The sequence below is a fragment of the Roseibacillus ishigakijimensis genome, from assembly GCF_016595415.1.
Taxonomy (GTDB): domain Bacteria; phylum Verrucomicrobiota; class Verrucomicrobiia; order Verrucomicrobiales; family Akkermansiaceae; genus Roseibacillus; species Roseibacillus ishigakijimensis.
The window spans coordinates 1-52,192 of the sequence record NZ_JAENIO010000029.1; the positions used below are offsets into that span (position 1 = coordinate 1).

55 protein-coding genes are annotated in these 52,192 nt (G+C 58.9%); 50 read left to right on the forward strand and 5 right to left on the reverse strand.

The features are described 5' to 3' along the window. Positions 1-169 precede the first annotated feature (169 nt). The gene (locus tag JIN78_RS11395; protein WP_200392101.1) at positions 170-1,624 is read right to left on the reverse strand and encodes a Y-family DNA polymerase; all 1,455 of its coding nucleotides are present in this window, start codon (positions 1,622-1,624) and stop codon (positions 170-172) included. A gap of 120 nt (positions 1,625-1,744) precedes the next feature. Then, entirely contained in the window at positions 1,745-4,210 is a 2,466-nt protein-coding gene (locus JIN78_RS11400; protein WP_200392102.1) for a U32 family peptidase, read from the reverse strand. 380 nt (positions 4,211-4,590) lie between these two features. Here JIN78_RS11400 and JIN78_RS11405 point away from each other — a divergent pair, with 380 nt between their 5' ends. The 29 genes from JIN78_RS11405 (at position 4,591) to JIN78_RS11545 (ending at position 24,808) form a co-directional block, all read left to right on the forward strand. Then, positions 4,591-5,361 (forward strand): hypothetical protein, encoded by a 771-nt coding sequence (locus tag JIN78_RS11405; protein WP_200392103.1) that lies wholly within the window; start codon positions 4,591-4,593, stop codon positions 5,359-5,361. A 112-nt stretch (positions 5,362-5,473) separates the two neighbouring features. Continuing rightward, positions 5,474-6,532, forward strand: coding sequence for a hypothetical protein (locus JIN78_RS11410; protein ID WP_200392104.1), 1,059 nt, complete (start codon positions 5,474-5,476; stop codon positions 6,530-6,532). 301 nt (positions 6,533-6,833) lie between these two features. Continuing rightward, on the forward strand, positions 6,834-7,208 hold the full coding sequence (gene rpsL, locus JIN78_RS11415; RefSeq protein ID WP_200392105.1) for a 30S ribosomal protein S12: 375 nt from the start codon (positions 6,834-6,836) through the stop codon (positions 7,206-7,208). A 20-nt stretch (positions 7,209-7,228) separates the two neighbouring features. Beyond that, a complete protein-coding gene (gene rpsG, locus JIN78_RS11420; protein ID WP_200392106.1) occupies positions 7,229-7,702 on the forward strand; it encodes a 30S ribosomal protein S7 in 474 nt (157 codons plus the stop codon). A gap of 45 nt (positions 7,703-7,747) precedes the next feature. After that, positions 7,748-9,898 (forward strand): elongation factor G, encoded by a 2,151-nt coding sequence (gene fusA / locus JIN78_RS11425; RefSeq protein WP_200392107.1) that lies wholly within the window; start codon positions 7,748-7,750, stop codon positions 9,896-9,898. Positions 9,899-9,928: 30 nt separating this feature from the next. Next, the gene (gene rpsJ / locus JIN78_RS11430) at positions 9,929-10,237 is read left to right on the forward strand and encodes a 30S ribosomal protein S10 (protein WP_189567568.1); all 309 of its coding nucleotides are present in this window, start codon (positions 9,929-9,931) and stop codon (positions 10,235-10,237) included. Between the two features lie 14 nt (positions 10,238-10,251). Continuing rightward, a complete protein-coding gene (gene rplC, locus JIN78_RS11435; RefSeq protein WP_200392108.1) occupies positions 10,252-10,890 on the forward strand; it encodes a 50S ribosomal protein L3 in 639 nt (212 codons plus the stop codon). A gap of 33 nt (positions 10,891-10,923) precedes the next feature. Further along, positions 10,924-11,529 (forward strand): 50S ribosomal protein L4, encoded by a 606-nt coding sequence (gene rplD / locus JIN78_RS11440; RefSeq protein ID WP_200392109.1) that lies wholly within the window; start codon positions 10,924-10,926, stop codon positions 11,527-11,529. A 24-nt stretch (positions 11,530-11,553) separates the two neighbouring features. Continuing rightward, positions 11,554-11,838, forward strand: coding sequence for a 50S ribosomal protein L23 (gene rplW / locus JIN78_RS11445; protein WP_200392110.1), 285 nt, complete (start codon positions 11,554-11,556; stop codon positions 11,836-11,838). A 50-nt stretch (positions 11,839-11,888) separates the two neighbouring features. Then, the gene (gene rplB / locus JIN78_RS11450; RefSeq protein ID WP_200392111.1) at positions 11,889-12,728 is read left to right on the forward strand and encodes a 50S ribosomal protein L2; all 840 of its coding nucleotides are present in this window, start codon (positions 11,889-11,891) and stop codon (positions 12,726-12,728) included. Between the two features lie 30 nt (positions 12,729-12,758). Next, positions 12,759-13,028, forward strand: a complete 270-nt coding sequence (gene rpsS, locus JIN78_RS11455; protein WP_200392112.1) for a 30S ribosomal protein S19 — start codon at positions 12,759-12,761, stop codon at positions 13,026-13,028. 41 nt (positions 13,029-13,069) lie between these two features. Beyond that, positions 13,070-13,771, forward strand: a complete 702-nt coding sequence (locus tag JIN78_RS11460) for a hypothetical protein (RefSeq protein WP_200392113.1) — start codon at positions 13,070-13,072, stop codon at positions 13,769-13,771. Positions 13,772-13,783: 12 nt separating this feature from the next. Then, on the forward strand, positions 13,784-14,470 hold the full coding sequence (gene rplV / locus JIN78_RS17755) for a 50S ribosomal protein L22 (RefSeq protein ID WP_200392114.1): 687 nt from the start codon (positions 13,784-13,786) through the stop codon (positions 14,468-14,470). 42 nt (positions 14,471-14,512) lie between these two features. After that, the gene (gene rpsC / locus JIN78_RS11470) at positions 14,513-15,289 is read left to right on the forward strand and encodes a 30S ribosomal protein S3 (protein ID WP_200392115.1); all 777 of its coding nucleotides are present in this window, start codon (positions 14,513-14,515) and stop codon (positions 15,287-15,289) included. A gap of 72 nt (positions 15,290-15,361) precedes the next feature. Next, positions 15,362-15,778 (forward strand): 50S ribosomal protein L16, encoded by a 417-nt coding sequence (rplP, locus tag JIN78_RS11475; protein WP_200392116.1) that lies wholly within the window; start codon positions 15,362-15,364, stop codon positions 15,776-15,778. Positions 15,779-15,816: 38 nt separating this feature from the next. After that, a complete protein-coding gene (rpmC, locus tag JIN78_RS11480; protein WP_200392117.1) occupies positions 15,817-16,020 on the forward strand; it encodes a 50S ribosomal protein L29 in 204 nt (67 codons plus the stop codon). 27 nt (positions 16,021-16,047) lie between these two features. Further along, positions 16,048-16,326: a 30S ribosomal protein S17 gene (gene rpsQ / locus JIN78_RS11485; protein WP_200392118.1), complete on the forward strand. Its 279-nt coding sequence runs from the start codon at positions 16,048-16,050 to the stop codon at positions 16,324-16,326. Positions 16,327-16,379: 53 nt separating this feature from the next. Beyond that, entirely contained in the window at positions 16,380-16,745 is a 366-nt protein-coding gene (gene rplN / locus JIN78_RS11490) for a 50S ribosomal protein L14 (protein ID WP_200392119.1), read from the forward strand. Between the two features lie 44 nt (positions 16,746-16,789). Then, on the forward strand, positions 16,790-17,002 hold the full coding sequence (gene rplX, locus JIN78_RS11495; RefSeq protein ID WP_425606136.1) for a 50S ribosomal protein L24: 213 nt from the start codon (positions 16,790-16,792) through the stop codon (positions 17,000-17,002). 63 nt (positions 17,003-17,065) lie between these two features. Further along, positions 17,066-17,638 carry a 50S ribosomal protein L5 gene (rplE, locus tag JIN78_RS11500; RefSeq protein WP_200392121.1) on the forward strand — a complete coding sequence of 191 codons (573 nt, stop codon included), beginning with the start codon at positions 17,066-17,068 and terminating at the stop codon, positions 17,636-17,638. Between the two features lie 27 nt (positions 17,639-17,665). Further along, positions 17,666-18,064, forward strand: a complete 399-nt coding sequence (gene rpsH, locus JIN78_RS11505) for a 30S ribosomal protein S8 (protein WP_200392122.1) — start codon at positions 17,666-17,668, stop codon at positions 18,062-18,064. 24 nt (positions 18,065-18,088) lie between these two features. Continuing rightward, positions 18,089-18,628 carry a 50S ribosomal protein L6 gene (rplF, locus tag JIN78_RS11510; RefSeq protein ID WP_200392123.1) on the forward strand — a complete coding sequence of 180 codons (540 nt, stop codon included), beginning with the start codon at positions 18,089-18,091 and terminating at the stop codon, positions 18,626-18,628. Between the two features lie 14 nt (positions 18,629-18,642). Then, positions 18,643-18,999, forward strand: coding sequence for a 50S ribosomal protein L18 (gene rplR, locus JIN78_RS11515; RefSeq protein ID WP_200392124.1), 357 nt, complete (start codon positions 18,643-18,645; stop codon positions 18,997-18,999). Positions 19,000-19,009: 10 nt separating this feature from the next. After that, positions 19,010-19,696 (forward strand): 30S ribosomal protein S5, encoded by a 687-nt coding sequence (gene rpsE, locus JIN78_RS11520; RefSeq protein ID WP_200392125.1) that lies wholly within the window; start codon positions 19,010-19,012, stop codon positions 19,694-19,696. A 26-nt stretch (positions 19,697-19,722) separates the two neighbouring features. Then, entirely contained in the window at positions 19,723-20,169 is a 447-nt protein-coding gene (gene rplO / locus JIN78_RS11525; protein WP_200392126.1) for a 50S ribosomal protein L15, read from the forward strand. Between the two features lie 77 nt (positions 20,170-20,246). Continuing rightward, positions 20,247-21,746: a preprotein translocase subunit SecY gene (secY, locus tag JIN78_RS11530; protein ID WP_200392127.1), complete on the forward strand. Its 1,500-nt coding sequence runs from the start codon at positions 20,247-20,249 to the stop codon at positions 21,744-21,746. A 4-nt stretch (positions 21,747-21,750) separates the two neighbouring features. Continuing rightward, the gene (locus JIN78_RS11535; RefSeq protein WP_200392128.1) at positions 21,751-22,368 is read left to right on the forward strand and encodes an adenylate kinase family protein; all 618 of its coding nucleotides are present in this window, start codon (positions 21,751-21,753) and stop codon (positions 22,366-22,368) included. Next, complete coding sequence (gene map, locus JIN78_RS11540; RefSeq protein WP_200392129.1) at positions 22,368-23,186, forward strand: type I methionyl aminopeptidase; 819 nt, start codon at positions 22,368-22,370, stop codon at positions 23,184-23,186. Before JIN78_RS11535 ends, map begins: the two co-directional genes overlap by 1 nt. Before the next feature lie 83 nt (positions 23,187-23,269). Beyond that, the gene (locus JIN78_RS11545; RefSeq protein ID WP_200392130.1) at positions 23,270-24,808 is read left to right on the forward strand and encodes an arylsulfatase; all 1,539 of its coding nucleotides are present in this window, start codon (positions 23,270-23,272) and stop codon (positions 24,806-24,808) included. Here JIN78_RS11545 and JIN78_RS11550 read toward each other — a convergent pair. Beyond that, positions 24,805-25,455, reverse strand: a complete 651-nt coding sequence (locus JIN78_RS11550; RefSeq protein ID WP_200392131.1) for a hypothetical protein — start codon at positions 25,453-25,455, stop codon at positions 24,805-24,807. The two genes, JIN78_RS11545 and JIN78_RS11550, sit on opposite strands and share 4 nt — an antisense overlap. Before the next feature lie 88 nt (positions 25,456-25,543). Continuing rightward, entirely contained in the window at positions 25,544-27,199 is a 1,656-nt protein-coding gene (locus JIN78_RS11555; RefSeq protein WP_200392132.1) for an FAD-dependent oxidoreductase, read from the reverse strand. Positions 27,200-27,707: 508 nt separating this feature from the next. Between JIN78_RS11555 and JIN78_RS11560 the strand changes: the two genes are divergently transcribed. From JIN78_RS11560 to JIN78_RS11590, 7 genes are all read left to right on the forward strand, one after another. Next, positions 27,708-29,918, forward strand: a complete 2,211-nt coding sequence (locus JIN78_RS11560; protein WP_200392133.1) for a hypothetical protein — start codon at positions 27,708-27,710, stop codon at positions 29,916-29,918. 128 nt (positions 29,919-30,046) lie between these two features. Then, positions 30,047-30,724, forward strand: coding sequence for a redox-sensing transcriptional repressor Rex (locus JIN78_RS11565; protein ID WP_200392134.1), 678 nt, complete (start codon positions 30,047-30,049; stop codon positions 30,722-30,724). A gap of 118 nt (positions 30,725-30,842) precedes the next feature. Next, positions 30,843-33,098, forward strand: a complete 2,256-nt coding sequence (locus JIN78_RS11570; protein ID WP_234037953.1) for a carboxy terminal-processing peptidase — start codon at positions 30,843-30,845, stop codon at positions 33,096-33,098. A 22-nt stretch (positions 33,099-33,120) separates the two neighbouring features. Further along, a complete protein-coding gene (locus tag JIN78_RS11575) occupies positions 33,121-33,810 on the forward strand; it encodes a YggS family pyridoxal phosphate-dependent enzyme (RefSeq protein ID WP_200392135.1) in 690 nt (229 codons plus the stop codon). Between the two features lie 50 nt (positions 33,811-33,860). Beyond that, complete coding sequence (locus JIN78_RS11580; RefSeq protein ID WP_200392136.1) at positions 33,861-34,745, forward strand: LamG domain-containing protein; 885 nt, start codon at positions 33,861-33,863, stop codon at positions 34,743-34,745. Between the two features lie 60 nt (positions 34,746-34,805). Then, positions 34,806-34,997, forward strand: a complete 192-nt coding sequence (locus tag JIN78_RS11585; protein WP_200392137.1) for a hypothetical protein — start codon at positions 34,806-34,808, stop codon at positions 34,995-34,997. Further along, positions 34,997-36,100 carry an aminopeptidase gene (locus tag JIN78_RS11590; RefSeq protein ID WP_200392138.1) on the forward strand — a complete coding sequence of 368 codons (1,104 nt, stop codon included), beginning with the start codon at positions 34,997-34,999 and terminating at the stop codon, positions 36,098-36,100. The genes JIN78_RS11585 and JIN78_RS11590 overlap by 1 nt, the downstream gene beginning before the upstream one ends. A gap of 97 nt (positions 36,101-36,197) precedes the next feature. On the opposite strand, the gene JIN78_RS11595 is transcribed toward JIN78_RS11590, so the two are convergent. Then, positions 36,198-36,686: a CHRD domain-containing protein gene (locus tag JIN78_RS11595; RefSeq protein ID WP_200392139.1), complete on the reverse strand. Its 489-nt coding sequence runs from the start codon at positions 36,684-36,686 to the stop codon at positions 36,198-36,200. 111 nt (positions 36,687-36,797) lie between these two features. Between JIN78_RS11595 and nadC the strand changes: the two genes are divergently transcribed. From nadC to JIN78_RS11665, 14 genes are all read left to right on the forward strand, one after another. After that, positions 36,798-37,646: a carboxylating nicotinate-nucleotide diphosphorylase gene (gene nadC, locus JIN78_RS11600; RefSeq protein ID WP_200392140.1), complete on the forward strand. Its 849-nt coding sequence runs from the start codon at positions 36,798-36,800 to the stop codon at positions 37,644-37,646. 4 nt (positions 37,647-37,650) lie between these two features. After that, entirely contained in the window at positions 37,651-38,397 is a 747-nt protein-coding gene (locus tag JIN78_RS11605; protein WP_200392141.1) for a biotin--[acetyl-CoA-carboxylase] ligase, read from the forward strand. 80 nt (positions 38,398-38,477) lie between these two features. After that, complete coding sequence (locus tag JIN78_RS11610) at positions 38,478-38,852, forward strand: GntR family transcriptional regulator (RefSeq protein WP_200392142.1); 375 nt, start codon at positions 38,478-38,480, stop codon at positions 38,850-38,852. Then, positions 38,845-39,756 carry an ABC transporter ATP-binding protein gene (locus tag JIN78_RS11615; RefSeq protein WP_200392143.1) on the forward strand — a complete coding sequence of 304 codons (912 nt, stop codon included), beginning with the start codon at positions 38,845-38,847 and terminating at the stop codon, positions 39,754-39,756. The genes JIN78_RS11610 and JIN78_RS11615 overlap by 8 nt, the downstream gene beginning before the upstream one ends. Next, positions 39,753-42,191, forward strand: coding sequence for a hypothetical protein (locus JIN78_RS11620; RefSeq protein ID WP_200392144.1), 2,439 nt, complete (start codon positions 39,753-39,755; stop codon positions 42,189-42,191). The genes JIN78_RS11615 and JIN78_RS11620 overlap by 4 nt, the downstream gene beginning before the upstream one ends. Beyond that, positions 42,188-44,026 (forward strand): hypothetical protein, encoded by a 1,839-nt coding sequence (locus tag JIN78_RS11625; RefSeq protein ID WP_200392145.1) that lies wholly within the window; start codon positions 42,188-42,190, stop codon positions 44,024-44,026. The genes JIN78_RS11620 and JIN78_RS11625 overlap by 4 nt, the downstream gene beginning before the upstream one ends. An 87-nt stretch (positions 44,027-44,113) precedes the next feature. Next, entirely contained in the window at positions 44,114-44,626 is a 513-nt protein-coding gene (locus JIN78_RS11630) for a hypothetical protein (protein WP_200392146.1), read from the forward strand. Between the two features lie 77 nt (positions 44,627-44,703). Next, the gene (locus JIN78_RS11635; RefSeq protein ID WP_200392147.1) at positions 44,704-45,699 is read left to right on the forward strand and encodes a S1C family serine protease; all 996 of its coding nucleotides are present in this window, start codon (positions 44,704-44,706) and stop codon (positions 45,697-45,699) included. After that, on the forward strand, positions 45,692-46,786 hold the full coding sequence (locus JIN78_RS17760) for a PDZ domain-containing protein (protein WP_200392148.1): 1,095 nt from the start codon (positions 45,692-45,694) through the stop codon (positions 46,784-46,786). Before JIN78_RS11635 ends, JIN78_RS17760 begins: the two co-directional genes overlap by 8 nt. Before the next feature lie 40 nt (positions 46,787-46,826). Next, positions 46,827-47,084 (forward strand): hypothetical protein, encoded by a 258-nt coding sequence (locus tag JIN78_RS11645; protein WP_200392149.1) that lies wholly within the window; start codon positions 46,827-46,829, stop codon positions 47,082-47,084. Then, the gene (locus JIN78_RS11650; RefSeq protein WP_200392150.1) at positions 47,081-48,322 is read left to right on the forward strand and encodes an aminotransferase class III-fold pyridoxal phosphate-dependent enzyme; all 1,242 of its coding nucleotides are present in this window, start codon (positions 47,081-47,083) and stop codon (positions 48,320-48,322) included. The genes JIN78_RS11645 and JIN78_RS11650 overlap by 4 nt, the downstream gene beginning before the upstream one ends. 94 nt (positions 48,323-48,416) lie before the next feature. After that, positions 48,417-50,297 (forward strand): threonine--tRNA ligase, encoded by a 1,881-nt coding sequence (gene thrS, locus JIN78_RS11655; protein WP_200392151.1) that lies wholly within the window; start codon positions 48,417-48,419, stop codon positions 50,295-50,297. 191 nt (positions 50,298-50,488) lie between these two features. Continuing rightward, positions 50,489-51,112 (forward strand): translation initiation factor IF-3, encoded by a 624-nt coding sequence (infC, locus tag JIN78_RS11660; protein WP_307832999.1) that lies wholly within the window; start codon positions 50,489-50,491, stop codon positions 51,110-51,112. Between the two features lie 11 nt (positions 51,113-51,123). Next, the gene (locus tag JIN78_RS11665; protein ID WP_200392152.1) at positions 51,124-51,813 is read left to right on the forward strand and encodes an HAD family hydrolase; all 690 of its coding nucleotides are present in this window, start codon (positions 51,124-51,126) and stop codon (positions 51,811-51,813) included. Positions 51,814-52,192: the final 379 nt, after the last annotated feature.

Below are 52,192 nucleotides of genomic sequence, written 5' to 3' on the forward strand. Positions count from 1 at the left end.
TTATTGGTTATTGGTTATTGGTTATTGGTTATTGGTTATTGGTTATTGGTTATTGGTTATTGGTTATTGGTTATTGGTTATTGGTTATTGGTTATGAGGGTTTTTCTTAGTTTTTAAGTTTTTAGAAATTAGTTTTTCCCAAAAAGAGGATTTTGCGGAGAGTGAGAAACTAGTAGTAACCTTCGAGCTTCCATTCCCGGGGAGGATGGTGGGTGAGGCGGCCCAGCGGACCCTGGTGGAGCTGCACATCCCATTCGTGAACGAAGACGAGCAGGTCCTTCTGCCACCAGTGGCTTTGGTTGGGGTAGGGGCCGGCGACTTCGCGGAGGGGACCGGGGTAGGGCCCGTCGAGGAGGGCCCGGGGGGCTTTCTGCGGGGTGGAGAGCACTTGCACGGGGCGGGGGGGGCGGAGGCGGCGCAAGGGCAGGGCGCTTTCCCAGCAAGTGTGGCCGTGGGCCGGATTCGGTGGGGCCGGGCGGCGCGCGAAGAGGGTCTCGGGGGGATGGAGGATGAAGCGGTCGGCACGGTAATCGTCCAGGGCCTGGGGCACGCCGAGGGCTTCGCGGCCGAGAAGGGCGGAGAGCTGGTTGAGGGTGTGGGCGAATTTGTTGGGGTCGCGCAGGGACTTTTGAAAAAGGTCGTGCTGGGCGCGGGAGGGGCGGGTGACGGTGGCATCCAGAGTCAAGGCCACCACCGGGGCCGGGGCGGTGACTCCCTGCAGATGGGTCTCCAGCAAGCGGAGGAGAAAGTCGCTGTCGGTGGTGGGCTCGGGAATGCGCAGGGGGGCGTAATGTTGCTGGCCGTCCTCGAAGTGCAGGGTGAGGAGCAGCTGATCGGGCACGCGTTGGTGGGCTTGCCAGCGGCTGGCGAGGGTGTGGAGAAAGCGCCGCAGGAGCAGGAGAAGGGAGTCGAGAGTCTCCAGCGGGTGATCGAGATCGAGGTGCTGGCGATAGTCCTGGGGTGGGCGGTAGAGGGTGAGGAGACGCCGGTGGCGACCAGTGGCGAGGTCGTGCAAGCGGGCTCCCTCGGGACCAATGCGCTCCGGCAAATCCGCGTGGGGCAGGGCCATGAAATCGGCGATGCTGCGCAGTCCCCAGGACGCGAGGGTATCGGTGAGATCCCGCCGGGTGGGTCCGGGGGGAAGAAAATTTTCTAGCAAGAGGGCGAGGGGCGCGCGAGAGAAGTCCGTCCCAGCCAGCACGCGCAGATGGGCTAGATCGGGGGTGGGGCCGAGGGCTTGTCGCAGGGGCAAGGCGGTGAGTGGGCCCAGATCGGCGGGTTCGTCCTTTTGCCAAGCGAGAAGCACGGTGTCCGGCCGGGTTTGTTCGAGGTCGGGGGCAAGGGATTGTCCCACGGCGAGCAGTTCGGCACTCAGGCGGGCCTCGTTCTCGGGATGGCGGGCGAGAATGACGAGGTCCCGGCAGCGGGCGAGGGCCCGGGCGGTGGTCATGCCCGCGCAGACCCCTTGCCGCCGCGCGGTGGGATTGACGGCCTGGAGGCAGGCATTCTTCGCTCTCCGGGGAGAGCGTTCTTCTTCTCCCAAAGCCAGCGGGCTGAGCCACAAATCCGGCTGGTCCCGGGTGGCGGCCCGGAGAGCAAGATAGGGAAGGTGAAGCGCGAGCATGAGGTGTTCTTGAGAATAGGTGTTCTCAAGAACTATTTTAGGAAGGTGGGTCAGGCAAGAAAGAAGTTCGCTTTCCCGCCAAGACTGGCCTTCCTTGCTGGTGGGAAAAGCCGTCTTTCTTCAGACCAAGGTGCCTTCGGTGACGCCGAGGCGGGAGAGTGCGGGGAGGGTGGCGAGGAGCTGGGCGGAGGATTGTTCGCCGCGCAAGAAGGCTTGGTATTCGTCGATGAGTTCGCGGGCTTCCTCTTCCGATTGGTCGAGCAGTTCGATGCGGTAATGGCTGAGGCCAGTGCGGCGCAGTTGCCCATAGAAGCCGGCTCCGGTTTGGGCCCGGCCATTAAAAAGCGTGTTGCGGCAGCCGACATCGGCGGCGAGGCGGTGCAACTGGCCCACCCGGTCACGCAGATGCACGGTGTGCTTCTCGCAGGGACGGCCGCAGTCCTTGTAGCTGGTGCCCTCGCTCATGAAGGTGCAAAAGACGCAGTGCTCCATATGAAAGAGCGGCATGTGCTGGTGCAGGGTCAGCTCCAGCCAGGCGGGAGGAGTTTTTTCCAAAAGGGCGAGCACCTGATTGATATTCAGATCGTAGGAAATGGTGAGGCGTTCCAAGTGAGCGGCTTCCTTCAGGAGGCGGGCCGTGATGGGGTTGGCGACATTGAGGGAAAAATCCCCGACTTTGTGCAAGGGACTGTCGCGGAAAAAATCGAGGGCGGCGAGGTTGCGAAGCAAGACGCCGTCGGGCCTCATGCCGGCGATGTGCTTGAGGTAGCCGACCTCGCCAGACTTGATGATGCGGGGAGTCGCGAGAAAAATCTGAGAGGACGTGGCGGCGGTCAAGGCGACGGCCTGCCGATAGCGGCGGGGGTCCTCGAAGTCGCAGTAGATGGTTTCCACACCGGCGGCGAGGGCCGCTTGCACTTGGGCTTCGCTGCGGCAAAGCACGGTCAGGGTGGGCGGGGCCGTCGGGGCTGGCTCGGTTGCCGGTGGTAAAAGGGGCTGGTGATCGCTCTTGGGAGCCGGGCGGGGGGCTTGCTCCTGCTCGCGGGCGGCATCGAGCTGGGCCACCAGTTCACGTCGCACCTGATTGAGCTGCGAGACCGGGAGGTGGCAGGCCCCTTGCAAGCGGTTCTCCAGTGCGGCCAGTTCATAGCCGGTATTGCCGAGGCGGCCGAGCTTGGCTTGCAGGGTCTCTTCGTCGAGCCCGCCCTTCTGGGCCAGTTGGAGAAGGGTCTCGGTGCGGGCTTGCACGGTGAGTTTGCCGAGGGTGCCCGTTACGGTAAGAGCTTCCCCGGGTTGGCCGCTCACGAGCAGATGCAGGCCGGATTTGGCAGCGGGCAATTTGCTCTTTTGCCAGAACTTGCGCAAATCCCGCTCCAAGGCAGGGTCGGCGGTCTTGTAAAGAGTGACCCCGGGGCGGATGCGGTCCCAGTTGATGCCACTGAGCTCGCGGTGGAAAATGATGCGGTCGTCCTGGATGCGGAAGATGGTGGCCCCTTGCTCAAGGTCGCGATTCTCGCCCGCATCGAAGACCACACCATCCCCTGCCTTGAGCACGGGGACTTGGTCGGCAGGAGGGGTATCAAGCCGGATCCAGCTATTCTGGGCTTCGATGACGGTGCCGAGGAGAGGGCCGCGCTTTTTGCCAAAACGACCATGGGTGAGGTAGGGATGGTTGGTCCCGGCCAGCCACCCGGTGGTGAGGCCGCGCGAAAAGGTCATCTCGAGGGCATAGCGGTCCTGCGCTGTGACGGGTTCCCGCTGGGGTCGATTCATCGCTTCGTCGAGTGCCTTGCGATAAACGCGGGTGACGGCAGTGACGTATTCGGGCGATTTCAGGCGACCTTCGATTTTGAAGGACTTGACGCCTGCCTGCACCAGTTGCGGCACCAGATCGACGGCGGCGAGGTCCTGGGGAGAGAGCAGGTAGCGGTGTTCGCCCATTTCGCGCACCTCGCCATCAATGACCAGCTCATAGGGCATGCGGCAGGCTTGCGCGCATTCGCCGCGATTCGCCGAGCGTTGGCCGAGGGATTCCGAGGTCAGGCATTGTCCGGAGTAGGCCACGCAGAGGGCTCCGTGGACAAAGACCTCCAGAGGAGTGTGCTTTTCTTCGCGACTGAACTTTTCGATCTCCGGGAGGGAAAGCTCGCGGGCGAGGACCGCGCGCTCCAGGGGGAGAATTCGCTCCACGAAGCGCAGTCCCTCCGGCGCGGTGATGGTCATTTGGGTGGAAGCGTGGATCTCGACATCGGGGGCCAGTTCCTGAGCCATCTTGGCGAGGCCGAGGTCCTGGATGATGAAGGCATCGACTCCGGCTTCTTGGGCGAGCTTCAGTTGTCGCGCGGCCGCCGGGAGCTCATTGGTGAAGATGAGGGTGTTCATCGTCAGGAAGCCCTGCACCCCGTGCTTATGGAGAAAGGCCATCAGCTCGGGGAGGTCCTCCTCGGTAAAGTTGTCGGCGCGGAGGCGGGCATTGAAGGCGGGGAGCCCGAAAAAAATGGCATCGGCTCCCGCTGCGATGGCCGCGCGGGCGCAGTCCCAGTTGCCGGCAGGGGAGAGGAGTTCAGGTGTGAGGTCGGCTTGCAAAGTCGGGACACTTTACGCGCGAAAGGGGGCGGGGGGAAGAGTGAGTTCTCTGGGGCTGGGTTTCTTCCCCTGGTTTCGCTGGGGCGGGCACTCGGCAGTGGGTGCGAACGGGGCGGGCTGTGTTACTGTGTTGATACAAGAAAGATGTTGTCTTTTTGGGGGTGCCCGCATCCTATGGGATCATGTCCTTTTGGAGTCAGGTCTTTACATTCGTGGGGGTTGCGCTCTTTTCCTTTCTAGCTGGAACGTGGAGCAGGTCTTCAAAAGGAGAGCAGCGGGGGCCTGATACGCCAGCTCCCGTCGTTCGCTCTCTTCCTGCCGACAATCGGGGAGCGACAAGGAGGCGGGAATCGCCTTCGAAAGATGATCCCTTGCGAGCGGTGTTGCACTCCTTGTCCTCGACGGTTGGCCGGGAAGAGCGTTTGGCCCTTTTTCAGCGGTCGGCTTTGCTGGGGGATATCGGTCGACAGGCAACGGTGCTGTGCGAGTTGATCGAGACCGCAGATTCTGCCGAGTTGGAGGAGATGACCCGGTTGTTGAAGCAGGCTCAAGACCGGGGCAATGCCTGGGATCAAGAAGTCTGGAACGAACTCTGGAAGCAATGGGGGCGAATGGACCCGGTCCGGTGTCTCGAGCTGGCGGGGGACGGTCAGGGGATGTCGCACGGTGGCGACTATGAGCAAATGATGGCAGGCTGGATTGAGGTGGACCGCTTGGCGGCGAAAGAGTGGGTGGACAGTCTTCCGAGAGGCTATGCCGAGACCGGAGTGGCCGCGTATTTCGTGGCCGAAGGCGACTTCAAGAATCCGGAGGAAATGGGGGCGGCGATTCTGGAGGCGACCGGGGATTTGCGAATCCGGGCGGCCAGTATCCACCGCTATCTGGATTTCTGCGTCTCGCAACCCGAATTGTCTTTGGTGGAGGCCTACGAGCGCACCCCGGAGGAGCTGAGGCCCCTCGTGGCGGGGAAGTTGGCCGAGCGGATTTCTTATCAAGACCCCGAGGCTGCGGCCCAATGGTTGCTGGCTCATTCTGACGAAGGAGGTCTGGGCTCCCAAACTTTCATCATCGTCGCCGGGAAGTTGCCGGCTTCCTCTGGTTTGCGCTCCAAATTGCTCTCAATCCATCAACAAAAAGCCTTCCATGAATAATCGTCTCTTTCCTATTGGAGTTCTCGCCGCGATCCCGCTTTTCTTTCTTTTGGGTCGTATGAGCAATGGTGGCGAGAGCCAGGATACCTCTGCCAGGCCGGAAAAGACAAAAATGAGGGCGACAAAGACCAACCGGCCTCTTCAGGGGGCTGCGGCAACCCGGCGCGAAAGTGATCCGGCCCACGTCACCCAGGCCGAGCGCGAGGCGGCGGTGGTTGGCGTGTTGGGAGTGGCGGAAGCCCGTCACATGACGAGCGCCGAACGAATGGCACGCTTCGAGAAAGCCATGCTCCTTTATGAACCGAGTGAGCAGGCAGCCGTGGTGTGCGGTTTGATCGGCGGCCTGGAGAAGGGGGAAATTCGCGAGGCGGTTGATTTTCTCACGAGGACGGAGAGCCGGGGCAACTACTTTCCGCCCACCGTTTGGAAGGCTCTCTGGAATCGTTGGGGCCGCTTGGATGGGGAGGAGTGTTTTGCCTACTTGCAGGGTGGGGAGGCCCTCAGAACTCGCAATATGCGGATGAAAAATGGGGTTCGAGAGGTGGGGCGCACCGTGATGCAGGGTTGGTTGGCCGCCGATCCGGAGGGTGCCATGAGTTGGGCGGCGACTACCAAGCACTCGACCTTGGAGGCTGCGGCGGCCGCGATGGCCCTCACCGAGTCTGCCGGAGGTGACCTGGCAGAAATCGGTCGCATCTTGGTCGATCATCGCGCCGATAGTGCGCTGCTGACCGAAGGATTGGTCGACTATTTTGACTATGCCCTGCTGGAATCTCCTGAACAATCGGCGGCGGATATCTATCAGGCCCTGCCCCCGGAGCTCCAGGCTCACGCGGTGAGAGAAACCTACCATCGCTTGCTCTTCGCCAATGCCGGGGAGGCGATGACCTGGTTGGCGGAGAACGGACCCGGAGGACAAGAAACCTATCAACTGGCGACCGGCTACGTGCATTCTGCTCTTCATAAGCACCAGTATGCCGAGGGCACAAAAGCCCTGGCGCGGCTACCCTACCAACAGCAGGCCGTGAGCAATCATCCGGTGATGGAGCCTCTCAAGCGCTGGCTGCAAACTGAACCCGAGGTCGCAAAAGCATGGTTGGAACAACAGCCCGAAGACTCTCCGTGGTTCCAGTATTACCAGGCGACGCCTCTTGGCGAAGAGCCGAGCTGAGCGAAATCGACTCGAAAAAGGTTAACCTTTTTGAAGGAAGTCAATTTATTTCACATTTTCTCAACTTTGGTCTTGCCAGGTTGGTCGCGATTCGTATAGTCCGCGCCCCGCCAGTCGCAGCTGGAGGACGAAAAGACTTCAGTTGCTGCGTTTTTTGAAACCTATCGGGTGGCTCCGGACAAGAAGGCTGATGCGAGTGAGATTCTCGCACGTTTTCTGGTCGCATAAGCCCAAGGTTTTTGAAGAGGCGGGGAGAGTGATATCCTCAAAAACTTTAACCAAAAGCTGAGAAGCAGAGATTATGCCGACCATTAACCAACTCGTGCGAAAGGGCCGTAAGAAGATTACTGTCGCTTCCAAGTCACGCGCCTTGACGAATTGCCCGCAACGTCGTGGCGTGTGTTTGCAGGTATACACCCGCACACCCAAGAAGCCGAACTCCGCCCTTCGTAAAGTTGCGAAAGTCCGCCTCACCAATGGCTACGAAGTCATCGCCTACATCGGTGGTGAGGGTCACAACCTTCAGGAGCACTCCATCGTGCTCGTCCGCGGTGGCCGGGTGAAAGACCTTCCTGGTGTCCGTTACCACATCGTCCGCGGTGCTCTCGATACCCTCGGCGTGGACAAGCGCATGCAGTCCCGCTCCAAGTATGGCGCCAAGAAGCCCAAGAACTAATTTTAACCATTTTTTGAACCATGGCTCGCAGAACACGCAAGTATAAGAAGGACCCCGTCCACGACTCCAAGTTCGACAGTCCTCTCGTCGGCAAATTCATCAGTATGGTGATGAAGGAAGGCAAGCGTTCCCTCGCGGAGCGGATTGTCTACGCTGCCATTGATAAGGCCAATGACGGCACCGACACTGTTGATCCTCTTGAGGTCGTCAACCGCGCTATCGAGAACGCCAAACCTCGCGTTGAGGTGAAGAGCCGTCGCGTGGGTGGAGCAACTTACCAGGTCCCTCTTGAGGTGGATGCCGACCGCTCCGAGGCTCTCGCCATGCGCTGGATTGTGGGCTATGCCCGCGGCCGCAAAGGCACGCCCATGCACCTTGCCTTGGCCAACGAAATCAAGGACGCCGCCAACAACACCGGTAGCTCCGTCCGCAAGCGTGACGACGTGCACAAGATGGCCCAGGCCAACCGTGCGTTCGCTCACTTCCGCTTCTAATCCCGCTCCCTGACGCCCACTCGCGAAGAAGAAAGACCGACTCCCATGTCAGCCAACCCGAACAGTCAAAACCGAGCTTACCCGTTGCAGCGCACGCGCAACATCGGGATCGCGGCTCATATTGACGCGGGGAAGACCACGTTGACGGAGCGGATTCTTTTCTACACGGGGATGATCCACCGGGTGGGCGAGGTCCATGATGGCTCGGCAACCACCGACTACATGGAGCAGGAGCGCGAGCGTGGAATCACCATTCAATCGGCGGCTGTCACCTGCGCCTGGGTGCAGAAGCCGGAAGAAGGGGTCAACAAGCTTTTCCAAGGCGAAGAACAGCGGGTCAACATCATCGATACCCCCGGTCACGTGGACTTCACCGCCGAGGTGGAGCGCTCTCTCCGGGTGCTCGATGGTGCCATCGTTGTTTTCTGCGGGGTGGCCGGAGTGCAACCCCAAACCGAGACTGTCTGGCGTCAAGCCAACAAGTACCGGGTCCCGCGGATCATCTTCGTGAACAAGATGGACCGGGTGGGTGCCGACTTCGATGCCGTTGTCACCGAGGTGCGCGAAAAGCTCGGCGCCAATGCTTTGCCCATTCTCATTCCGCTCGGCTGCGAGGATTCCCTACGTGGCCAGCTGGATGTCATCAATCAAAAGGCGGTCATCTATACCGAAGACGACCTTCACGGTTCCACCTTCACGGTGCGCGATCTGGAAGGGGATGAGGTTGAGATGGGGCAGGCCGCCTACGACTACCTCGTCGAGACTGTGGCCGGCGCCAATGATGCCTTGGGTGAAAAGTTTCTCCTCGAGGAGGAAATCACCGCTACCGAGCTCAAGCAGGCCCTGCGGGAAGCCACCATCGGCAACGAAATCGTGCCGGTCGCAGGAGGCTCCGCTTTCAAGAACAAGGGAGTGCAATTTCTCCTCGATGCCGTGGTCGACTACTTGCCCAGCCCGCTGGATATCCCGGCTGCCAAGGGCATGCATCCCGACGATGAGAGCAAGGAAGTCCTCGTGGAAACCGATGACGCGGCCAAATTCTGTGCCCTCGCTTTCAAAATCACCAACGACAAGCACTTCGGAAAATTCGTTTTCTTCCGCGTCTATTCCGGCTCTGTTTCCAAGGGAGATCAAATTTTCAATCCCCGCACGGGTAAGAAAGAGCGTGTGGGTCGTCTTATTCAAATTCAGGCCGATCGCTACGAAGACATCGAGACCTGTTATTCCGGAGATATTGCGGGAGTGGTCGGCCTCAAGAATGCGGCCACCGGCGACACCCTTTCCGATCCTTCTTTCAAGGTGGCTCTCGAGCCTCCCGTTTTCCCCGAGCCCGTCATCGGGATGGCGGTCGAGCCCCGCTCCACTGCCGATTCCGACAAGATGAGCATTGCTCTCGCCCGTCTCGCTGATGAGGACCCGACTTTCGTGGTGTCTACCAACGAAGAGACCGGCCAAACCATCATTTCCGGAATGGGAGAACTCCACTTGGAGGTCATCATCGACCGGCTCCTGCGCGAGTCCAAAGTGGATGCCCGCGTTGGCAAGCCCCAGATTTCCTACCGCGAAACCATCTCCAAGAATGCGCAGGGAGAAGGCAAGCTCGAAAAGCAAACCGGGGGCACGGGCCAATATGGTCACGTCATCCTCGAAGTGAGCCGCAACGAAAAAGGAGCGGGCAACACCATCGAGAATACCGTCCGGGGTGGGGCCATCCCCAAAGAGTTCTTTGGAGCCATCGAGCGCGGACTGCGGGAAGCGATGACGACTGGCATCGTCGCCGGTTATCCTGTCGTCGATGTCCACGTGAATGTCAAAGACGGCACCTTCCACGAGGTTGACTCCAACGACAACGCCTTCCGCATGGCCGCCATCTTCGCCATTCGTGATGCCTTCCAAAAGGCGGACTCCATTTTGTTGGAGCCAGTGATGGATGTCGAAGTGAGCACCCCGCCCGACTACCAGGGCGATGTCATGGGCGACCTCAATCGCCGCCGCGCCCAACTGGGCAGCATGGAGACCAAGGGAGCCATCTGCACTCTGCAGGCCCAGGTCCCGCTCTCCGAGATGTTTGGTTACATGACCGATCTCCGCACCCTTTCCTCCGGCCGGGCTTCCTTCACCATGGAGCCCAGCAGCTTTGAACCCGTCCCCGACAAACTGGTGGACATCCTGACGGGCCGACGTCCCGCCGCCTGAACCTGAACGAACCGATCATTTTTCAATAAACTGATGAACCAGAAAATCCGCATCCGACTCCGGGCCTTCGACCACCGTGCGATCGACCGCTCGTCCGACGAAATCGTGGAGACTGCGAAGCGCACAGGCGCTCGCATCGCCGGCCCGATTCCTCTTCCAACCCGGATTGAGAAGTTTTCCGTGAACTCTTCTGTCCACGTAAACAAGAAGTCGGCTGACCAGTTCGAGATTCGGACTCATCGTCGCCTCCTCGATATCGTAGACCCGACCGCTCGCACGGTTGATGAACTCAAGAAGTTGAACCTTCCCGCTGGTGTGGACATCACCATTCAAATCTGACCCACCTTAGAACAATGGCTTTAGGACTTATTGGTAAAAAATTGGGCATGACCCGCGTCTTTGACAAAGAGGCCGGATCCATGATCGCGGTCACCGTGGTCGATGTCGCAGGAAACGAGTTTGTGCAGACCCGCACTCCTGAGAAGGACGGCTACTCCGCCATCCAGGTGGGCTACGACGACCAGAAGGAGCACCGCCTCACCGCGGCCGCGAAGGGTCACTTGGAAAAGAACGGCGTTTCTCCCAAGAAGAAGTTGGTGGAATTCCGCTTTGAAGAAGGGGAAGAGCTTCCCAACACCGAAGACGGGCACCCTGGTGCAGCGCTCTTCGAAGCTGGTGCCTGGGTCGACATCATCGGCACCACCAAGGGCAAAGGTTTCCAAGGTGTCATGCGTCGTTACAACTTTGGTGGTCAGCCCGCCGCGCACGGTCACATGATGCACCGTCGGACGGGTGCGGTTGGTGCCGGTTCTTGGCCCGCTCGTATTTGGAAAGGCCAGAAGATGCCCGGTCGCCACGGTAACTACCGTCGCACAACCCAGAACTTGAAAGTGGTGCAGAGCCGCCCCGAAGACAACGTGGTCCTCATCTCCGGCGCCGTGCCCGGACCCAAGGGCAGCTACGTCGTGATCCGCCCCGCGCTGAAGAAGTAAGCGCAAGTAGAAAGAATTTAGAAAGGAACGAAGATGGCTAAGACATTGAGTATTGAAGAGGCGAAAGCCGCAAACCTGACCTTGGAAGAAGAGGGTCGGGGCAGCCAGGCCGTGCACGACCTCGTGGTCGCCTACCAGGCCAACCGCCGCAGCGGAACCGCATGTGCCAAGACCCGGGGCGAAGTGTCCGGGAACAACAAGAAGATGTTCCGTCAGAAAGGAACTGGTAACGCCCGTCACGGCACGAGCAAAGCTCCCATCTTCGTGGGTGGGGGAGTGGTCTTCGGGCCCCGTCCCCGCAGCTATGCGAAGACCGTGCCCCGCAAGGTGCGCAAGCTCGCCCTCCGCCGCGTGCTCAATGACGCCATTGCCGAGGGCAAGGTCGTCACCGTCGACAGCTTTTCCATCGCCAGTGGCAAGACCAAGGACTTCATCCAGGCGGTGAGCGAAGCAAGCAGCGCGAACACCGTTCTCATCGTCGCCAAGTCCTTCGAAGAAAAGACTTACCTCGCCGGCCGCAACGTCGCTTGGGCCCAGCTCGAGACGGCTGCCAATGTGAACATTGAGCAACTTCTCAAGTATCAGGGCGTCGTCATCGTGGAAGACGCTTTCGAGACCCTCGCCGCCCGCACCGCCTAACCCCGCAGTAGAACTACCCGGAAAATGAAAGACATTTACCAAGTCATCGACACCATCCAGATGTCGGAAAAGTCCGCTCTCCTGCAGGAGACCAACAACGAATACGTCTTCAAAGTGGCTCGCGCCGCCAACAAGATCGAGATCAAGAAAGCGGTCGAAAAGATGTTCGCTGTCAAAGTGGAAGACGTCCGCACCTGCAACTACGAAGGCAAAATCAAGCGCAAGCGCCGCGCCGACCAAGGCCGCACCGCGCGTTGGAAGAAAGCCTTCGTCCGCCTGAAGGAAGGGGATTCCCTCGACCTGGTGTGAGGAACCTCGCACCCGCCTAACTACCTAATCAATTTTCAACCCGTATCGAGATGTCTCTGAAAACATTCAAGCCCATCACTCCGACCAACCGGTATAAGGAACACCCCGATTTTGCGGAGGTGACCAAGTCCACTCCGGAAAAAAGCCTGACCCGTCCTCTCAAGAAGTCGGGCGGCCGCAACAATCAGGGTCGCATCACCTGCCGTCACATCGGTGGAGGTCATAAGCGCAAGTATCGCGTGATCGACTTCAAGCGCTCCAAGCGCGACATCGCTGCGACCGTGGTGGGCATCGAGTATGATCCCAACCGCACCTGCCGCATCGCTCTCCTGGAATATAGCGACGGTGAAAAAGCCTACATTCTGGCCCCCGTGGGTTTGACCGACGGTGCCAAGGTGGAAGCTGGTGAAAACGCCGCGCCCAAGCCCGGCAACGCTATGCCCCTGAGCAAAGTGCCCCTTGGAACCGCTGTTCACAACATCGAGCTTCAGCCCGGTGGCGGTGGCAAAGTGGCCCGCTCCGCTGGCCAGCAAGCGATTCTTTCCAACCGGGAAGGGGATTCCGCCCTTGTGCGCATGCCTTCCGGCGAGATCCGCCGCTTCAATGCCAACTGCTACTGCACCATTGGCCAAGTCGGCAACCGCGACCACATGAACGAAGTGTCCGGGAAAGCGGGCCGCAGCCGCTGGCAGGGCGTTCGCCCCACCGTCCGCGGGATGTGCATGAACCCCGTCGACCACCCCAACGGTGGTGGTGAGGGTAAGTCCAAGTCCGGTGGTGGTCGTCAGCACTTGAAGTCTCCCTGGGGTCACACCAAGGGTCAAAAGACTCGCAAGAAGAAGAAGCCTTCCAACACCTTCATCGTGGAAAGCCGCAAGAAGAAGCGCTAATCCCCGCAACCACCCGAATACCTGTTTACTATGCCACGTTCACTGAAAAAAGGACCCTTCGTTGACCAAAAGCTGCTCGCCAAAATCGATGCTGCGGTTGAGAAAAACGACAAGAAGCCGATCAAGACCTGGAGCCGTCGCTCCATGATCACACCCGACTTCGTCGGCCTCACCTTCTCGGTCCACAATGGAAAAACCTTCCTGCCCGTTCTCGTCACCGAAAACATGGTGGGTCACAAGTTGGGGGAATTCGCCCCCTCCAAGAACTTCAAGGCCCACGGTGGGGTCGGGAAGAAGTAAGAACTGACTCCGCACTGACTCGTCTCCAACCGCTTTCAGCAATGATTACTCTCGCTCGTTCATCCTTTCTCGCCGCCGCCCTCTTCGGGTCGGCGCTGGGTGCGGGTGCGCAGAGCGGAGATTTGCGAAGCGAGCTCCTCCGCCTTCGCCGCGAGAACGCCAACCTGAACGAAAGTCTGGTGGCCGCCAATCGCCGGGCGGATGAGAGCGAGGCCAAACTCAAGGATATCAAGCTCCGCCTTGAAGCCATGGGATCCGGCCTCCTCGACGGGGGAGAAGAGCGCCTGGTGAAGGCAGTCGCCGATCTGGAAGTGATGTCCCGCAAGTTGAGGGAGATGGAGGCCACCGCGCTCTCTCTTTCCTCCAGTGTGCAGAACTACCTCGCCACCGCCATCGCCGCCGATCCGGAAGCCCGCCTCGAAGTGGAAACCCGTTTGCGCGACCTCGATACCGCCATTGGCTTGCGGGAAGCTCCCCGGCAAGATCGTCAGCTGGGCAATCTCCAGCAAGCGGCCGTGGTCAGCGTCGATAGCGAATCGGGAATCGTCGTAGTCAATGTGGGAAATAAGGAAGACGCAGTGACCGGAATGGCCTTCGAGGTCTTTCGCAACGAGGTGAAAGTGGCCGATGCCCTCATCGCCGATACCCGCGAAGATGTCAGTGCCCTGGTAATTACAAATTTAGAAAACGAAGAGAATCCCGTGCGCAGAGGCGACCGGGTCTCATTTAAACGCAGCAATTAAGGAAGAAGAATCATGGAAGTCCGCGCGATACATAAATATGCGAGAATCTCGGCCAAGAAGGCCCGGGACGTGGCTCGGGAAATTCAGGGTCTCCCTGTCTCCGACGCTCTCGACACCTTGGCCTACACGCCCAAGAAGGCTGCTTTCCTCATTGGAAAGACCCTCAAAAGCGCCGTCGCCAATGCCGAAAACAATCACGAAATGGTCGCTGAGACCATGGTGGTGAAGGAAGCCCACGTCACAGACGGGCCCACCTCCCGCCGCTTCAAGCCCCGCGCCCGTGGTTCTGCTGCCGCGATTCGCAAGCGCACCAGCCACATCTACATCACCCTCGCCGAGAGCGAGGAAGAAGAAGTCGCGCCTAAGCCCCGCCGCGCCGCCAAGAAGGCCGCTCCCCAGCAGCCCGCTGCGGAAGAAGCAGCCCCCGCTGCTGCCGAGGTGGACAAGGAAAAGCTGGGTCTCGTCTATGACGAAGCGCCCGCCGAAAGCGACGACCTCAAGAAAATCTCCGGTGTGGGCCCCGCTTTGGAAGCTAAATTGCACGGCTTTGGGGTTTACACTTACCAGCAAATCATCGATTGGACGCCCGAGAACATCGCGGCCTTCGATGAATTGCTTTCCTTCAAGGGTCGCATCGAGCGCGACAACTGGCAGGACCAAGCCAAGACATTGCAATCCGAAAAAGGAGGCGAAGCCTAATCCGCTTTTCCCCAGAACACTCAACTTTATTTAACGAACGATATGGGACAGAAAGTCAATCCAGTGGGTTTCCGACTCGCTTTCAACCGCGACTGGCGGTCGAAGTGGTATGCCGAAGGTGACGATTACACCAAGAAGCTTCACGAAGACATCCGCGTGCGCAAATACATCAAAGATCGCCTTCAGTTTGCCGCCATTTCCAAGGTGGTCATTGAGCGCGCCTGGAACAGCGTGCGGGTCACCATCCACACCTCTCGCCCTGGCCTCGTCATTGGCAAGCGTGGTTCCGAGATCGAAACCATGACCAAGGACATCACCAAGATTTGCAAAGGTGCCCAGGTCAAGATTGACATCGTCGAGATCCGCCAGCCGGAGCTTGATGCCCAGCTCGTCTGCGAAAATATCGCCGTGCAATTGGAGCGCCGGATCAGCTTCCGCCGGGCCATGAAGCGCGCGGTGCAAACAGCGATGGACTTCGGTGCCGACGGCATTCGCGTCCGTTGTGGTGGTCGTCTCGGCGGAGCGGATATTGCCCGCGCCGAGCAGTACCGCCAGGGCAAGGTGCCCCTTCAGACCCTGCGGGTGCCTATCGACTACGGCTTTGCAGAAGCCAGCACCGTTTACGGCATCATCGGTGTCAAGTGCTGGCTCAACGTGAAAGAAGAGAAGCTGAAAGGCGGCGGAGGCGGCCAACAGCGTCGTGGAGGTGGTCGTCGCGACAACCGGGGCGGGGGAGACCGTCGCGGTGGCGGTGACCGTCGTGGAGGCGGTGACAACCGGGGTGGTGGCGACAATCGCGGCGGCGGTAATCGCGGCTAAGCCCGATGGGGCGAGCCCCCATTCCCAATTTACTTGAACAGATAAACCATTTTACTCAGGAGGACCTAAGATATGCCACTCATGCCCAAGCGGACCAAGTTCCGCAAATCACATCGCGGAAACCGCGGCGGTAACGCCCAGCGCGGCACCGACGTCAGCTTCGGAGACTTCGGTCTCCAGTCCCTCGGACGCGGCTGGATGACCAACCGCCAAATCGAGGCCTGCCGGATTTCCATCAACCGTTACCTCAAGCGTAAAGGGAAGGTTTGGATTCGGATTTTCCCTCACAAATCGACCACCGCCCGCCCGCCGGAGACCCGGATGGGTAAAGGTAAGGGTCCCGTCGATGCTTGGGTGGCCGTCATCCGCCCCGGTGCCATGCTCTTTGAGGTTTCTGGCGTCCCCGAGTCCCAGGCCCGCGAGGCCATGCGCCTGGCTTCCAACAAGCTCGGCATCCGCACCCGCTTCGTGGTGCGTGACAACCACTAAGCGAACGCACGAACACATTTACAAGAAAGACAGTTATTATGGCAGCGACAAAAGCAAAAGACCTCCGCGAGCTCGGCAGTGAAGAACTGACCAAGCGTTTGCAGGATCTCAAGACCGAAGGGGTCACCCTCCGGATTCAACAAGCAACCGGACAGTTGGAGAACACTGCCCGCATCCGCTCGGTGCGCCGCGAGGTGGCCCAAGTGATGACGATTTTGAACGAGCGTCGCGGCCAAGCGTAACCGACCTACCAGAAGATTAAGAAGGAAATGAGCGAAGAAACCAACACCTCAGCAGAGCGCAAGCCCGGCCTGCGCAAACAGCGCGTCGGCATCGTCCGTTCGGCCTCCATGGACAAGACCATTGTGGTGGAATACACCAACCGAGTGCCCCACCCCCAGTTCAAGAAAATCGTCAAGCGTTCGAAGAAGTTCTACGCCCACGACGAGAACCAGGAAGCTGTTGTCGGGGACAAGGTCCGAATCGAAGAGTGTCGCCCACTCTCCAAGAAGAAGTGCTGGAAGCTGGTTAAGGTCCTCTCGCACTAATCTTCCCAACCCTATTTTTAGCAAACCTATTTTATACCGAAAGGAACGAAGCGATGATTCAGATGGAGTCCAAAATCGAGGTGGCCGACAATACCGGCGCCCGGCAGGCAAAAATGATTGGCGTAATGGGCAAGCGTTCGCGCTCTGCGGACGTGGGTGACATCATCACCGCGCACATCCGCGAGTCGATTCCGACTGCGGCCGTCAAGAAGGGGACCGTGGTCAAGGCCGTGGTCGTTCGCACCGCTGCTCCCATCCGTCGGCCCGATGGTTCCATCCTGCGCTTCGACAGCAACGCGGTGGTTATCATCGACAAGGACGGCAATCCCAAAGGCACCCGTATCTTTGGCCCGGTGGCCCGCGAGTTGCGCGAGAAAAACTTCATGAAGATTGTTTCTCTTGCTCCCGAGGTCCTCTAACCCCAGTCAGAACCCTGCAGAAGATGTCCCGTATCAAAACACACGTGAAAGCTGGTGACCAAGTTGAGGTCATTGCCGGCAACCATCGCGGCAAAAAGGGCAAGGTCCTTTCCGTCGATGCCAAGAAGAATCAAGTGGTCGTCGAAGGCGTCCGCGTGATGAAAAAGACCGTCCGTCGTTCCGAGGAAAACCCCGAAGGCGGAATTTTGGACAAAGATGGTCCGATTCATCTTTCCAATGTCAAAAAAGTGGGCTAAGCCCCGCGTCCCGCAGTGGAAACTGCTCCGAGCGCTTAAGCGAAATTAAGCTGACCCGCGAATATGAAAAACGAACTCAAAGAAAGCTACCGTAGCCAGGTCGTTCCTCAGTTGAAGGAACGCTTCGGCCTCAAGAACCCCAATGAGGTGCCCATGCTCGAGAAAATCGTGCTGAACACACACATTGGTAAATTCGTCAACGACCGCAAAGTCGCCGTGGAAGACGCGGTGGAGGATCTCTCCAAGATCACCGGTCAGAAGCCCAGCGTGGTCTATGCCCGCAAGAGTGTGGCCAACTTCAAGGTCCGCGAAGGCGAGGCCGTCGGGGCCCGCGTCACCCTGCGAGGGGAGCGCATGTGGGAATTCCTCGACCGCTTCATCAACATCACCGCACCCAACGTGCGTGACTTCCGGGGCTTTCCCTTCAAGAGCTTTGATGGCCGGGGCAACTACGCCATGGGCATCACCGACCAATCCATTTTCCCTGAGATTGAACTCGACCAGGTGAAACGTCAGCTCGGTTTCGACCTCATCGTGGTCACCACCACCGACAGCGACGAGCAAGCAAAGGCTCTCCTTGAGCTCCTCGGCTTCCCGTTCCGCAAGCCTGCCGATAAATCCGAAGCCGCCGCCTAACCCAGAACAATTAACGAGGACAATATTATGGGAGTCATTAGTGATCCAATTTCCGATTTTTTGATTCGTCTGAAAAACGCCTCCCGGGCGCAGAACGAACATTTCACCGCCCCTTCCTCCAAGATGAAGGTCGAAATCGCCCGCATCTTGAAAGAAGAAGGCTACATCTGGAACTACGAGGTGGATACCACCGGCCAGTTTCCAGTCATCAAGGTGACCGCCAAATACGTGGACGGCACCCCAGCTTTGACTGACGTCAAGCGCGTTTCGCGCCCCGGTCGTCGTCACTACGTCGGTGCGGGCGATATGCCCCGCGTGTTGAATGGTCTCGGTATTTCCATCATCTCCACCTCCCGGGGCGTGATGACGGGAATGCAGGCGAAGCGTGAGAACGTGGGCGGCGAATTGTTGGCCAAAGTTTGGTAACCCTCAGACAGAAAGAAGAAACAGATGTCACGAGTAGGAAACAAGTCCATCGCGCTTCCCGACAAGGTGAAAGTCGCCAACGATGGTCCCCACGTCACCGTTGAAGGCCCCAAGGGCAAACTGGAGTGGACCCTTCCCAAGGGAATCACTCTGCAAGTCGAGGAAGGCCAATTGGTGGTCAGCCGCGAGAATGACAAGCGGGAAAACCGCGCGCTCCACGGAACTTCCCGGAGCCTTATCCAAAACATGGTCATTGGCGTCTCCGAAGGCTTCGTCAAGGATCTCGAAATCCAGGGCGTTGGTCTCCGGGCTGCCCTGAAGGGTTCGGATTTGGACCTCAGCCTGGGGAAATCCCACCCCATCTTGCACCCCATCCCGGAAGGTCTGACCGTTACCGTCACCGATAACACCAAGATCAAGGTCGAGGGGATCGACAAGCAGCTGGTTGGTCAGTTCGCCGCCGAAGTGCGCCGCTACTACCCGCCGGAGCCCTTCAAAGGAAAAGGTGTCCGCTATGTGGGCGAATATGTCCGTCGCAAGGCTGGTAAGAGCGTGAGCAAGTAAGGAGGAATAACGAAATGAGTATTTTGAATCGAAAGAAAGTCCGCCAGCGTGTCCATCAGCGGATCCGCAAGAAAGTGGTTGGAACTCCCGAGCGTCCCCGCATGGCCGTTCATTGCTCCAACAAGAATCTCTACGTGCAAATCATTGACGACGCCGCCGGCAAGACCTTGTGTGCCGCTTCCAGCCTCGACAAAGAAGTCGAAAACGGAAGCGCCAACAAGGCTAGCGCCGAGAAGGTGGGCAAGCTCATCGCCGAGCGGGCCCAGGCAGCGAATGTCTCCGCCGTGGTCTTCGACCGGGGCGGCCATCTCTATCACGGAAAAATCAAATCATTGGCTGATGCCGCCCGCGAAGGTGGGTTGAAATTCTAATTGAAAAACGATGTCAGAAGATAACGACAAAAAAACAGAAGCCGCATCGAAGGAGGTCACCTCGTCGCAAGGCGGGACCCCAGCCGCACCCCGCGGTGATCGACGCGCCCCTGAACGTCGCGATGACAATCGTGGAGGCGGAAACCGAGGCGGTGGAGATCGCCGGGGAGGTGGACGCCGTGACGACCGCGGAGGCCGTGGTCGCCGCCAGGAAGAAGAGGATGATGGCTTGACCGAAAAAGTGGTCTTCATCAACCGTTGTGCCAAGGTGGTCAAGGGTGGTCGCCGCTTCAGCTTCTCTGCCCTCGTGGTCTGTGGTGATACCGCCGGTCAAGTCGGTTACGGCTTCGGTAAGGCCAATGAGGTCGCCGAGTGCATCAAGAAGGCCAGCGAAAGCGCCAAGAAGAATTTGCAGAAGGTGAAGCTCGATGGGGATTCCATTCCTCACGAAAGCTACGCGGAATTCAGCGGAGGCAAAGTGTTGTTGCGTCCTGCTTCTCCCGGAACCGGCGTCATCGCGGGTGGGGGAGTGCGTGCCGTCTGCGAAGCGGTCGGCATCAAGGATGTCCTTGGCAAGTCCCTTGGCTCCAATAACCACGCCAACGTGGTGAAAGCCACTCTGAAGGCTCTTTCCCAGCTCCGGAATCGCGACGAGGTCTATGCTTTGCGCGGCAAGAAGAAGGCAAAGGCCATTTAACCCCAGTTTAGAAAGCCCCAGGCGAAATGAATTTGCACAATTTAAAACCAAATCCCGGCGCCAAGCACCGCACCAAGCGGCTTGGTAAAGGGGAGAGCTCCGGTCTTGGTAAAACTTCCGGTAAAGGTCACAAAGGCCAGAAAGCCCGTTCCGGTGGCACTATCCGCCCCGGTTTCGAGGGTGGTCAGATGCCCCTTCACCGTCGTTTGCCCAAGCGTGGTTTCAACAACTACAACTTCCGCGACAAGATCGCTCCCGTAAACTTGGCACGGATCGAAGAGAAATTTGAGGACGGGGAAACCGTCAACGAGGAGTCCCTTCGCGCCCGCCGCCTTGTCAAAGGCGTTTACGACGGCGTTAAAGTTCTCGGCACCGGCGAAATCACCAAGAAGCTGACTTTCCAGGTCGATGCTGTGAGCGCCAGCGCTCGCGAAAAGATCGAAAAAGCAGGCGGAACGGTTGACCTCGGTTAAATCTCGTATTCACTCACTCCCAAGCTGCACCCGGATTCGTCCGGGGGCCTTGGGATTTTTACATAAACACACTATTCATGATTTCGGCTTTTGCTAACACGTGGCGGGTTCCCGAATTGCGGGATCGCATTATCTTTACCCTCGTGATGATTGTCATCGTCCGCCTGGGGGTGAATATCTCTCTTCCCGGTGTCGATTCCACGGTCATCAAGGAATGGCTGGATATCCGTGCCAATGAGGAAGGAACCGGAGCAGGGGCCCACCTTGGGGCCCTCTTGAACGTGTTTTCGGGGGGAGCGCTCCAGAATGCCGCTCTCTTTGCTCTCGGCATCATGCCCTACATCTCGGCGTCGATTATGATGCAGCTGATGTCGGCCGTTGTGCCCAAGCTCGCGAAACTTCGTCGCGAAGAAGGGGGACAGCAAAAGATCAATCAATACACTCGCATTCTGACCATTCTCATCGCGGGGGTGCAGGGCTTCCTGTTGGCCAAGTCTCTGGAAAATCCGGCCTCCATCATCTACATGGATGGCATCGAGAAAGTGGGCCGTCCTCTCGTGCCCGATTATGGCTGGCATTTCGTTTTCATGGCCATTCTCACCATCATCGCGGGCACGATGTTCCTGATGTGGATTGGTGACCAAATCACCGAGCGAGGCATCGGCAACGGGATCTCCCTCATTATTTCGGTCAACATCATCGCGGCCTTGCCCGGGGGCTTGACCCAAGCATGGCAGACCTTCATCGGCACCGATGGCAATTCCAGCCCCTTCCAAGCGATGACTCTGGTGGGCTTGGTCGCCTTCCTGCTCTTTATCACCGCCGCCATTATTGCCATCACCCAGGCGCAGCGCCGCATTGCGGTGCAGTATGCCAAGCGGGCGAGCAATCGTAGCGCCAAGCAGATGACCGGGCACACCCAGTATCTGCCCCTCAAGGTGAACTACGCAGGGGTGATGCCCATCATCTTCGCCAGTGCCGTGCTTAACTTGCCCCTTTTGCTCGTGAGCCAGATGTTCCCCAACGCGAGCTGGGTGGCTGATTTCCAGCAGTGGTTCAATCCGGCTGCCTGGCCCTATTACATCATTGCGGGCGTCATGATTTTTTTCTTCAGCTACTTTTGGGTGGCGACCATGTTCCAGCCCAGCGAGATTGCGGAGAACTTGAAAAAGGGCGGCGGCTACATTCCCGGGGTGCGTCCCGGCAAGCCCACTGCCGAGTTCCTGGACTTCACCATGACCCGTCTGACTTTTGCGGGTTCCATCTTCCTGACCGTTATTTTCATCCTTCCGGCTCTGGTGACTGAGACTTTCAACCTTCCTGGTCTCGTGGCCCAGTTCTTCGGCGGCACCAGTCTTCTCATTCTGGTGGGTGTGCTTTTGGATATGATGCGTCAGATTGAGACTCATCTTCTGCAGCGCAACTACGATGGTTTCCTGCGCAAGGGCAAACTGAAGGGCCGCATCGAGCGCCGCCAAGCCAGTGGGCAATCCGCCTCCGGAGGTCTCATCCTTTGGTTGCTGGTCTTCGCTTCGGTGATGGTGGTCCTTGGGATTGCTGCGTGGATTGCGCAATAAAGTCATGGCTAGTCACGACCGGTGCTTTGCGATGCTGGGAGCACCTGCTTCCGGCAAAGGCACCCAGGGTCGTCTCCTCGCCGATCGGCTGGGCTTGCCCTATCTGAGCACCGGGGCCCAGCTGCGGCGGGAAATCGAAGAGGGCTCATCCCTCGGTCGGGAGGCTAAGACTTATCTGGACCGCAATCAATATGTGCCCGACGCCTTGGCGACCGAGATGGTGAGACAGTGGATTGCCCGGCACGATGAGGGATGGGTGCTGGATGGCTTCCCCCGCAGTGTGCCGCAGGCCGAGGTCTTGTTACAAGTTGCTCCGGGATTTCACCTCATCGTTCTCGACGTGGAGAAAGACGTTCTCCGCCAGCGAGTGACGAGTCGCCGGGAATGTCTCGCCTGTGGGGTGGTGACCACCGATGCCGCCGCCGCCTGCCCGCGCTGTGGGGGGGAGATCGAGAGCCGGGACGATGATTCGGCGGAGGGTTTTGCCAAGCGTTATGCAGCCTACGAGGAATGGACCGTTCCGGCCTTACGCTTTTTGGAAGAAAGAATTCCAGTAGTGACGGTGGCGGGAAAGGGCACCCGGGAAGAAATTGCCCGCGAAATCGAAAGAAAGTTGAGCTGATGGCCAAGAAGAAAAAGAACCGTATTCCGATCAAAGGACCGGAGGAGATCAAAGGCATGCGCGAGGCGGGCAAGACCGCTTCCGAGATTCTGCAAGCCACCGCCGCTTTTATTGAAGCCGGAAAGAGCACGGCAGAGATTGATGCCTTCGCCGCCGCCGAGATCAAACGCCACGGTTGCACCAGCGCTTTTCTCGGCTATCGGGGGTTTCCCGGGAATGTCTGCGTGGGCCTGAATGAGTGTGTGGTTCACGGCATCGGGCGCGAGGATCAGATCGTCCAAGATGGAGACATCGTCAAAATCGACGTGGGTATTTTCAAAAATGGGTGGGTTGGTGACAACGCCACGACGGTGCCTGTAGGGAAGATCGATGAAGGCACGAAGACTCTTCTCGCCGCCACCGAGCAGTCTTTGTTCAATGCCATCGAGTATGCGGTGGAAGGAAACCGGCTCTGGGACCTCTGTGGCAGTGTGAATACCTACGTGCGGCAGTTCAAATTCACGGTCGTGCGGGATTTGGTTGGCCATGGAGTGGGGCGTGATTTGCATGAAGAGCCACAAGTTCCCAATTATCGTCCCATGGGGCGGCGTTCGCCGATCTTGAAGGCCGGAATGGTGCTGGCCATTGAGCCTATGGTTAATGCCGGCACTCAGCATGTCGAAACTCTTGAGGATGGCTGGACCCTAGTCACGGAAGACCGCGCCAATTCCGCGCATTTCGAGCACACCGTTCTGGTGGGTAAAGAAGCTCCCGAGATTCTCACCTGGCGCCCCCGCACGGCCCTGCCCGAGCAGCTGGGGATTGCCGCGCTGACCTAATCTTTGGAAGCCTTTCCCCGGTGACGAGATGCCTTTTTGGCCGGGGGATGGAAAGGGCAATCCCGGCGCTGCGTATGCTGGGGATGATCCGTCTTTTCTTGGTTTTTGCGGTTCTCCTTGGCTACGCCCGGGGCGAGAAGCCGAATATTGTTTTCATTTTGGCCGACGATCTCGGTTACTCGGACCTCGGGTGTTACGGAGGACCGGTCGCCACTCCTCACTTGGACGGGCTGGCGGTGAACGGGGTGCGCTTCACCCAATTTTACAACACGGCCCGGTGTTGGCCGACGCGTGCCGCCTTGATGACCGGGTATCACTTCGTCCAGGTCGGGAAACAGGCGCGTGGCTATCGGATGCTCCCCCATTTTCTCGCTGAGCAGGGCTACCGCAGTTATCACAGTGGCAAGTGGCATGTGATGGGAGCCAAGCCGGTGGCGGATGCGGGTTTTGACCGCTCATTCTGGACGAACAATTACGATCGCTTTTTTGACCAGCGGGACAATCTTCTTGATGACAAGCCGTTGCCGGACCGGGGACGGGTGCCGGGGTATTATGTCACTCGCGAGATTGCCAGTCGAGCAGAGGTTTTTTTGCGGGAGCATGAAGAAAACCATGGCGGGCAACCCTTCTTTCTCTATTTGGCTTTCACGAGTCCCCACTTTCCTCTGCAAGCCCTTCCAGAGGACATCGCGAGGTATCGGGGGCGCTTTTCCCATGGTTGGGACGAGGAGCGGCAAAAGCGGCTCGCCCGTCTTGCCGAGCTGGGTTTCCCGGCGGTTGAGCCGGCACCCCGTGATGAGGAAGTGGCTCCCAAGTGGTCGCTGCCGGAGGGCACTCTCAAGGAACAAGTCCATCCCGGGGAGCGTCGTTATGCCGTCCCCTGGGAGAGCTTGAGCAAGGAAGAGAAGGATTATCACGCGACCAAGATGGCCATTCATTGCGCCATGATCGATCGCATGGACCAAGAGATTGGCCGTTTGCTTGCGCAGTTGCGCGAGAGCGGGCGCTTGGCGAATACGCTCATTCTCTTTTGCTCGGACAATGGGGCCAGCGGGGAACAGCTCAACCGGGGGGACCAACACACTGCCGGGGCGGAGCTGGGTTCTGCCGAGAGCTACCTCTGTCTCGGACCCGGATGGTCCATGGCTGCGAACACTCCTTTTCGGCTTCACAAGCACTGGACCCATGAGGGGGGCATTGCCACCCCCCTCATTGCCCACTGGCCACAGGGATTGGCCGGGAAGGGGAGCCTGCAGGCGACTCCCGGCCATGTCGTTGACCTGTTGCCCACCTTGGTTGAAGTGGCCGGCGGGAAGGTGCCGGAGTCTGCCCAGGCCCCCTATCCGGGGGTGAGCTGGGGCAAGCACCTGCGGGGAGAGCAAATCTCCGACGAACGAGAGATCTACTGGAATCATCAGGAAAATCATGCCCTCCGGGTCGGCGACTGGAAAGTAGTGCGCACCCCCTACCTGGGTGGGGAGTGGCAGCTCTATTATCTTGCGGAGGACCGGGGAGAGACCACTGACCTGGCCGCCCGGGAGCCGGAGCGGGTCGAGCGCTTGGTCGCCCGCTGGGAAACTCTCACCGCACAGTATCAGCGGGCGGGCCGGAGAGAGGATTAATCGGCCTTCTCTCCCTTTTCGCCCTTTTTGGTTTTGCTGGTCCGGGGATTCTTCTTCCAGGCTTTCTCTAGGCCATAGTCCTCATGGACAAAGAGAATGCGATCGATGTTGAAGTTCTTGGAGCGCCCTTGAATGATGAGTTCGTAGGTTTCCCCTTTTTTCAAGAGATACTTCGCTTCGTGCTTCTTGTGATTCACGTCGAGCATCTTGGTCCAGCCCCATTCTTCGGCATTTCCCCCATACATTTTGGTCGGGGTGGTGAGGATTTCTTTGCCCGCCGAGCCTCCCGCTGCGAAGTCACCACTCAACGAGACAAAGCAGTCGTTGGAGAGATCCTCGCGCTCACTTTCCAAGCGTTTTCTGCCGCGGAGAGTGAGATTGTAAACGCCTTCCTTCTTGATGGTGAAGCGATAGCTCAAGGGAGAAGAGGGCGGGCCGTTGGTGATGGTGTTGCCGGTGAATTCGAGGTGTCCTTCGCCCTTGTAGTCGGCAACGTCGGTCTTGAGAATCCATTCGCCCAAGGGCGAGGCCGTGGCTTCGGCTTCCATCGCCACGATACCGCCCCGTTCTTGATAGACTTCGTCGGCCAAGGTGGGGAGGGAAGCGAGTAGAAACGGTAATAGAAAAAGAGTTTGGTTATGCATCATGGGATCATGTCTCTACGAATCCGCTTGTGCACTTTTTCCATCTTCCTCATTGAGCCGATGGTGGGTGGAGGGCGGCCGACCCCGCTCGTCATTTTTTACCAGCGGGATAAAGCCGTTGCTGGTCCGCCCGCAGGCGGGGTGCGAGGTGTTTTTGGTAGTCCACCTCATGCACCGCGAGGTCTTGCTCGCTGGCAAGAGAGGCCACCGTGCCCGCGCTTTGCCCAAGGATCATGAAGGTGGGTTCCATGCGCAAGGAGCCGAAGGCGCTGTGGGAGGAGGAGATTGCTCCCGGCACCAGCAGGTTGCTGCATTCTTCCTTCTTGGGTAAAATGGCTCCCAAAGCAATGGGGTAGGGCTGGCGGATGTGACCGCCAATGTCGCCCTCGTTCTCGACGAAGCCTTCTTCGGTGACGTAGCGCTGCACATGGTGGGAATCCATGGTGTAGACTCCCATTCCAATACTGTCGGGGACTTGCCTCTTGCCGGTCACATCGTGCTCGGTGACCACATACTCACCGATCATGCGGCGAGCCTCACGGATATAAAGTTGGTGGGACCAGTGGCCATTGTCGACGAACTCATCCTTGGGAAGCCCCCATTGGCGCATCTCCTCGCGCACCGGGGCAGGCACCCGGGGATCATTGGCCACGAAATACATGAGTCCCTTCTGGTAATCCTCGTGCTCCTTGATGATTTCGCGCCGGCGTTGGTAGCTGGCCTCGGGATAGTCGTAATTCCTGCCAATGTTGTCCGTGCTGAAGGGCCCGTGGTTATTTTGGTCGGTCTTCTTGTTGGGTGCCGGGTCGAACTTGCGGAAAAAATCCCGGTAACCCGCCTGGAGAACCCGCAGGAGGAGCTCGTATTGCTCGGGATCGTAATTGTCGGGTTTGGGGAAGGGGACCCGGTTGTCGGGATCGTTGGTCAGGCAGGCACGGAAGCAATAGGCCTGGATGCGGTGATCGCCGGTGTCATCCGCACCCGGCGGGGTCGCGCTGACCCGGGGGAGAAGTCCACTGGCTGGGTCGCCCGGGACCTTGTAGGGAGAGATCTTCAGCCCGGCGGTATCGAAGAAGTGCTCGTGGTCGCGCCGGTCTTTTTGCACCCCATTCATGCTTTCTCCATAGACCTCATTGGACTCCCGCCCCACGTGATAGCTCACTCCCGCCGCCGCCATCAGGTCGCCTTCGTAGGTGGCATCGATGAAGACTTCGCCGAGGTATTTTTCCCCATCCAGAGTGGTGATGGATCGGATGCGGGGACCCTCTTTTTCAACCCCGTTTTCGCGGTCCAGCCAAGCCTCCCGCACCAGCTTGATCTCGTTTTCGGCCACATATTGGTCAAAGATCTTCTCGGCCACGTGAGGCTCGAAGATCCACATGGCATCGTCGGTAGGCCGGTTGCGGCTCTGGCTGCGCTTGATGGCCCGGAATTCCTCCTGGCTCTGCTGTCGCCAGGCTTCCGGCTTTTCATAATGGGCCTTGATTCGTTGGTAAAATTGGCGCGAGAGACCTCCGATGCCCTGGGCGTGACCATTGTCGGTCCACCCGAGCCCGCCACTGCTCAAGCCGCCGAGGTGCTTGTCCGGGCTGACCAGGATCACGCTCCGGCCCATTTGGCTGGCTTGCACGGCCGCCATCACAGCCGTGGAGGTGCCGCCGTAGACGATGAGGTCCGCTTGGTGGGTTTCGGCTTGTAGAAAGAGCCCGCTACAGAGGGAGAGAATCGCTAAAGGTTTGGTAAACATGGTGAACAGTGTGGTGAAGCAGAGAAAGGGATCCTACTTCCCAGCCCGGGCCATTCTCTCAATCTGTCAACTTGGCAACCAAAAGAGGCCAGGGGGAGATGCCGGAAAGAGAGCGGTCGGCAGCATTCCGGAGAAACACTGCCGACCGACTACGCACACACCAGTTGAATGAAAGGCGCGAAGGAATCATGGGTTTGAAAGCATTCCCTCCCGCACCTCTATGCAACACGAAAAAGGGGACATTGTCATTACAAAAAAGGGCGAATGTAGCCCGAAAGCGTCAGATTTTCCGTGGCCTTTCGGAAAATTTCCCCGAAGTCGCTGGCGAAGAGGGCACTGATTGCGGGTCAGCAGAAAAAACTTTTTTGGTCAGCCAGCTGCGATTTTGCGCACTCATGCGCAATGGACTTTAAAAATTACTTTTTTATGGGGGAAAGGTCATAAAATCCGTCCCGCGGGGTCTTTCCCATTGCTCAAATTTGTTCCCAAGGTTAGTCAAGGGAGACTTATGAAGACAAATAAATGGTGTCAGGTCTTGGTGGTCGGTTCCCTGACTTGGGCGGGGCTTGCGTCAACTACTTTTGGGGAACAGCTCGTCGGGGCAGGAGCCGCTGCCGAGGTCGACAAGGCGCTGACTGCGGCGGCGGGGAAAGTGCTTTCCGGCGAGGCTTTGGCCAAGCGGGTGGAGGCCCTTGGTTTGCTTGCTACGGTCAGCAAGAACGCGGCTGCGGTATCCACGCTGAAAGACGGGTCCGCGCTTTGGAAAGAAATCGAAGAATCGGCTCTGGGCGGATTGCTGGTGGATACCCTCGCCGAGAACGATCTCGATCTGCGCGACGCGGAGAGCCCGGGCGCCCAGGTGGCTGCCCTCTTCGCCGAAGAATTCATCGTCGCCATGGGAGCGGATACTCCCCGGCAGGCTAAGAACTTGATGACGCTCGGGAATCTGGGCAATGAATATCAAATGGCCATGATGGTTTCCCTGATGTTCGGAAACCCCGAGATGCTCCTGGGGGGCAATCCCTTTGCTTCCTGGGTGGAAGCCTTGCAAGAGAATCCCGATTTTCTCGTCAACTTGGCCGCTTCCGCAGAAATGCCACCCATCCTCATGGCCGCCCGCATCTCTGATGACGAAACGCGCAATCAACTCGCGGCCATGATGGCCGGGGGCACCCAGCAAGTGCTCGCTATGGCAGAAGATGCCGCGCCCTTCCTTAGTGCGGCCAAGGCCGAGCAGGGAGGGGTGAATTTCGAGGGCTTGTCCATCGATGGGAATCAGCTCATCACCATGTTGGAGGAGGAAGATGACCTCCATGGCAACCTGCAGCAAATCGTCGACCCGGCCGCTGCGCAGGACATCATCGATTCGTTGAAGAAAAAGGACCTCTGCCTGATGGGCGGAGTGAGCGAGGAGGCCATCTATCTCTATTTGGGCAGCCGCCCGGGGGACATGCCTTTTGCGGCAGACCCCGCCGATAGTGTCATCGCCAACGCTGATTTCGACTTTGTGGATGAGTATCTCGACGAGAAATTGGTCAGCGTCACTTGGGCCAATCAGGCGCTGGTGGAGGGCTCCTATCGGGATCAGCCCCTGCTTGCCAACTATGTCAAAGGTATTCGCATGGGCTTGGGGAGCGCGGAAAGCATTGGCGATACCAGCAAATTGGAAGCCCAGCTCGACAAGTTGCTGGAGGTTGAGAAGTCCTACTACGAGCTCTACAGTGCCCAGCCCGTCGGGGCGGTGACCTTTATGCGTGGAGATGGTCTTCATACCGAATCCTATGGAGGGGTGATCGATGGCTCCTACGATTTGAGCAGTGAGCACCAGCTGGGGAATCTCGCCAGTGAGGGATTCTTGACCTTGCAAGCGGTTTCCAGTGAAGAGGGTTTGGAAGTGGAAGGGGCCTTTGCCGAGGCCATTTTCCAGACGGCTTACCAAGCACTTTTGACCATCAGTGAGATGGAGGAGCCTCCCGGAGAGATGGCAGAGCTGGCGGAAGGGGTTTCCCTCTTCGAGTCCAAGATGAAAGACGACGCCCTCGGGCTTTGGAAGGGGCTGCGCATGACGGAGGAAGGTCTCGGCCGCGAAGCAATCCTCGAAGTGGACCTCGCCGGAGCTTGGCCCACCGTTCCAGGAGTGCCGGATGAGGTCCTCGAAAACACCAAGGTTCCCCGCCTCAGTTTTGTTTCTCCCATCACTGATGGCGAGAAATTGGCTGAATCCTGGAAAACTATGGATGATGCCGCCCGCAAATTGCTCAAAACCGTGAGCGAAATGACTGGGGAGAAGATTCCCATGCAAAAGCCCATGAGTTCGCAGAACGACGGGCTCAAAACCTGGTTCTTTCCCATCCCGATGCAGAACGATGACTTCGTGCCTTCCGTCACCCTGAACGAGGAAGTGATGATCATGAGCAGTTCCAAGCAGCGGGCGGTGGCCCTGGCCGAGGCCGCTCAAGCTGGCAAGCCGGGGACCAGTGGATTGGTTATGACGATGAACTTCGCGCCGCTGCAAGCCTTTCTCAGCGAATGGCTGCAAGTGATTGAAGAGTCGCCGACCGAGGTTCTTCCTGATCGGGATGCCGCCGACTTCTTCCTGATCTATCAGGAGGAAATCAAGCGCGCGGTCGAGGCCCTGGAGGAGTTCGACAGCTGGCAAGTTCACTCTCGTCTGGAGGACGGGGTTTTACGCACCAGCTCCCACTTCAAAACCAAGTAAGCTTTTCGTAAAATTGGCTTTAGAATCAGGTCGGACTGCGGTCCGGCCTGTTTTATTATGTCAAGCTGCCGTCACTACCCCGATGGCCAACCCTTGACAGCAGAAGGTTTCAAGGGCTCTTTGTGGGTGTGGAAGTTGAACGCGAAAAGGCGGGTATCCCCAAGAAAACCATTTATCGGCTCTCCCTCTACCACCGCTGTTTGTCCAAGTTGACCGAGAACGGAATCAAGACCGTCAGTTCATCAGCTTTGGCGAAAGCGGCCGGGGTGAAGGCCTCGCAGCTGCGCCGGGATATCTCGCACGTGGGTCAATTTGGCACGCGGGGCTTGGGCTATCAGGTCGAGGAATTGCGTCTCGTCATTCGAGAGGCCTTGGGTCGCGAGCATTTGCAACCGGTCATTCTGGTGGGGGCGGGGAATCTGGGAAGCGCTCTCCTCCGCTATGGGGGGTTTCAAAAAGAAGGCTTCGAGGTGGTGGCGGCTTTCGATGCCGTCCCCGAAGCCGTGGTCAAGCGCGAGATCGGAGTCCCGGTCTTGGGCACGGACAAGATGGACCAGTTTATCAGCCAAAACGCGGTCAAACTCGCGATTCTTTGCGTGCCGGGCGAGAATGCCCAGGAAGTGGCCAATGAACTCGTTCTTTCGGGAGTTCAGGGCATTTTGAACTTTTCGCCTACTGTGCTGCAGGTTCCTGACAGTGTGACGGTCAATAACGTCGACCTCGCTCTGGAGCTGGAAAACGTCAGCTTTTTCATCGGGCGGGAGAGCGAGCCCGAAAGTGAGGAGCCGCCTCTGGAAGAACTTTAGGGCGGTTTGCGAGGAGAGAGAAAAAAAGGAAATCCGGAATTTCGTTCGACAAGCGAAGCCTCCTGACAAACAGTAAGCGGAACCAAGATACTCCTTGGATTCGATTATTTTACTCCTCATGAAGATTTCCACTCCTATTATGGCGCTGGTGGCCTTCGCCAGTTGCTCGCTCGGCAAGGTGAGCGGCGAAACCGATTTCAACGACGTCGGCAAGGTCATGGTCGGGATGCTCGAGAATAAGCATTTCGCTGAAATTAAGTTCGATGAGGAGATGAGTGATCGGATTTTGTCCGATTTCCTCAAGGACCTCGATCCGGCCCGCCTTTATTTCACCCAAGACGATGTCGATGGCTTCGAGGCCCGGTTTGGCGGGCAAGCGGAGGCGCCCATTCATCAGCTCCTCGTGCAGGAGAGAGCGATGGAGCCCGCTGGGGAAATCTACAGCCGGTATGTCGAGCGCGTTCGCGAACGCATCGACTTTGCCAAGAAAATCGCCGAGGAGGGAGAATTTGATTTCGGGAAGGACGAGACGGTCATGCGGTCGCGTCGCGAGGCTCCGTGGCCCGCTGATGACTTTGAAGCCCAGGAGCTGTGGCGGAAGCAAATTAAAGAGGAGATTTTGAGTGAAGAGATGCGGCGTGAGACCATTCGGCGCATCGCGGAGGAGCAGGGGAAGGAAGATCCCCTCAAGGATGACAAAAGCCCGCGCGAGGCGGTCAAACAACGCTACGAGCGCTTCTTGAAAGACATTGAGGGAGCGGACGAGGAGGATGTGGCTTCCTATTTCTTCAGCGCGGTCGCGCAGGCGCACGATCCGCATACCGACTATCTCAGCGTGCGCCAGATGGAGCGCTTCCGGGCCGGTTTGGAAAACCAGCTCATCGGCATCGGAGCCCTCCTGCAACGGGAGGACGATGGCGCCACCAAGATCATTGGTCTCGTGGTCAATGGTCCGGCCGATAAGCAGGGGGAATTGCAGTTGAACGATCGCATCGTGGCGGTTGATTCCCTCAATGATGGCGAGTTCACCGATACCCTTTACATGAAGATTGATCATGTCGTGGAGCTGATTCGCGGTCAGCAGGATACCGAGGTCCGGCTCAAGGTCGAGCCCGCCGGGGGGGCTCCCGGCGAGGTGAAGGAAATCATTATCAAGCGCGATAAAGTGGAGCTGAAAGACGAGGCTGCGGCTGCGGAGATTATTGAAATGGTGCAGGAAGATGGCAGCACCAAGTCCATTGGTTGGATCACTTTGCCGAGCTTCTACCTCAATTTCAATACCGGGGTTCCCAGTGTTTACCGTGATGTGCAGGTTCTTCTGACCCGCTTGATGAAAGAGGGGGTCGATGGTGTCGCCCTAGATTTGCGCGGCAATGGAGGGGGTGCCTTGGAAGAAGTGCGTCGCATGACCGGGCTCTTTGTGGGCCGTGGTCCCGTGGTGCAGGTCAAGGAAGGTTGGGGTGCAGTGCGCGTCAAGGAGTCGACCTTGCGCAAGCCGCTCTACGAAGGTCCTCTCCTGGTGGTCACCGACAAGACCAGCGCTTCGGCCAGTGAGATTTTGGCGGGAGCCTTGCAGGATTACAATCGCGCCATCGTGGTGGGCGAGTCCTCCACTTACGGAAAAGGCACCGTCCAGCAGCCCATGGATATCGGGCGTTTCTTCAAGTTTTTCCAGGATTCCGACCGGGCGGGCACGCTGAAGGCGACCGTGCAGAAATTCTACCGGGTGACGGGTAGTTCCACTCAGCTCGATGGCGTGGTGCCCGACATCGTGTTGCCTTCCCTCACTGACGCTCTCGAAATTGGAGAAGAGTTTCAGGACCACGCTCTCCCCCACGATCTCATTGAGCCGGCCAAGGGCTTCGCCCCGTTGGAACGCGATGGTCTTTTCCTTCCCGAAATCGCTGCCCGCAGCAATGAGCGGGTGGCCAATTCCAAGGATTTCCAATATGTTCAGGAAGATGTGGCTCGCACCAAAAAGCGCATTGAGGAAAATGTGGTGAGTCTGAATCGCAAGGTGCGGGAGCAGGAACTGCAGGAAGCCGAAGAGCGGCGGGATGCTCGCAACGAAGAACGCCGGGAGCGCTTCAGCAAAATCGAGCAGCGGGATAGTGAAAAGTTCAATTTCTATCGCTTGACCTTGGATGACTTGGAGCGCGAGGCCTTGGAAGAGGTCGATCGCAAGCGTGATGCCGAGGCCAATATGCGGGTGGCCAAGGATGAAGTCGCCGATTTGGACGATACTCCGGAATGGCCCAGCGGCTTGGATGTGGTCAAACGTGAGAGCATTCACATTCTCACCGATCTCATCGAGCTGACTGAGAAGGCTGCCGTTGCGAATCTGGACGAGAAGGCGGAAGCACAAGCGCAGTAAGGAGCGGCTGATTGCAGATTTTATGTCGGTCGCACAACGTCTCAACGAGGTCCGGTCGCGCATCGCCACGGCGGCCACGGCGGCGGGTCGGGACCCCGGAGAGGTTGCTCTCCTGGCGGTGAGCAAGACTTTCCCTGCCCCGGTGGTCGCGGAAGCGGTAGCGGCAGGTCAGCGCGCCTTGGGGGAGAACCGGGTGCAGGAGGCTTTGGAGAAGCAGCCGCTCTTGGCGAGAGAAGCCGGGGACCTCGCTTGGCACCTCATTGGCCCTCTGCAGCGGAACAAGGTGCGCAAAGTGGTCGGTCACTTCACCTGTCTGCAGGGGATTGATTCACTGAAGTTGGCTCGGGCCGTGGATCGGGTGGCGGGGGAACTGGCCGTGCGGCAGACCATCCTGCTACAGGTCAAAATCGGGGGAGAGGAGAGCAAAAGTGGATTTGAGCCTGCTCGTTTGCGCGAAGAAATCGATGAGCTGGCTGCCTTGTCCCATCTTCAGATTGATGGCTTGATGACGATTCCTCCTCCCGTTGAGGCGGCGGAAGAGGCCCGTCCCTATTTCGCCAGGTTACGCGAATTGCGTGATGCGTTAGCGGTTTCCAGTGGTCTGCCTCTGAGGGAGTTGAGTATGGGGATGAGTAACGATTACCCGGCAGCCATTGCGGAGGGGGCGACTTTGGTGCGGGTGGGGTCGGCCATTTTCGGTTCGCGGGAGTAAGGCCATTTTTTTGCACGGAAGAGGCTTGGGATGCGATTCCTTGCCTACAGATGACCACTGCAACGACAACAAGCCTTTTGCTGGCAAGCGCCCTTCTTCTCTCCGCGCAAGCCCCCTCCGGCCCGACTTTTCTGGCAGGGATGGACCCGAAACCGGAGGGTAAGAAGTGGGTGCCGGTGGAAGAGATGAGCGACGAATTCCAAGGAACGAAGTTGGATCTGACTAAATGGCAAAGCGAGCCCGTGGGTGATGGCTGGAACTGGATTGGCCGCCCGCCCGGGCTTTTTCGCGCTGAGAATGTGGTGGTCAAGGACGGCCGGATGAACGTCACGGTGAGCAAATTGCCCGAAGCCATGACCCTGAAAGGGAGCACCTACACTCATCAGGGCGCGATTGTGCGCTCCCGTCATCCCGGGCAGAAGGGCTGGTATTTCGAAGCACGCATGAAGGCCAACCAAACGGCAATGTCCTCCACTTTTTGGCTAATGAGCAAGGGGAACCTGCCCAAGCGGCTGGAGCTGGATATTCAGGAATGTGTCGGGCGGACGTCGGAATTGACTCATGGCTTCGCCAAGAAGTGGGACCAGATTTTCCACTCCAATCTGATTCACCGCACCAGCCGCAACAATCCAGAGCAGGTTCAGCGGCAAGGGAGTGTGCCCACGGAAACCAAGAATTGGGAACGCTTTTACGTCTATGGAGCCTGGTGGAAGTCCGAGGAGGAGGTGCAGTTTTTCCTCGATGGCAAGTATGTTTACTCCATCACTCCCAGTGTTTCCTGGGACGTGCCCGGTTACATTCAAATGGCCATTGAAACCTACGATTGGAACCCCATTCCTCCGGACGGAGGGCTGGTGGAAAGTGGTAATTGGGAGCAACGGACCACCAAATATGACTGGGTGCGGGTCTGGCGTCTGCAAGCGGAGGCCCGGTAGCGCACTCGCAAATTGTCGCTTACGCTTGTCATGGGGATGGGAAAAGGGCATCACTTTGGCGTGAAGTTTATTCTATCCCTTCTCGCTCTTTCGTTCTGCTTCCTTTCTTGCGCGCCGGTCCACAAGTATCAGGCCGGGGGAGGGGCTTTCGACGACTCGGAAGTCGGGCAAGCACTGGACGCCAATGCTCCATTGCCCGAAGACGACATCAATGGTCCCCGTAGCTTCGAAGAATTCCGCGCGCGCGATTGATGAAGGACCCGCGATACACTGAGCTGGCCCGGCAACTGACGTCGTATTCGACCCAGTTGAAGCGGGGGGAGTCGATTCTCCTCGACCTCTATGATGTCCCCGAAGCTTTCGCGGTGGAGCTGATTCGGGAAGTGCGGCGGCGCGGGGCAGCGCCTCTCATTCGCCAGCATTCAGCCCCAATCACCCGCGAGCTCCTGCGGGGAGCGAGCGAGGGGCAGTATGAAATCATGGCCAAGCATCTCTTGGCGGAAATGGAGGACATGGATGCCTACATCGCGGTGCGGGGCTCGCACAACATCGCGGAGCAGAGCGATGTTCCTCCCAAGAAGATGGAGTTGGCGATGAGCCATCTGCGCAAGGTCATCGACCATCGGGTCAAAAAGACGAAGTGGTGTGTCTTGCGCTGGCCTCACCCGGCGATGGCCCAGCAGGCGGGGATGAGCACGGAGGCTTTTGAGGATTTCTATTTCCGCGTTTGTCTTCTTGATTACAAGGCGCTCCTGCCCGGGATGCGCGCGCTCAAGCGCCTGATGGACAAGACGGAACAGGTGCAGTTGAAAGGGCCGGGCACCGATTTGAGCTTTTCCATCAAGGGGCTCGAAGCCATTGTCTGTGGCGGAAATTTCAATATCCCGGATGGAGAGGTGTTTACCGCGCCGGTGAAGGATTCGGTAGAGGGGGTCATTGCTTACAATGCTCCTAGTATCTATCGGGGCATTCCCTTCGATGGGGTGCGTTTTGAATTTTCCAAGGGCAAGATTGTCAAAGCCACCGCAGCGGGTGGAAAAACGCGGGAACTCAACAAAATCCTCGATTCCGACGAAGGGGCCCGCTTCATCGGGGAGTTTGCCCTCGGCTTCAATCCTGAGATCAAGGAGCCCATGCGCGACATTCTCTTTGATGAAAAAATCGCGGGCTCATTCCACTTCACTCCCGGTCAGGCTTACGAGGAGGCTGATAATGGCAATCGCTCCCAAGTGCACTGGGATCTGGTGAATATCCAGCGGCCCGATTATGGGGGAGGAGAAGTGATTTTCGATGGCAAAGTGATCCGCCGGGATGGCCAGTTTTTGCCCAAGTCGTTGGAAAAGCTGAATTGGTAACTGGCTCCTCAAGTCAGTGACCGATCCTCGCTTGTTCCTTCCCTGCGCGGATTTGCGCGGGGAAAGGAAAAAAGCAGGTCCACCTTAGTGGGGATGATCAACGGCGCCGGAAGGCCATTCCGCAAAGGGCCAGTCCCGCCAGGAGAGCGGTCGAGGGCTCCGGGACTAGGGTGGCAGCCACCTGTCCACGGATTTCGCCAGCTCCGAAGTCTTCGGTGTGGACGTTGACATACCAGAGACCGCCCAAGAGGTTGTCCTCATGAGCCTGAGACAGGGTCGCGGTGCCATTCTGCGGTGAAGACCATGGGCCGGGAACGGCTACCTCGACCCCACCTGCAGTCCCGGGTGCGCCGAGATGGAAGTGCATATTGGTCACTGCCGAGGTTAGATCCTGGAAGGTGATGGAGTAAGACAGCAGTTTGGTGTCGCTATCGTAAGTTCCTCCGATAGTTCCGCTTCCGTTGCCTGTGTTGGCCGGATTGGTGGTCGCCTGCACGGGGTCCATCAAGCCGCTGAGATTATAGAGCGCTCCCTGAGCGGTGAGGGGAAAAAGGGAGAGGAGAGAGAGAATGAGTGATGTTTTCATGGCATGATTTTTTGAAGCACTTTCCAGTGAGAATTATTTTCGCTCGGAAGTCGAGAGGATTCGAGATTTTCCCGCTTGGACTGGGGGGCGCTTTCCGCTGAATTGGAGGCAATGGACGCGGCTGTCTCTCAACTCATCGATCTTGCCCTGGCTGAAGATATTGGCCCGGGTGATGTCACTTCAGAATATTTTGTGCCTGCCGATCGGGTTTCCCGGGCCTTCATCAAGGCTCGCGAGAACGGGGTATTGGCGGGGACTGCCGTTGCGGCCGAGGTTTTTCGGCGGGTGAGTAAGGAGATCGCCGTGCGGACGCTTCTCGAGGATGGGGCGCGCGTGTCTCCCGGCGCTCTCGTGCTGGAGGTGGCCGGTCCTTCGCAGGCGCTGCTCACTGCCGAGCGCACGGCCTTGAACTTTCTGCAGCGGCTCAGCGGGGTGGCCACCCTCACCAGCCAGTTTGTTGCCGCCGTGAAGGGAACCGGGGCGCGCATTTTGGACACTCGCAAGACCACTCCGGGTTGGCGATTGCTGGAAAAGGAGGCGGTCGCGGCAGGAGGTGGAACCAATCACCGCATGGGACTCTACGACCGGGCGATGGTGAAAGACAATCACCTCGCGGCTGAAGGAAAGTTGTCTTTTTTGCAGAAGGCCATCGACCAGCTGAAGCGGGACAAGCCTGCAGTGGAGGTCGAGCTGGAAGCTGATACTCTGGCGCAGGTGCGGGATTTCCTCACCCTCCGGGGAGTGGACTTTATCTTGCTCGATAACATGAGCCTGGCGGAACTTCGTGAGGCTGTGGCTCTGCGGGAGGGGAGTCGCCCGGCTCTGGAGGCCAGTGGGGGGGTGAATCTGGATACGGTGCGGGGGATTGCGGAGACGGGGGTCGACTTTATTTCGGTCGGGGCGGTGACCCACTCGGCGATCGGGCTCGACCTCGGGCTGGACTTCGTGGATGGCGTGTGAGGGGATGACCGCGTTCGACCGCCAGCGGCTGCAAGCGGAGTGGGGAGAGCGTCTCCATTTCTTCGCGGAGACCGATTCGACCAATGAGCAAGCCCTGGCCTTGGGGCGGGCCGGTGCGGTCCAGGGGACGGTGGTGCTGGCCGAGCGGCAAACGGCGGGTCGCGGTCGGCGGGGAGCGGCCTGGTTTTGCGGTGAAGGCACGGGCTTGGCCTTCTCCCTCCTGTTGCGTCCCTCCTTTGCGCGGGTGCTTTGGCCTCGCCTTTCTCTCGTGGCCGGTTTGGCCGTTGCGCAAGCCATCGAGAAGGAAGGCCTTTTCCCTGAAATTAAGTGGCCCAACGATCTTCTCCTCCGGGGGCGGAAGGTTTGCGGCATTCTCGTGGAATCGGAGAGCGATTTCGTGGTGGTCGGGATTGGGCTCAACGTGGGCCACGGCCCGTTTCCTCCGGAGGTCGCCAACCTCGCCACTTCTCTGGCCGCAGAAGGAGGCGGGCAAGGGGGGCGCGAGGATTACCTGAGTGCCATCGTGTGCAAGGTGCTCTCCTTGCTCAATTGGGTGCCTCGTGATTTTTCCCAAGTGATTGCTCCCGTGCGCGAGCGCTGCGCCTTGCAAGGACGGGAAATCGACTTTCTCTTGGGCGGGGAAAGTCATCGGGGCTTCTGTGAGGGAATCGGGCCGGGCGGCGAACTCCTTGTCCGCGAAGGGGAGGAACTCAAGCGTCACTTCGCCGCAGACCAGATTCGGGTGCGGTGATGGTCGATTGATTGATGAGAGCAAAAAAATCTTGCGTCCCAGGTGTAACAGGAATTAGTGTTACACAGATAACGCGAGTGATGCTTCCATTTCGTTTACAGATTCAAGATGGTCTGCCCGCTTCCGAGCAACTGTTTCGGGCGGCGGTGAGGGCGGTTTTGAGCGAAGAGCTGCCGGGAGGGGCGATTTTTCCTTCGGTCCGGGTTTTGGCCCAGGAATTGAAGGTGAGCCCGACCACGGTGCACAAAGCGATTTTGCAACTGAAGGAAGGGGGCTTTCTCGTTTCCCGACCGGGGGTGGGCATGGTCGTGGTCGGTAAAGAGAAGTTGGGCAAAGATGTTTTACGGGAGCAACTGCGGGAACCTTGTCGGGAGCTTTTGCGCGAAGCCCGTTTGCTGGGGCTCAAGGCCAGTGATGTGAATGACCTGATGCAAGAATTGGAAAACGATGAATGAGCTAGTGAAATTTGAAGAGGTGGGCGTGTCCTTCGGGCGAGTGCCCGCTTTGTCGGGAGCGACTTTTTCCGTGCCCAAGGGCTCGGTCACGACTCTCCTGGGGGCCAACGGAGCGGGGAAATCCACTGCCATGCGTGCGGCTCTGAATCTGGTGAAGGCGAACAGGGGACAAGTGACGGTGCTCGGGCAGCCGGCCCGCCGCATTGGTCCCCGCGAGCTGCGCAAAATCGGTTACGTGGCCGAGGGCATGGAGATGCCCGGCTGGATGTCGGTGCGCGCTTATCTCGACTGGTGCCGACCGATGTATCCCGGTTGGGATCTCGCTTTGGAGAAAAAGCTCGCGGCGATGTTTGCCCTCCCCAGTGATCGCCTGCTCAAGAATCTTTCGCGCGGGCAGCGAATGAAAGCGGCACTGCTCAGTGTCCTGCCTTATCGCCCGGAGCTGTTGCTCCTCGACGAACCGTTTTCGGGGCTGGATCCCTTGGTGCGCGATGACCTCACCCGCAGCATCCTGGAGCTCTGTGAACAGGAATCGTGGGGCGTCCTGATCTCGACCCATGACATTGCCGAAGTCGAGCAATTGGCTGACCGGGTGGTCATTATGAAGCTGGGAAGAGTGATTTTGGAAGACGATCGCGAAGCACTTCTGGAGCGCTGGCGTCGGGTGGAGCTGCTCGTTGGGGATGACTGGGAAGCACCGGCTAGGTATCCCGTAGAGTGGCTGGGTTTGAGCCGCATGGGACTGGTGGTGCGTTTTTATGAATCGGACTACGAGGCGGGTCGCTTTGCGGAAAAGTTGAGCCAATATTTTCCGGGCGGTGCCGATGTGGCCACTCAGCGGGTCAGTTTGCGCGAGGTTTTGGCGACTTTGGCGAAATCTGGACAAGTGGAGGTGGGGCCATGAGAACGGGTTGGAAACAAGTGTGGCTCTGTGAGTGGCATCTCGCCCGTTGGTTTTTCGGGTCCAGCTTTCTCGTGCTCGCGGCGACTTTCTTTTTCGCTGCCGATGTAGAAGGGATGTCCCTCCTTTTTCTTCTACTCGGGTTTTCTCTTTTGTGTTGGCAGCGCTTTCAGGGAGAGAGCCTTTTGTTGGGACGACCGCTGGCGAAGGGAATGCTTTTTACCGTTCGGGGTTTGCTCTTTTTCGCTCTTGCCATTCTTCCGGTGGCATTGCTCGCCGGGTGGTTTCATCTTTCGGCCGGTTTTGCTCCTGCCGCAGTGGCCGAGCGCATCGCCTGGCTCTTGCTGGTGACGCTAACGATGTGGAGTTTTCTCGCCGCCTGGGTCTTTTCCGTGCGGGGGATGGCCACCCTCATCGCCTGCTTCCTTGTTCTTTCCCTGATGCAAATGACATGGGATCAAATGGGGCTACGGGCCTTGGCTTATCCTTGGTTGGATCCTTACGGTCGCCAGATGGACAGGGCTTCCTTCGTGGCTTTGCTCACTGCGACTGTGCTGATGGTGGGGGCCGCCGGGTGGATGCGGCGGCGCAGTTCCCCGATCCAAGTGGTGAGCTGGACCTTGATTGTGCTCTGCGGTTGGGTAGCGGAAGCCCTCTTTCTTGAGTGGAGACCATTCTTCCGCTTTCCCGAAAAGGAGGTTCAGGCGCTTCGGATTGAGGTGGAGGAGCGCGAAAGTCCGGGTTTTGGGAGCGAGACTCTGGTGCGTGGTCGCTTCGTCCTTGAGGAGCCGCTCGCCCCTGGGGAGGTGCTGGGCTGGACTCTCTATCGGGAGCCCCGGCTGGAGCACGGCTCGCGTGTTCTGGAGGAGACGAGGCTACCACTGTTGAGTCAGGGTCTGCTCACTTCTCTCGAGCGGAATCCAGCGCGTTTCCTCGTTGCTTCCGGAACCCCTTCCTTTCGGTGGCTTCTGGCTCAAAATGAGGAAACACTGGGAGCAGGCTCTTTTCTTCCCCAGCAGAATCCTTCTTATTTTCCTGGAAATGAGCGATTTGACAGCCGGGTCATTTTTACTGGAGCCTTGCCCGAGGGGGCGGAGCAGGCCCGGTTCTCGGGGGATTACTTGGTTTCCGCCTTTTCCTATCGCGAAGTGGCCCGGTGGTCAGCCTGGCAGAGCCATCAGGAGGTCAGTGATGATTTTCAGCTGAAGTATCGTCCCGACGCGTCCCTGGAAAAAAGGCTCCACGGAGGAAAGTTGCACCTCCAAGTTCTTTTGCGAGGGCCCCATCGCCTGAACTTTGGGGAGGGCGAATGGCAACTGATGCTTCATTTCCCGGAACAAAAGAAGAATCTGCCCGCAGAGATCACTCATAGCATGTCCAGTGGTGCCGGCCTCACCGCCGGAGTGGTGCGAAGAGAAATGAAGATTTCTTTCCCTCTCAATTGGAGGTTGCAAGAGCTGCTGGAGCAAAAAAATCTCGAGCTTTCTCTGCATCGCCTGCACGCGCGCCCAGTGGGGCGGGTGCGGGTGGAGGGGACAGGGGCCTTGGAGCGATCCCGTCGAGCGGAGGTGTTGGCCGTCGCGTCAAAGCCGAATGCCCAGCTTGCGCAATTACTCTGGGAAAACCGGCCTTCGCGAAAGAGAAGCTCATGGCGCGAAACCGCTCATTGGCTTTTCCAAAGCAATCTGAGCACCGGACATTATTGGTTTCGGGAGGATTCCCCCCGCGTTCAGGAGGGGCAGCGGGCCTTTGCCAGATTCCCTGAACGCATGATGCAGGCCGATGAGGTGTTTCCGCATGCCTTTGAGTTTGCGGCGGCCTTGAAGGAAGGTCTTCCTGAGGAAAATCGTTCTTTGCTCTGGGAACGGCTGGCCGACCTCGAAGAGGCACCCGGAATTGCGATGGAGCGAGGGTGGGGCGAGGAGGCTCTTCCTGAGGTGGAACGATTGATTGCAGCGGGGCACACCACCGATGAACTTCTGCGTTTGGGGGTGACTTTGGGGAGTGAGTTGGCGCTCGAGGCTGCGCTCAAGCAGATAGAAATCGGTGCTTCCGAGGCCTTGTTGGTGGCTCTGGGCCGTGCGGAAGGCCGCTCCGAACGCCTCTGGCAGGCGATCGAGGCCTCCATTCCGGGGGCGGTGGCACGCACGGAAGAGCGGGTTCTCGCTCGCGCTTTTCTGGAGTTTGATCCCGCTTTTGCCGGGGCTTTGTTCTTGGGTCACGAGGCCATGTTCGCGGCCCTTTGCGAGCTCTGCCAGTCGGCGCGAGAAGTGGGAATCGGCGGAGTGATGACGCTGTCGGATCGCTCAGTCTCCACCGCGTTTTCTTACCCCGAGGAGATGAGCTTTGACCAGTTTCAGGAAGCACTCGTGCCGGGGAATTTCCGTTGGGATGAGGTGCGTGAACTTTGGATTTATCAGAAAGGAGAAATGAAATGAAAGTGGGGGCTTTGCTTCGGATTCACGGGAAACGCCATCGCTGGCAGGTGCTCTCTTTGGTTTCTATCTCGCTCACCATCAGTTGGCTTTGCGGGAGTTTGGCATTCGAGACGAGAAGAGAACAGGGTTTGCTGGAGGCCTTGGCCTTTCTGGAGGTGTTCGTTCTGATTGTTCTGACGGCGCGGGTTTTTCTGAGCGAGACAGTCTTTGCGACCTTCGGTACTTGGCGGGCTCGTCCAGTGACCTCGCGCCAGCTCCTGATCGGAGCCGGGGTTTTCCTCGCCTTGGTTCTCTTTCCTCTCGCCTTGGTGCGACTGGAGGTGGTCCATCGTGTTTTGCTGCCGGATTCCGCCGGGTGGCGGGCTTTGAGCTCGAGTCTCCTCGTCCTCTGGTCGGGCATCGCTCTTGCCCTCGCGCTGGTGATTGGGGTTCTCGCTCGGTTTACGGCGGGTATGGAGCCCCAAGTGCGCCCCCGGGTGGCTTGGATCGTGATCGCAGTGGTGGTTCTCATCATCTTTTCCGTCCTCGGGGGATATTCCGGACCGCATGGCTTTTTGCAGAAAAGCACGCGCCGTCAGGGTGACGCCGCCCGTCTCTTGCTTCCGGAGAATTTTGAGGAAGTGTGGCGCGAAAATCGCTGGTGGGGGGATGGCGACTGGCTGAAGCAACCCGTAGTCCTGACAGACGATCCCGCAGTCTTGCGCGTTCCTTTGCGAGGGCAGTCGGCCGCCTCTCTGGGAGGAGTTCGGCTTGAAGTGCGGGAAGTCGAGAATAGTGGTCAGCAGTGCCAGATCCAATTTGCGCTTTGGCCTACTGGTTCGCTGCAGAGGCGGATCGTGCCCCAAGACGCCGTTCTTTTGCGTTGGAGTGACGGGAGCTTTTCCGAGGCTTTTGCCCAGAATCGTTTCGAGCACATTCTGCAGGTGGCGGGACTGCCGATGTGGCAAGTCAGGCGGCAGGCCACTTTCCTCACGCCCCGCTGGCAGTTTTCCGAGCAGGACGGGCAAGAGGCCCTTCCGCAACCTGAGGAGTTGTTTGTCTTGATCGGAGAGCCGCAGCGCACGACGACCTTTCAGCAGTCGGACTTTCGCGCGGAGGAAGAAGAGTGGGAGCAGCGGTTGACTCTCATGGAAGCCCGCCTGCGGGAGGAACGAGGTGAGGGATTTTCGCGGGAGGAGTTTCGCGCGGAGCTTTGGAAAGAGGGAAGTCCGCGCGCGGTGACCCGCCTTCTGGAGCGGGGAGTCTTGCTCAACCGGACATCGCGGGATGTCTACTTGGATTACTTCATCACCTTCGCCGATGAGTCCCATTTGCCGCAGCTGAGGGCAGGGGCGGAGGAAGAGCCTTTCTACGGCGAGGTGATGGTTCGTCGAGGATGGGGGCAGGAGGCTTTGCCATCGCTGGAGGCCCATTTGTTGAGCGGACGCCAGCTTTACCCTGAGTCGGTTTCGGCCCTTTTACAGGAAAAGCAGGAGGAGTGGGCCCCTATGATGGCGAAGCAATTGTTGCGACAGCTGGGGAAAGGGGAGGTGTTCTCCGAACTCGTCGAGCAAGCCGAGACCTATCCGGGGCTGGATGGGGACGCTCTGCGGGCGGAAGCCTGGCAGCGGGTCAAGTTTCGTTATGCTCACGAGTGGCTGCCTCTCAAATGGGGGGCCGAAGCCGGTGACAAAGAGGCCCTGCGGCGCTTGCTGAAGGGCGCCCTCGAAGAGCAAGAATGGGAGCAAAAGATTCTGGAGGAATGGTTTCCAAAGTCGGAATTCTCCCGTCTCTCCCGAGAATGGTCGCAGGTCAGTTTTCAATCGGGCCGCTGGATTCTAGGCGAGGAGAACTAATTGCGGGGAAGTGGATCGCTTATCCTCTTTTGGACTCGCAGCGGGAGTGAGCGGGCGGCATAAAGGGGCTCTTGCAGCAATCTGGCTATGAAAATTCTCCTCATCTCTTGGCTCGCCGCTGGCAGCCTGTGGGCCCAAAAGGCGACTTCCTTCTATTCCACCACTGAAGTGAAGTCGGTGGCCGTGCTCAGCAGCTCGAGGTGGGAAAAAGAACCCGAGATCGATCACTTTGTGCATCTGTGTCCCGGCTATGGGGGGTATGAGCTACTGCATCGCAGTGGGGATTCCCGCAGTTGGCTCGATGTGCGATTTGGAGGCGTGACCAGTGAGCTGGCCGACGAGACCATGCAGCAGGCGCAGGGGGCTTTTCCCTTCAAGGAGAACGATGTCGTCGAGTGGCGGGGCTACGTCACCGACGATATGTTCACGCCCTACGCCATCATTTACCGCCTCACCGTGCAGGATTTGGAAGACCCCGGGAAAAACCATTCGCGGCTGGTTGTCATCGCCTTGAATGAGGGCAAGGCCCGCCTCATGGGGGTGTTTTCCGGAGCCCGGGCCTCGGAACAGGCAAGGGCCCGGGCCGATACGTTGCTCTAACAAAAAGCTGGCGAAGTGGCCTCGGAAGCATCTTGTCGATTGAATCGGCCTGAATCTTGCGTAGGATAGTCAGGATGATGAAAGTTTTTTCTGGTGGCAGCCTTCTGGCCGTCTTCCTGGCTACGGTCTGGTCCGTGGGGGCTGCCGAGCGCGAGCGGCATTATTTCAATGATCTGGAGGCTCCCGGGTCGGTGGAGGATTTACTCAATATCCAGACCACCCTGCAGTCCATTCTGCCGCAGACCCGGGCAGCCACGGTTTGCCTGGAACTGGGGGAGGAGAAGGGTTCGGGCAGTGGCGTGATCGTCAGTCCGGAGGGGCTCATCCTGACCGCGGCGCACGTCAGTGGGGGGGTGAATCGCAGCATTGAGGCGGTGATGGAGGATGGCACCCGCTACCCGGTGCGCACTCTGGGGCTGCTCTCCAATACCGATGCCGCGATGGCCCAAATCGAGGGAGAAGGGCCTTTTCCCTATGTGGAAATCGACCGCGCGGAGACCACGCGGCTGGGCGATTGGGTGATGTCGCTGGGGCACTCGGGCGGGTTCGACCTCGAACGCGGGGTGGTGGTGCGTCTGGGGCGGCTGGTGCGCATGGCCAATCACTCCTGGCAGACCGATGGCACTCTCATTGGCGGGGATTCCGGCGGGCCCTTGTTCGACCTGCATGGCCGTCTCGTTGGCATTCATAGCCGGGTGGGCAAGGTGAAGCTGGAGAATCTCCATGTGCCGATGGCGGAATTCGTGCGGAACTGGGAGACGATGCTGGCGGAGGAGTTTGTGGGCGAGGGGCCCTTTGCGCAACCTTTGCCCGGTTACTTGGGGGTCAATCTGGAGACTAATGAAGAGTCGGGCGAGGTGAGCATCAGCGAGGTCCTCAGTGGACAGGCTGCGGAAAAGGGAGGCCTGCAGGCGGGTGATGTTTTTTTGCAAGTCGATGGCCAGCCGGTCGCGGGCGTGGAGTCGCTCAAGGAGCTCCTGGCAGGCACGATCGAGGGACAGGCGGTCGCCCTGACCGTGCGGCGGGACGGGAAGGAAGAAACCATCGAAGTGAAAGTGGGGGGGCGTGAATAAGGTTGTTCTCTCTCTTACCTTGGGCGCTTGGGCTGTGGCCGGAGCGCTCTCTGCGCAAAGCTTGCCCGGGGAACTGCGCAAGGAAGGCTCTTTGGTGCGGGCCGCCTACGAGCCCGTCACTCAGGTTTTTCAGGAGAGCTGCGCCGTCATTTACGACACAATTCCTCTGGCCTACGGGGTAGTGGTTTCACCCGACGGCTTGATTTTGGTCAAGGCGAGCGAGTTTTCCGCCATCGAGTCTCCTTCGGTGATTGTCGGCAAAAAGCGCTACCGCGAGTTCGAGCTGCTGGCGACCAGTCCGGAATGGGATGTTTCCCTGCTCAAGATTCCCGCCGAGGGACTTCTTCCGGTTCGGTTCGCCGAGTCCGAGCCCTCCCACGGCACCATGGTCCTGTCCAATAGTGGATCATCCCGCTTTCGCCGCCGGGCCCAGCTGGGCATTATCGCCGCCAATGCCCGGCCAGTGGGCGAGGGCTCTCTCGCGGTCCTGGGAATCGCGATGAGTTCTCCGGAAGAGGAAGAACTGCAAGTGCGCGGAGTGGCTGAGGAAAGTGGGGCCAAGGCCGCTGGCTTGCAGGCCGGCGATATCATCCTTTCGGTGGAGGGTCAGCCCGTGGCTTCCTCTGCTGAAATGCCCGATCTGCTTGCGGGAAAAGAGCCCGGAGAGTTCGTGAACCTGCGTATTCGCCGTGAGATTGTGCCCGAAGAGCCGGAAAAAGTTGAGGATCCCTTTGCCGAGGTTGCGGACTATGAGCCGGAGTTCGAGGAGTTGGAACTGTCGGTCGAGCTGCGGGAACGGCAGGAAGTGTTTCCCGAGCAAATGACGCGCAACGACATGATGTCGGGGGAGTTCTCCAAGCGCCGCACGAATTTTCCCCGCGTCCTGCAGCACGATACCTCCTTGGCCGAGCGCACCGTGGGGGGGCCCTTGCTCAATCTGAACGGTGAGTGTGTGGGCATGAATATCGCCTATGCCAGCCGGGAGAGTTCCTATGCCATTCCGGCTCAGGAATTGCAGGACCTGATCCTCGATTTGCAGGTTCGGGCGGGTCTAGAGCCGCAAGCGGTCGGTGCCGTGGAGAAGTAAAGGGCTTGCCGCTGCGGCGGGGATTGGCAATGGTCGCGCCATGAGAGATCACACCTGGCGCGAACGCGATGAGGAGGGGCTGACTTTTTACAAGGCCACCCACCACGGCGGGCGGTGGACCCTGGCCAGTCAGCGCAAAGGGGACGATGAGTGGACCCGTTACGATCCCATTCCCGAAGAGCTGCTGGAGAAATTGCGCGAGAATCTTTTCAATAAATATCAACGCGGGCGTTGTGCCTGGAAGGTGGTGGTGAGCGTGGACAAACTGTTGGGCCGGGAGTCCTCGGAGCCAAAATGACCAGCGAAACGCAAAGGTGGCTGCAGGCGGACTGGGCGCACGCCTGGCACCCTTTCACCGACCACGCGCTCTGGGAAGGCGAGGTCGGCCCCGTCATCGTGCGGGGGGAGGGAGTGTATCTCGAGGACTCGGAAGGGCGGCGCTACTTCGATGCCAATTCGAGCATTTGGACCAATATCCACGGTCACAGTCACCCTCGCCTGGTGGCCGCATTGCAGGAGCAAGCCGCCACCCTTTGCCACAGCTCTTATCTTGGGTTGGCCAATGCCCGGGCCAGTGAGCTCTCGGCCCGTCTTTGTGAAGTCGCGGACCTGGACCGCTGTTTTTTCTCTGACAATGGCAGCACTGCCATCGAGGCCGCCCTGCGCATGGAATTGCAGTGGCGCCACCTGCGGGGTGAGAAGGAGCGGCGGGGCTTCGTGGCCTTCGAAAACGCATACCATGGCGATACCCTTGGCGCGGCTAGCCTCGGGGGGGTGGGGCGCTTTTTTACCAGTATCGCCGGATTGGGTCCGCAGGTGAGCTGGGCCCGCGATCTGACGGACCTTGAGCATCTCGACCCCTCCAAAATCGCTGCCGTGGTCATCGAGCCCCTCATCCAGGGCGTCAATCAGATGCGACCCTGGCCAACGGGGCTGCTTCGCGAGCTGCGAGCCTGGTGCGATGCTCATGGCGTTCACCTCATCTTGGACGAGGTGATGACTGGTTTTGGTCGCACCGGGGAACTTTTTGCCTGCCAGCGGGAAGCGGTGCGGCCGGATTATCTCTGCCTCGCCAAGGCCATCACCGGAGGGACCATGCCCCTGGCCGCGACCCTGACCACGGGGGAAATTTACGAGGAGTTCAAGGGACCGGGGAAGACTTTTTACTACGGTCATAGTTACACCGCCAATCCCCTGGGGTGTGCGGTGGCCTTGGCCAGTCTCGCGCTCTGTCTGGAGCCCGGTTTTCTGCCCGGGGTGAGGAAGAAGGCCCGCCAGATGGAGGGGATTCTCGCCGACTTGGCGGCCAGGCCCGGGGTGCACGAGGTCCGCCAGTGTGGTCTGGTGGCTGGCATCGAGCTCGCCAGCGAGGGCGGGGGCGCGGAAGGGCGGCGCCTTTGTCAGCTGCTGCGGGGGAGAGGGCTGCTCACCCGGCCCATCCTCGATACCCTCGTCTGGATGCCTCCGCTGGCGAGCACAGCGGGGGAAATTGCCCGCATGGGAGCACTCTTTGCAGAGGTTCTTGGCGGGGATTGACTTCTCCCTCCTGCGAAATCCCTGTTCTGACGGCATCTTTCGCGCTTCGCGCTTGCCAGACGGGCAGGGGTTTGTCTTTCTCGCCGCCAGCAACATGGCAGACGAAAAACAGCGGAAGACTTTGGAAGAACGGCATGGCATGTCGGACTTGGAGCGATTGCGGCACTCCTGCGCCCACGTGTTGGCCACGGCCATTGCCCGTCTCTGGCCCGATGTCCAGTTCGCCGCCGGTCCGCCCGTGGAGGGAGGCTTCTACTACGACATGGAGCTGGAGCACCGCATTTCCCCTGATGACTTCGAAGCCATTGAGGCCGAGATGAAGAAGGTGGTGAAGGCCAATGACAAGTTCGAGCGCCTGGTGGTCTCCCGCGACGAAGCGATGGCCATGGCTAAAAGCGGTCGTCTGGCCGCTCTGGGCGAGCGGGAAATGGAGAGCACGTTCAAGGTCGATTTGCTGAACAGCATCCCTGAAGACGAGGAGATTTCCATTTTCAAAAATGGCGACTTCTGGGACCTCTGCGCCGGCCCCCACGTCGGCCGCACCGGCAATTGCAAGGCCTACAAACTGATGAGCGTGGCCAGTGCTTTTTACAAGGGCGACAAGAACAATCCCCAGCTGCAGCGCGTCTACGGCACCTGTTTTCCCAACAAAACCCAGCTCAACGAGCACCTCGAGCGCCTGGAGGAAGCCCGCAAGCGCGACCACCGCAAGCTGGGCCGCGAGATGGGCCTTTTCACTTTCGACGAAATGGTCGGCCAAGGCCTGCCGCTGTGGAAGCCCAAGGGCGGGCTGGTCCGCCGCGAACTGCAGAACTTCATCACTGCCGAGCTCGACAAGCAGGGCTACTCGCAGGTCTTCACTCCGCACATTGGCAAGCTGGACCTCTACCGCACCAGCGGTCACTTTCCCTATTACGAGGACAGTCAGTTCCCCCCCATGGCCGATCGCGAGGTCTGGCACAAGCTGGCGGAAGAAGGTTCCGACTGCGGAGCACTTCTCAACGGTCTCCGTGATGGCGAGATCGATGGCTTCATGTTGAAGCCCATGAACTGCCCGCACCACATCAAGATTTTCGCCAGCGAGCGCCACAGCTACCGCGACCTGCCCATTCGCCTCGCGGAGTTTGGCACCGTTTATCGCTGGGAGCAAAGTGGCGAGCTCGGTGGCCTCACCCGCGTGCGCAGCTTCACCCAGGACGACGCCCACCTCTTCTGCACCCCCGATCAGGTGGCGGAAGAAATCCAAGGCTGCCTCGGCCTCGTCAAAACCGTGCTCGGCACCCTGGGCATGGAGGATTACACCGTCCGCCTCTCCCTGCGCGACCCCGATTCCGACAAATACATCGGCGAGTCCGAGAACTGGGACAAAGCCGAGGACGCCCTGCGCGAAGCGGTCAAGGTGATGGGCGTGGACGCCATCGAGGAGCCCGGCGAGGCCGCCTTCTACGGCCCCAAGATTGACTTCGTGGTCAAGGACGTCATCGGGCGCGAGTGGCAGCTGGGCACCGTGCAGGTGGACTACAATCTGCCCGAGCGCTTCGACCTCTCCTACATTGGCAGCGACAACAAGCCGCACCGCCCGGTCATGATTCACCGTGCCCCCTTCGGCTCGCTGGAGCGCTTCACCGGACTTCTCATTGAGCACTTTGAGGGCAAGTTCCCGACGTGGCTCGCGCCGGAGCAGGTGCGCGTTCTTCCCATCTCGCAACAGTTCAACGACGAGGCCGAAAAAATCGTCGCCCAGCTGGCCGAGGTCGGAGTGCGGGTGAAGCTTGATGGCAGTGGCGACAAGGTGGGGGCCAAAATTCGCCTTGCCCGCTTGGATCGGGTGCCTTATATGTTGGTCCTAGGTGCACGCGAGGTTGAGAACAATCAAGTGAGTGTGCGCCACCGGGATCGCGAAGATCTCGGAACCCAGTCGGTGGATGATTTTGTTAACCAAATTCAAAAAGAAATCGCAGAGCGCTCCCTCTGAGCGCTCCGTCCACCCGTCCGCGTGTATGAAAAGCTGATGCTTGCCAACGCGACCCTTTCGAAGCCGTTCGAAAGGACTTACTTTGTGAAAGCAGGGGAGTCCTTTTGCGGTTTCAACACCTGAACCCAGACCCCAAAACAGCCATAGCTAAGAAAAAGAGACCGAGAAGGCAACGCCGGGAAATTATCCGCGTGAACGACAAGATCCGCGCCAGTCGCGTGCGGGTGCTTGCCCCGGACGGAGCCCAGTTAGGAGTGATGGACCTGCGTGATGCCGTCAAGGCCGCGAAATCAGTGGGCCTCACCCTCGTGGAAGTAGCCGGTAATGTCGATCCCCCCGTCTGCCAAATTGTCGATTACGGCAAATGGCGCTACGACCAATCCAAGCGCAAGAAAAACAAGGACAAGACTACCACCAAGATGAAGGAGGTCAAGTTCCGCGTGCGCACCGAGGAGCACGACTACAACATCAAGATGGGTCGCCTCGAAGAATTCCTCGACGCCGGGCACAAGGTCCGGGTGCAGCTCCAATTCCGCGGTCGTGAAAATGCCCACAAAGAACTGGGCGTCGAAGTCCTCAAACGGGTGAAGGAAGACGTCAAGCAGATGGGTCATTGCGACCAGGAGCCCCGCATCGCTGGCCGCGCCGTTAATATGGTTCTCTCTCCCTTGCCCAAGGGCCAGCGTAAGCGCCGCTTCAAGCTCATCCACGGCGATCTGATCGACCCCGATGAAGATTACGAGGACGACGACGAAGACTACGAGGACGATGATCATCACGAGGATGATGAGCATGATTCCTCCGACGATGATTGAGGGCCGCCCCCATGCCTGAATCTCCCCGGCTCCTTCTCTTCGATATCGACGGCACCCTGGTGGATACCGGGGGAGCCGGTCTGGCGTCCTTACTGGAGGCCACCCGGGAGATTTTCGGTGATGATGGCCCCGCCCTCGATTTGGCCGGGGCCACCGATACCGGGCTGCTCAAGAATATCTACCGCACCTTCGCCCGCGAGGAAGAGGAAGCCACCACTGCCCGCTTCTTTGATTGCTATCTCGCCCGGCTGGAAGTGAATTTGCAAGACCCCTGCTTTGGCGGGCGGGCTCTGGACGGAGTCGCTACCCTTTTGCAGGAAATCGAGGCCGCCCAAGTCACCAAAGGCCTCCTCACCGGCAACATCACCGCCGGTGCCGAGATCAAGATGCGGCACTATGGTTTCGAGGGACTTTTTCCCTTTGGCGCTTTTGGCGACGATCATCACGATCGCAACGAGCTTGGCCCCATCGCTTTGCAACGTGCGGGAGAGAATGCCGGGCAGACCTTCGAGCCCGCGCAAACCCTCGTCATAGGCGACACTCCCAAGGACATTTGGTGTGCCCAAGCCCTCGGGGCTCGCTCGATCTGCGTCGCCACCGGAGCCTTTACCGCTGACCAACTGCGGGACCACGGCGCCGACCTCGTCTTCGAAGACTTCTCAGAGACCGAGGCGGTCCTGCAGGCCCTTCTGCCATCCTGAGCAGGAATGACAAAAGGTGAACCGGAAGGGATGCCTCGCCGAGGCATCCGCTGGTAACTGGCAATTGGTAACCAACAGCGATAAATGGGCCCTTAGTTCTATTTCGCAATCGAAGTCGCTGCTTGAAGAACGATCCGCATTGTTTCTGTTCAGGATTTGACGCTACGGCATTATATTTGTCAGCTTCCTCCGGTGTCTATCCGCATGGTGCTTCTGTTTCTCTGCTTTGAGGTGGACCCCGAAAATCGGGCCAGGGGTTAAGCGATAATTTTGGTGGTGAGGAACGGCGAAAAACGCCAAACCCAACCAAATAAAATGAAAGCCAAAAGAAGACGACATGACCCGGAGTTCAAAGCCCGGGTGGCCATCGAAGCCCTCA

Excerpts from the sequence above, each read along its gene's own strand:
- JIN78_RS11560 (WP_200392133.1), top strand. The coding sequence starts at position 27,708 with ATGAAGACAAATAAATGGTGTCAGGTCTTGGTGGTCGGTTCCCTGACT.
- JIN78_RS11570 (WP_234037953.1), top strand. The coding sequence starts at position 30,843 with ATGAAGATTTCCACTCCTATTATGGCGCTGGTGGCCTTCGCCAGTTGC.
- rplR (WP_200392124.1), top strand. The coding sequence starts at position 18,643 with ATGAGTATTTTGAATCGAAAGAAAGTCCGCCAGCGTGTCCATCAGCGG.
- JIN78_RS11610 (WP_200392142.1), top strand. The coding sequence starts at position 38,478 with ATGCTTCCATTTCGTTTACAGATTCAAGATGGTCTGCCCGCTTCCGAG.
- JIN78_RS11555 (WP_200392132.1), bottom strand. The coding sequence starts at position 27,199 with ATGTTTACCAAACCTTTAGCGATTCTCTCCCTCTGTAGCGGGCTCTTT.
- JIN78_RS11545 (WP_200392130.1), top strand. The coding sequence starts at position 23,270 with ATGATCCGTCTTTTCTTGGTTTTTGCGGTTCTCCTTGGCTACGCCCGG.
- rpsE (WP_200392125.1), top strand. The coding sequence starts at position 19,010 with ATGTCAGAAGATAACGACAAAAAAACAGAAGCCGCATCGAAGGAGGTC.
- JIN78_RS11630 (WP_200392146.1), top strand. The coding sequence starts at position 44,114 with ATGAAAATTCTCCTCATCTCTTGGCTCGCCGCTGGCAGCCTGTGGGCC.
- JIN78_RS11580 (WP_200392136.1), top strand. The coding sequence starts at position 33,861 with ATGACCACTGCAACGACAACAAGCCTTTTGCTGGCAAGCGCCCTTCTT.
- rplN (WP_200392119.1), top strand. The coding sequence starts at position 16,380 with ATGATTCAGATGGAGTCCAAAATCGAGGTGGCCGACAATACCGGCGCC.
- JIN78_RS11625 (WP_200392145.1), top strand. The coding sequence starts at position 42,188 with ATGAAAGTGGGGGCTTTGCTTCGGATTCACGGGAAACGCCATCGCTGG.
- JIN78_RS11460 (WP_200392113.1), top strand. The coding sequence starts at position 13,070 with ATGATTACTCTCGCTCGTTCATCCTTTCTCGCCGCCGCCCTCTTCGGG.
- JIN78_RS11635 (WP_200392147.1), top strand. The coding sequence starts at position 44,704 with ATGAAAGTTTTTTCTGGTGGCAGCCTTCTGGCCGTCTTCCTGGCTACG.
- JIN78_RS11620 (WP_200392144.1), top strand. The coding sequence starts at position 39,753 with ATGAGAACGGGTTGGAAACAAGTGTGGCTCTGTGAGTGGCATCTCGCC.
- JIN78_RS11615 (WP_200392143.1), top strand. The coding sequence starts at position 38,845 with ATGAATGAGCTAGTGAAATTTGAAGAGGTGGGCGTGTCCTTCGGGCGA.
- JIN78_RS11645 (WP_200392149.1), top strand. The coding sequence starts at position 46,827 with ATGAGAGATCACACCTGGCGCGAACGCGATGAGGAGGGGCTGACTTTT.
- rplF (WP_200392123.1), top strand. The coding sequence starts at position 18,089 with ATGTCACGAGTAGGAAACAAGTCCATCGCGCTTCCCGACAAGGTGAAA.
- JIN78_RS11410 (WP_200392104.1), top strand. The coding sequence starts at position 5,474 with ATGAGGGCGACAAAGACCAACCGGCCTCTTCAGGGGGCTGCGGCAACC.
- rplO (WP_200392126.1), top strand. The coding sequence starts at position 19,723 with ATGAATTTGCACAATTTAAAACCAAATCCCGGCGCCAAGCACCGCACC.
- JIN78_RS11590 (WP_200392138.1), top strand. The coding sequence starts at position 34,997 with ATGAAGGACCCGCGATACACTGAGCTGGCCCGGCAACTGACGTCGTAT.
- rplP (WP_200392116.1), top strand. The coding sequence starts at position 15,362 with ATGCCACTCATGCCCAAGCGGACCAAGTTCCGCAAATCACATCGCGGA.
- rplE (WP_200392121.1), top strand. The coding sequence starts at position 17,066 with ATGAAAAACGAACTCAAAGAAAGCTACCGTAGCCAGGTCGTTCCTCAG.
- JIN78_RS11550 (WP_200392131.1), bottom strand. The coding sequence starts at position 25,455 with ATGATGCATAACCAAACTCTTTTTCTATTACCGTTTCTACTCGCTTCC.
- nadC (WP_200392140.1), top strand. The coding sequence starts at position 36,798 with ATGGACGCGGCTGTCTCTCAACTCATCGATCTTGCCCTGGCTGAAGAT.
- JIN78_RS11535 (WP_200392128.1), top strand. The coding sequence starts at position 21,751 with ATGGCTAGTCACGACCGGTGCTTTGCGATGCTGGGAGCACCTGCTTCC.
- rpmC (WP_200392117.1), top strand. The coding sequence starts at position 15,817 with ATGGCAGCGACAAAAGCAAAAGACCTCCGCGAGCTCGGCAGTGAAGAA.
- JIN78_RS11575 (WP_200392135.1), top strand. The coding sequence starts at position 33,121 with ATGTCGGTCGCACAACGTCTCAACGAGGTCCGGTCGCGCATCGCCACG.
- rplB (WP_200392111.1), top strand. The coding sequence starts at position 11,889 with ATGTCTCTGAAAACATTCAAGCCCATCACTCCGACCAACCGGTATAAG.
- fusA (WP_200392107.1), top strand. The coding sequence starts at position 7,748 with ATGTCAGCCAACCCGAACAGTCAAAACCGAGCTTACCCGTTGCAGCGC.
- JIN78_RS11395 (WP_200392101.1), bottom strand. The coding sequence starts at position 1,624 with ATGCTCGCGCTTCACCTTCCCTATCTTGCTCTCCGGGCCGCCACCCGG.
- rplC (WP_200392108.1), top strand. The coding sequence starts at position 10,252 with ATGGCTTTAGGACTTATTGGTAAAAAATTGGGCATGACCCGCGTCTTT.
- rpsS (WP_200392112.1), top strand. The coding sequence starts at position 12,759 with ATGCCACGTTCACTGAAAAAAGGACCCTTCGTTGACCAAAAGCTGCTC.
- rplD (WP_200392109.1), top strand. The coding sequence starts at position 10,924 with ATGGCTAAGACATTGAGTATTGAAGAGGCGAAAGCCGCAAACCTGACC.
- secY (WP_200392127.1), top strand. The coding sequence starts at position 20,247 with ATGATTTCGGCTTTTGCTAACACGTGGCGGGTTCCCGAATTGCGGGAT.
- rpsL (WP_200392105.1), top strand. The coding sequence starts at position 6,834 with ATGCCGACCATTAACCAACTCGTGCGAAAGGGCCGTAAGAAGATTACT.
- JIN78_RS11650 (WP_200392150.1), top strand. The coding sequence starts at position 47,081 with ATGACCAGCGAAACGCAAAGGTGGCTGCAGGCGGACTGGGCGCACGCC.
- JIN78_RS11665 (WP_200392152.1), top strand. The coding sequence starts at position 51,124 with ATGCCTGAATCTCCCCGGCTCCTTCTCTTCGATATCGACGGCACCCTG.
- map (WP_200392129.1), top strand. The coding sequence starts at position 22,368 with ATGGCCAAGAAGAAAAAGAACCGTATTCCGATCAAAGGACCGGAGGAG.
- rplV (WP_200392114.1), top strand. The coding sequence starts at position 13,784 with ATGGAAGTCCGCGCGATACATAAATATGCGAGAATCTCGGCCAAGAAG.
- rplW (WP_200392110.1), top strand. The coding sequence starts at position 11,554 with ATGAAAGACATTTACCAAGTCATCGACACCATCCAGATGTCGGAAAAG.
- rpsQ (WP_200392118.1), top strand. The coding sequence starts at position 16,048 with ATGAGCGAAGAAACCAACACCTCAGCAGAGCGCAAGCCCGGCCTGCGC.
- rpsG (WP_200392106.1), top strand. The coding sequence starts at position 7,229 with ATGGCTCGCAGAACACGCAAGTATAAGAAGGACCCCGTCCACGACTCC.
- rpsH (WP_200392122.1), top strand. The coding sequence starts at position 17,666 with ATGGGAGTCATTAGTGATCCAATTTCCGATTTTTTGATTCGTCTGAAA.
- JIN78_RS11595 (WP_200392139.1), bottom strand. The coding sequence starts at position 36,686 with ATGAAAACATCACTCATTCTCTCTCTCCTCTCCCTTTTTCCCCTCACC.
- thrS (WP_200392151.1), top strand. The coding sequence starts at position 48,417 with ATGGCAGACGAAAAACAGCGGAAGACTTTGGAAGAACGGCATGGCATG.
- rpsC (WP_200392115.1), top strand. The coding sequence starts at position 14,513 with ATGGGACAGAAAGTCAATCCAGTGGGTTTCCGACTCGCTTTCAACCGC.
- JIN78_RS11605 (WP_200392141.1), top strand. The coding sequence starts at position 37,651 with ATGACCGCGTTCGACCGCCAGCGGCTGCAAGCGGAGTGGGGAGAGCGT.